The sequence below is a fragment of the Dryocola clanedunensis genome, assembly GCF_038405435.1.
GTDB classification, from domain to species: Bacteria; Pseudomonadota; Gammaproteobacteria; order Enterobacterales; family Enterobacteriaceae; genus Dryocola; species Dryocola clanedunensis_A.
In genome coordinates, this window is the sequence record NZ_JBBYHZ010000003.1 from 439,591 (window position 1) to 497,261 (window position 57,671).

45 protein-coding genes and 1 pseudogene (2 of these 46 only partly in view) are annotated in these 57,671 nt (G+C 57.0%); 41 read left to right on the plus strand and 5 right to left on the minus strand.

The features are described 5' to 3' along the window. The 25 genes and pseudogenes from tssC to agp form a co-directional block, all read left to right on the plus strand. Positions 1-424, plus strand: the 3' end of a protein-coding gene (tssC, locus tag AAE045_RS09715) for a type VI secretion system contractile sheath large subunit (RefSeq protein ID WP_455547538.1). The gene continues 1,124 nt to the left of window position 1, outside the view; only the last 424 of its 1,548 coding nucleotides appear in the window; its start codon lies off the left edge, out of view; the stop codon is at positions 422-424. Positions 425-441: 17 nt separating this feature from the next. Further along, complete coding sequence (gene tssK, locus AAE045_RS09720; protein ID WP_455547539.1) at positions 442-1,782, plus strand: type VI secretion system baseplate subunit TssK; 1,341 nt, start codon at positions 442-444, stop codon at positions 1,780-1,782. Next, positions 1,779-2,468, plus strand: coding sequence for a type VI secretion system protein TssL, short form (gene tssL / locus AAE045_RS09725; RefSeq protein WP_455547540.1), 690 nt, complete (start codon positions 1,779-1,781; stop codon positions 2,466-2,468). The genes tssK and tssL overlap by 4 nt, the downstream gene beginning before the upstream one ends. Next, the gene (locus AAE045_RS09730; RefSeq protein WP_455547541.1) at positions 2,465-4,177 is read left to right on the plus strand and encodes an OmpA family protein; all 1,713 of its coding nucleotides are present in this window, start codon (positions 2,465-2,467) and stop codon (positions 4,175-4,177) included. Before tssL ends, AAE045_RS09730 begins: the two co-directional genes overlap by 4 nt. A gap of 4 nt (positions 4,178-4,181) precedes the next feature. Continuing rightward, complete coding sequence (gene hcp / locus AAE045_RS09735; RefSeq protein ID WP_455547542.1) at positions 4,182-4,673, plus strand: type VI secretion system effector Hcp; 492 nt, start codon at positions 4,182-4,184, stop codon at positions 4,671-4,673. 171 nt (positions 4,674-4,844) lie between these two features. Beyond that, positions 4,845-7,502, plus strand: a complete 2,658-nt coding sequence (gene tssH, locus AAE045_RS09740) for a type VI secretion system ATPase TssH (RefSeq protein ID WP_455547543.1) — start codon at positions 4,845-4,847, stop codon at positions 7,500-7,502. Between the two features lie 2 nt (positions 7,503-7,504). Further along, on the plus strand, positions 7,505-9,883 hold the full coding sequence (locus AAE045_RS09745) for a type VI secretion system Vgr family protein (protein ID WP_455547544.1): 2,379 nt from the start codon (positions 7,505-7,507) through the stop codon (positions 9,881-9,883). Further along, positions 9,884-10,669 carry a DUF4123 domain-containing protein gene (locus AAE045_RS09750; protein WP_455547545.1) on the plus strand — a complete coding sequence of 262 codons (786 nt, stop codon included), beginning with the start codon at positions 9,884-9,886 and terminating at the stop codon, positions 10,667-10,669. Between the two features lie 57 nt (positions 10,670-10,726). Next, positions 10,727-11,236 carry a DUF3304 domain-containing protein gene (locus tag AAE045_RS09755; RefSeq protein ID WP_455547546.1) on the plus strand — a complete coding sequence of 170 codons (510 nt, stop codon included), beginning with the start codon at positions 10,727-10,729 and terminating at the stop codon, positions 11,234-11,236. 109 nt (positions 11,237-11,345) lie between these two features. Continuing rightward, positions 11,346-11,879: a DUF3304 domain-containing protein gene (locus AAE045_RS09760; protein ID WP_455547547.1), complete on the plus strand. Its 534-nt coding sequence runs from the start codon at positions 11,346-11,348 to the stop codon at positions 11,877-11,879. Between the two features lie 109 nt (positions 11,880-11,988). Beyond that, positions 11,989-12,497: pseudogene (locus AAE045_RS09765) on the plus strand (DUF3304 domain-containing protein). Positions 12,498-12,606: 109 nt separating this feature from the next. Continuing rightward, complete coding sequence (locus AAE045_RS09770; protein ID WP_455547548.1) at positions 12,607-13,140, plus strand: DUF3304 domain-containing protein; 534 nt, start codon at positions 12,607-12,609, stop codon at positions 13,138-13,140. Next, a complete protein-coding gene (locus AAE045_RS09775; RefSeq protein WP_455547549.1) occupies positions 13,128-15,578 on the plus strand; it encodes a T6SS phospholipase effector Tle1-like catalytic domain-containing protein in 2,451 nt (816 codons plus the stop codon). The genes AAE045_RS09770 and AAE045_RS09775 overlap by 13 nt, the downstream gene beginning before the upstream one ends. A gap of 18 nt (positions 15,579-15,596) precedes the next feature. Continuing rightward, entirely contained in the window at positions 15,597-15,854 is a 258-nt protein-coding gene (locus AAE045_RS09780; protein WP_191928287.1) for a PAAR domain-containing protein, read from the plus strand. After that, entirely contained in the window at positions 15,851-16,990 is a 1,140-nt protein-coding gene (locus tag AAE045_RS09785; RefSeq protein ID WP_455547550.1) for a hypothetical protein, read from the plus strand. The genes AAE045_RS09780 and AAE045_RS09785 overlap by 4 nt, the downstream gene beginning before the upstream one ends. Beyond that, positions 16,974-20,405 (plus strand): ImcF-related family protein, encoded by a 3,432-nt coding sequence (locus AAE045_RS09790; RefSeq protein ID WP_455547551.1) that lies wholly within the window; start codon positions 16,974-16,976, stop codon positions 20,403-20,405. The genes AAE045_RS09785 and AAE045_RS09790 overlap by 17 nt, the downstream gene beginning before the upstream one ends. After that, a complete protein-coding gene (gene tssA, locus AAE045_RS09795) occupies positions 20,405-21,997 on the plus strand; it encodes a type VI secretion system protein TssA (protein WP_455547552.1) in 1,593 nt (530 codons plus the stop codon). Before AAE045_RS09790 ends, tssA begins: the two co-directional genes overlap by 1 nt. 24 nt (positions 21,998-22,021) lie before the next feature. Next, on the plus strand, positions 22,022-23,776 hold the full coding sequence (tssF, locus tag AAE045_RS09800; protein WP_455547553.1) for a type VI secretion system baseplate subunit TssF: 1,755 nt from the start codon (positions 22,022-22,024) through the stop codon (positions 23,774-23,776). After that, positions 23,740-24,825 carry a type VI secretion system baseplate subunit TssG gene (gene tssG, locus AAE045_RS09805; protein ID WP_455547554.1) on the plus strand — a complete coding sequence of 362 codons (1,086 nt, stop codon included), beginning with the start codon at positions 23,740-23,742 and terminating at the stop codon, positions 24,823-24,825. The genes tssF and tssG overlap by 37 nt, the downstream gene beginning before the upstream one ends. Then, complete coding sequence (gene tssJ, locus AAE045_RS09810; protein ID WP_455547555.1) at positions 24,803-25,348, plus strand: type VI secretion system lipoprotein TssJ; 546 nt, start codon at positions 24,803-24,805, stop codon at positions 25,346-25,348. Before tssG ends, tssJ begins: the two co-directional genes overlap by 23 nt. Next, positions 25,348-25,803: a type VI secretion system baseplate subunit TssE gene (gene tssE, locus AAE045_RS09815; protein WP_455547556.1), complete on the plus strand. Its 456-nt coding sequence runs from the start codon at positions 25,348-25,350 to the stop codon at positions 25,801-25,803. Before tssJ ends, tssE begins: the two co-directional genes overlap by 1 nt. Positions 25,804-25,841: 38 nt before the next feature. Continuing rightward, positions 25,842-26,312 (plus strand): hypothetical protein, encoded by a 471-nt coding sequence (locus AAE045_RS09820; protein ID WP_455547557.1) that lies wholly within the window; start codon positions 25,842-25,844, stop codon positions 26,310-26,312. 48 nt (positions 26,313-26,360) lie between these two features. Next, complete coding sequence (locus AAE045_RS09825; protein WP_455547558.1) at positions 26,361-27,593, plus strand: VasL domain-containing protein; 1,233 nt, start codon at positions 26,361-26,363, stop codon at positions 27,591-27,593. 297 nt (positions 27,594-27,890) lie between these two features. After that, the gene (locus AAE045_RS09830) at positions 27,891-29,309 is read left to right on the plus strand and encodes a sugar porter family MFS transporter (RefSeq protein WP_455547559.1); all 1,419 of its coding nucleotides are present in this window, start codon (positions 27,891-27,893) and stop codon (positions 29,307-29,309) included. A gap of 149 nt (positions 29,310-29,458) precedes the next feature. Next, complete coding sequence (gene agp, locus AAE045_RS09835; protein ID WP_455547560.1) at positions 29,459-30,706, plus strand: bifunctional glucose-1-phosphatase/inositol phosphatase; 1,248 nt, start codon at positions 29,459-29,461, stop codon at positions 30,704-30,706. A gap of 90 nt (positions 30,707-30,796) precedes the next feature. Here the strand turns inward: agp and AAE045_RS09840 are convergent, their stop codons facing one another. Continuing rightward, positions 30,797-31,024, minus strand: a complete 228-nt coding sequence (locus tag AAE045_RS09840) for a YccJ family protein (RefSeq protein WP_121267343.1) — start codon at positions 31,022-31,024, stop codon at positions 30,797-30,799. Between the two features lie 15 nt (positions 31,025-31,039). Next, on the minus strand, positions 31,040-31,636 hold the full coding sequence (wrbA, locus tag AAE045_RS09845) for an NAD(P)H:quinone oxidoreductase (protein WP_455547561.1): 597 nt from the start codon (positions 31,634-31,636) through the stop codon (positions 31,040-31,042). A gap of 391 nt (positions 31,637-32,027) precedes the next feature. Between wrbA and AAE045_RS09850 the strand changes: the two genes are divergently transcribed. Then, on the plus strand, positions 32,028-32,216 hold the full coding sequence (locus tag AAE045_RS09850) for a general stress protein (RefSeq protein WP_455547674.1): 189 nt from the start codon (positions 32,028-32,030) through the stop codon (positions 32,214-32,216). A 174-nt stretch (positions 32,217-32,390) separates the two neighbouring features. Further along, positions 32,391-33,035 (plus strand): HTH-type transcriptional regulator RutR, encoded by a 645-nt coding sequence (gene rutR / locus AAE045_RS09855; protein WP_455547562.1) that lies wholly within the window; start codon positions 32,391-32,393, stop codon positions 33,033-33,035. On the opposite strand, the gene AAE045_RS09860 is transcribed toward rutR, so the two are convergent. Beyond that, positions 33,032-33,424, minus strand: coding sequence for a lysozyme inhibitor LprI family protein (locus AAE045_RS09860; RefSeq protein WP_455547563.1), 393 nt, complete (start codon positions 33,422-33,424; stop codon positions 33,032-33,034). The two genes, rutR and AAE045_RS09860, sit on opposite strands and share 4 nt — an antisense overlap. Positions 33,425-33,481: 57 nt before the next feature. Then, positions 33,482-37,444 carry a trifunctional transcriptional regulator/proline dehydrogenase/L-glutamate gamma-semialdehyde dehydrogenase gene (gene putA / locus AAE045_RS09865; RefSeq protein WP_455547564.1) on the minus strand — a complete coding sequence of 1,321 codons (3,963 nt, stop codon included), beginning with the start codon at positions 37,442-37,444 and terminating at the stop codon, positions 33,482-33,484. 478 nt (positions 37,445-37,922) lie between these two features. Here putA and putP point away from each other — a divergent pair, with 478 nt between their 5' ends. The 11 genes from putP (at position 37,923) to chbG (ending at position 50,093) form a co-directional block, all read left to right on the plus strand. Continuing rightward, positions 37,923-39,431, plus strand: a complete 1,509-nt coding sequence (gene putP, locus AAE045_RS09870; protein ID WP_455547565.1) for a sodium/proline symporter PutP — start codon at positions 37,923-37,925, stop codon at positions 39,429-39,431. 303 nt (positions 39,432-39,734) lie between these two features. Then, positions 39,735-40,568 carry an iron uptake transporter permease EfeU gene (gene efeU / locus AAE045_RS09875; protein WP_455547566.1) on the plus strand — a complete coding sequence of 278 codons (834 nt, stop codon included), beginning with the start codon at positions 39,735-39,737 and terminating at the stop codon, positions 40,566-40,568. A gap of 63 nt (positions 40,569-40,631) precedes the next feature. Next, positions 40,632-41,756 (plus strand): iron uptake system protein EfeO, encoded by a 1,125-nt coding sequence (gene efeO, locus AAE045_RS09880; protein ID WP_455547567.1) that lies wholly within the window; start codon positions 40,632-40,634, stop codon positions 41,754-41,756. 5 nt (positions 41,757-41,761) lie between these two features. After that, positions 41,762-43,045 (plus strand): iron uptake transporter deferrochelatase/peroxidase subunit, encoded by a 1,284-nt coding sequence (gene efeB / locus AAE045_RS09885; protein WP_455547568.1) that lies wholly within the window; start codon positions 41,762-41,764, stop codon positions 43,043-43,045. 670 nt (positions 43,046-43,715) lie between these two features. Continuing rightward, positions 43,716-44,504, plus strand: coding sequence for a phosphate starvation-inducible protein PhoH (gene phoH, locus AAE045_RS09890; protein ID WP_202302517.1), 789 nt, complete (start codon positions 43,716-43,718; stop codon positions 44,502-44,504). A gap of 274 nt (positions 44,505-44,778) precedes the next feature. Next, a complete protein-coding gene (locus tag AAE045_RS09895; RefSeq protein WP_455427688.1) occupies positions 44,779-45,102 on the plus strand; it encodes a PTS sugar transporter subunit IIB in 324 nt (107 codons plus the stop codon). 84 nt (positions 45,103-45,186) lie between these two features. Continuing rightward, positions 45,187-46,545: a PTS sugar transporter subunit IIC gene (chbC, locus tag AAE045_RS09900; RefSeq protein WP_455427689.1), complete on the plus strand. Its 1,359-nt coding sequence runs from the start codon at positions 45,187-45,189 to the stop codon at positions 46,543-46,545. 54 nt (positions 46,546-46,599) lie between these two features. Continuing rightward, entirely contained in the window at positions 46,600-46,947 is a 348-nt protein-coding gene (gene chbA, locus AAE045_RS09905; protein WP_455547569.1) for a PTS N,N'-diacetylchitobiose transporter subunit IIA, read from the plus strand. A gap of 14 nt (positions 46,948-46,961) precedes the next feature. Then, positions 46,962-47,801 (plus strand): transcriptional regulator ChbR, encoded by an 840-nt coding sequence (gene chbR / locus AAE045_RS09910; protein WP_455547570.1) that lies wholly within the window; start codon positions 46,962-46,964, stop codon positions 47,799-47,801. A gap of 98 nt (positions 47,802-47,899) precedes the next feature. Continuing rightward, positions 47,900-49,243, plus strand: coding sequence for a 6-phospho-beta-glucosidase (locus AAE045_RS09915; RefSeq protein WP_455547571.1), 1,344 nt, complete (start codon positions 47,900-47,902; stop codon positions 49,241-49,243). An 88-nt stretch (positions 49,244-49,331) separates the two neighbouring features. After that, the gene (gene chbG, locus AAE045_RS09920) at positions 49,332-50,093 is read left to right on the plus strand and encodes a chitin disaccharide deacetylase (protein WP_455547572.1); all 762 of its coding nucleotides are present in this window, start codon (positions 49,332-49,334) and stop codon (positions 50,091-50,093) included. A gap of 145 nt (positions 50,094-50,238) precedes the next feature. On the opposite strand, the gene envR is transcribed toward chbG, so the two are convergent. Then, a complete protein-coding gene (gene envR / locus AAE045_RS09925; RefSeq protein ID WP_455547573.1) occupies positions 50,239-50,856 on the minus strand; it encodes an acrEF/envCD operon transcriptional regulator in 618 nt (205 codons plus the stop codon). Positions 50,857-51,095: 239 nt separating this feature from the next. Here envR and AAE045_RS09930 point away from each other — a divergent pair, with 239 nt between their 5' ends. The 3 genes from AAE045_RS09930 to AAE045_RS09940 form a co-directional block, all read left to right on the plus strand. Beyond that, the gene (locus AAE045_RS09930; protein ID WP_455547574.1) at positions 51,096-54,206 is read left to right on the plus strand and encodes an efflux RND transporter permease subunit; all 3,111 of its coding nucleotides are present in this window, start codon (positions 51,096-51,098) and stop codon (positions 54,204-54,206) included. Positions 54,207-54,317: 111 nt separating this feature from the next. Beyond that, positions 54,318-55,472 (plus strand): efflux RND transporter periplasmic adaptor subunit, encoded by a 1,155-nt coding sequence (locus AAE045_RS09935; protein ID WP_455547575.1) that lies wholly within the window; start codon positions 54,318-54,320, stop codon positions 55,470-55,472. 13 nt (positions 55,473-55,485) lie between these two features. Then, positions 55,486-57,671 carry the 5' portion of an efflux RND transporter permease subunit gene (locus AAE045_RS09940; RefSeq protein WP_455547576.1) on the plus strand. It continues 925 nt past the right edge of the window, so only the first 2,186 of its 3,111 coding nucleotides appear in the window; its start codon is at positions 55,486-55,488; its stop codon lies beyond the right edge, outside the window.

Genomic DNA, 57,671 nt, shown 5'->3' on the forward strand with positions numbered 1-57,671 from the left:
TAAAAACCGCGATTACTCCTGCTTCTTCTCAGCTAACTCCGCGCAGAAACCCGCGCTGTACGACACCGCAGATGCAACAGCGAACAGCCGCATCAACGCGCGTCTTCCGTACATCTTCCTGCTGTCGCGCATCGCCCATTATCTGAAGCTAATCCAGCGTGAAAACATCGGCACGACCAAAGACCGTCGTCTGCTTGAGCTGGAGCTGAATACCTGGGTTCGCGGCCTGGTCACCGAAATGACCGATCCGGGTGACGATCTGCAGGCGTCTCACCCGCTGCGTGATGCGAAGGTGACCGTGGAAGATATCGAAGATAACCCTGGTTTCTTCCGCGTGAAGCTGTACGCCGTACCGCACTTCCAGGTTGAAGGCATGGACGTCAACCTGTCGCTGGTCTCGCAGATGCCGAAGGCGAAAGCGTAATCAGGAGCAGGGAGCCGATGAAAACGGAACAACCGTTGTGGGGCAGAGGGATCATGGTCTCGCCCCAGCACTTCCAGCAGCAGGCCGCGTATGCGGCCTGGTCTGCTGAACGTATTGCACGGATGGGGCTCAACGATCCCTGGGGCGTCATCGAGGCAATATTTGAACCGGATGCGCTGAAACTGGGACGTCTGCAGGCACGGCAGCTGCATGTCCGTTTCGAGGACGGCACGCTGATTGATACCGATAATGCAGACGCGCTGCCGTCAGCGCTGTTGCTGGACAGTGAATCTCGTGAAGCGGTGGTCGTGCTTGCACTCCCGCTGCTGCGAGCCAATGGGGGTAACTGCCTGGCTCCAGAAGAGGTGGCTGAACGCCCGGTACGTTACCGACAGCGCTGGCGGGACGTCCGCAACCAGTTTGGTGATGACACTCGTCAGATTGCCGTCATGCATCCTGAACTGACGCTGCGCTTTGCGCATCAGAACAACAGTGACTATCTGACCTGCCCGGTTGCCCGTCTGGTCCAGGATACGCAAGGCCTCTGGACACTGGATGATACTTTTCTGCCTCCTTTGCTGGCCCTGCAGGGCAGCCGCTGGTTGATAATGCAGCTTGAGCAGTTGATGACCCAGCTGCGTGCCCGGCTGACACGCCTGATGGCAATGCGACGCGAAAGTAACGAACGGATGGCGGATTTTGCCGTGGCGGACGTTTCTCTGTTCTGGCTGCTGAACGCCCTGAACAGCGCAGAGCCCGTGCTTGGTCAGTTTCAGCGTCACCCGCAAAGCCCACCTGAGCGTCTGTATCCTGAGCTTGCCCGCCTGGCCGGCAGCCTGCTGACGTTTTCACTCGAGCATCAGGTAAGCGCCATCCCGGCTTATCAGCATGCCCAGCTGAATGCTGTCTTTCCCCCACTGTTTAATCTGCTGGGCGATCTGCTGGAAGCAAGCTTACCGTCGCGAGTCGTGTCCGTAGAACTAACGCACGATAAGCGGCTGCGCCAGTGGCTGGCCCGACTGCAGGATCCGCGTTTACGTGAAGGCGCTGATTACTATCTATCCGTGCGTTCACAGATCCCAGTGGCGCAGCTCCAGGAACAATTCCCGCTTCAGTGCAAAGTGGGCAGCCCTGATTTTGTGACCAGCCTGGTTAACAAATCACGTCAAGGGATCCCGCTCAAACCGTTGCGTCACGTGCCGGCAGCTATTCCGCTGCGTCTTGAAAACCAGTATTTCTCTCTCGACCTGTCCCATCCGGCCGCCCAGGAAATGCTGGAGAGCGGGAGCTGCATGTTTTATACGCCGGGCATGCTGGGTGAGCCTGAGCTTGAACTCTATGCGGTACTCAGAACATGAGCGAACATAAACGCGGCGCTGCCGCGTCCATTGATATAGATGCCTTACTGCAGAACACCTGGCTGCAGGTCATCAGTCTGCGTCATGGCCCACAGTTTCAGGAAGGCGAAGGTCGGGTGCTGTGGGATCGCTGCGTAGCCGATGTTGAGCGTGTACAGCAGGCTCTGAAAAAAAGTGGGATGGACGAGGTGAGCTGCCAGCATATCCTCACCGCCCAGTGCGCTTTGCTTGACGAAGCCGTAAAAGGGCGCGGGATGCAGGATGATGCCTGCGTTCAGTGGTATGACATTCCGCTGCTGGGCCATTTTTTGGGCACGATGGATGCCGGTGACACTTTATGCGATCGCATGCGCGAGGTGTTACATGAGCCCGCACCGGATAATGTCGTTCTGACCTGTTTTCAGCGCATCATGATGCTGGGCTTTCTCGGTAGCTTCCGTTCTCTGAACGATCCTGAGCGCCAGAAGCTGGTTGCAGCCCTCAGCGAGCATGTGACGCCGTTCAGCTATCCGCAGACCCATCCGGTACTGGTTGAAGCCCGCACTGGATACAGTATGGGAGGGTGGTTCTCTTCCTGGCCGGTACGTCTCGTCGTTTGTGTTGTGATACTCACTGCCCTGTGGTGGGGGCTGAGCCACTGGCTGGATCAGCTGCTGACGACTTTGTTACCGGAGGCGGTAAAATGAGTCCTGCGCAACAGCGCCTGCTTGCGTTGTGGGCGGTACTACTGAGTGGCGTAATCTGCCTGGGCTTCCTGCCTGTCTCCCGACTGGTAGCGGGGATCATCCTGGCGATCGTCTGGGTGCTGATTGCCGTAGCGTGCTATGTCGTCAGCCGTCGTACGGAACATGACACCCCTGTATGTCTCGACAATCTGCCAGAGCCTACCTATCGCCAGCCCGTGGTGCTGGTCTGCGGCGAATTGCCGCAGACTTGGCCGGAGCAGTCACAGGTGCTGACCGTCACCCACGGCTGCTGGATCCGGGTGGCAGAGGGGCAGGATCTGGAACAGGTGGCGCGTCAGCTGCTGTGGCAGCGTCCGGAGTGGGGCCGTCAGCTCTCGGTGATGGTCAATGTCTGTCCCCAAAAGCATGCCGATGTTGAAGGCCTGACCAGCCAGCTGCTGGCGCTGCGCTGGCAGATTAGCCAGTTGCGCAAAAAAACGGGCCACTCCGTCCCACTGGTGCTGAACGGTCAGGCGGGGAGTTCGATGGTTAACGATATGCTCTGGCAGGCCTCTCTTGCAGGGGAGGATGTCAGCGTCTGGCGCGGTTCCTCGGCCCCTTGTTCTGTTGCAACCTGGGTTACTACCGGTGGCTCAATGGCCATGCATCAGCAGGTTTTGATGAACACGCTGATGGGCTGGGTAGATCGGCATGTGAAAGCAATATTCATGGACAAGAATCCCGATATGCCCGCCATCGCGCCCGCTGCCGTGTTGTGGGGAATAGGGCCGATTCTCGTCGGGAGCCTTGCAACTTCCGCCTGGACGGCCTGGCTGACACAACACACGGCTATGCAGCACGTAGCGGGCTGGCAGCCCGTGGGAACTGACAGTACGGTAATGTCACTGCTGCCTGATTTCGTACTACCTCTGCTACCCGAAGGCCGGGGTCTCACCCCACGCGGCAAAATGTTCCGCTGCGGACTGACGCTCTTCACTCTGGCGGCTATTGCGGCACTGCTCAGCAGCGGCTGGAACAACCGCGAGCTGCTGCGCCGGGTAAGTTTCGACATTGCAAGCTATGACCGAATCTCTATGGATCACTACAGTCTGAAGGCCGATGCGGTCGCTATGTTAGGCAAGGATCTAGCTCAGTTGGACTACTGGGCGCGCAATGGTGAACCGGTTCGGATGAGCCTCGGCCTGTTTCAGGGCGAACGTCTGCGTTTACCTGTCCTGGAAGCAATTCGCTCTTATATCCCCCCGCCACCGCCAGCCAAACCAGCGGCAAAACCTAAAGCAGCACCGAAAATTATCCGTCTCGACAGCATGTCGCTGTTCGACTCCGGCAAAGCGGATCTGAAGACGGGCTCGACCAAAGTGCTGGTTAACTCCCTGGTAGGCATCAAGGCCAGACCGGGCTGGCTGATTGTGGTGGCGGGCCATACCGATAACACCGGGAGTCAGCAGATCAATCAACCGCTGTCACTGAAGCGTGCCGAATCGGTGCGTAACTGGATGCGCGACACCGGCGATGTGCCGGAAAGCTGTTTTGCGGTGCAGGGCTATGGCGCAAGCCGCCCGGTCGCAACTAATGACACGCCGGAAGGGCGCGCGCTTAACCGTCGTGTCGAAATCAGTCTGGTACCCCAGGCCGACGCCTGTCAGGTACCGGGCAAACCCCAGACGCCATCGCAGGATGATGGCGTATCACAACACAATGGAGAGTAAACCCATGGCAATTCCTGTTTATCTTTGGCTGAAAGACGACGGCGGTGCGGACATTAAAGGGTCTGTGGACGTTCAGGATCGTGAAGGCAGCATCGAAGTCGTGGCTCAGGAGCATACCCTGTACATCCCGACCGACAACAACACCGGCAAGCTGACCGGTACCCGCATCCACACGCCGTTCCTGTTTACCAAGGAAATCGACTCTTCCAGCCCGTACCTCTACAAGGCGGTGACCACCGGTCAGACCCTGAAATCCGCCGAATTCAAATGGTACAAAATCAACGACGCAGGCCAGGAAGTGGAGTACTTCAACACCAAACTGGAGAACGTCAAGTTGGTGAAAGTCGCGCCGAAAATGCACGACATTAAGGACCCTTCCTTTGAGAAGCATAACCACCTCGAAACCATCGAGCTGCGTTATGAAAAAATCACCTGGACCTACAAAGACGGCAACATCATTCATTCCGATTCCTGGAACGAACGCGCTACGGCGTAAGCCCGATGCGGACGGGGCAACCTGTCCGCAGTTTTCCTGAGTATCTGCCAGACGGGTACTGAGTAAAACATTCCCTAAACGATAATTCTGACCTGATGCGCTTTAGGTTCCGCAAGGAAAAGCGATGGGCGGTAGCGTGCCTGAAGGTCCCACACAGCGAGTTTACTAAACATGGAAAATCCGGCAATCCTCCTGCGTCGTCTTAACCCCTACTGTGCCCGTGCCATGGAAGGGGCCGCCTCCCTGTGCCAGACCCGAGCGCATGCGGAAATTCTGCCGGAGCACTGGCTGCTTAAGCTGCTGGAGCAGGGTGAGGGCGACCTCACGGTGCTCGCACGTCGCTACGAATGGGATATGGACGCGCTTTGGCAGCACCTGCTCGGCTGGCTGGATAACCTGCCGCGCTCTGTCCGTGGCCGTCCACAGCTGTCTCAAAGCATTCAGACGCTGATGCAGGAGGCCTGGATGCGGGCCTCGCTGGCGGGTGAGGACCATATTCGCAGTATCCATCTGCTGATGGCGCTGGTCGACAAGCCGAAGCTGGCGCGATGCGATGGCCTGTGGCCACTGCTGACGCTGGGTCAGAGCCAGCTGGAGCGCCTGCGCGGGCTGCTGGATGCGCAGTCCGAAGAGCGCCCGGATCTGCAGCAGGAGGCTGAGCTGGCGCAAAGCGGCGGCGATGTGGAAAGAGTGGGTGCCCCGGAGGGCGGCGTGGCAAAAGACGGTGAGCTAAACCCGGCGCTGCAAAACGCGCTGGATAAATTTACCCTCGACGTCACTGCCAAAGCGCGTGAAGGCAAAATCGACCCGGTGTTTGGCCGCGATACCGAAATCCGCCAGATGGTGGATATCCTCTCGCGTCGTCGCAAGAACAACCCGATCCTGGTCGGCGAGCCGGGCGTGGGGAAAACCGCGTTGGTAGAGGGGCTGGCGCTGCGTATTGCCGAAGGCAACGTGCCTGAATCGCTGAAAACCGTCAGCCTGCGCACCCTTGATCTTGGCCTGCTGCAGGCGGGAGCGGGCGTGAAAGGTGAGTTTGAACAGCGCCTTAAAAACGTCATCGACGCTGTGCAGCAGTCGCCGACGCCGGTTCTGCTGTTTATCGACGAAGCGCACACCATTATCGGCGCGGGCAATCAGGCGGGCGGCGCGGATGCCGCCAATCTGCTGAAACCTGCGCTGGCGCGGGGCGAACTTCGCACCATCGCCGCCACCACCTGGAGCGAGTACAAACAGTACTTTGAACGTGACGCCGCGCTGGAGCGCCGTTTCCAGATGGTTAAAGTCGACGAGCCGGACGACGAAACTGCCTGCCTGATGCTCAGAGGCCTGAAATCCCGCTACGCGGAACACCACCATGTGCACATTACAGATGCGGCGGTCCGTGCTGCCGTGACGCTTTCGCGTCGTTATCTGACCGGGCGTCAGCTGCCGGATAAAGCCGTCGACCTGCTCGACACCGCCGCCGCACGGGTACGTATGAGCCTCGATACCGTGCCTGAGCCGTTAACGCGCATGCGCGTGCAAATCACTGCCCTGGCAATCGAGAAGCAGGCGCTGCTGGAGGATATTGCCGTCGGAAGCAGTAGCCAGGGCGAGCGTCTGGCTGCGATCGAACGGGAAGAAATTAACCTTTTTGTTAAACTGGATGAGCACGAGACGCAGTACGGCCAGGAGCTCTCGCTGACGGAGCAACTGCTGGAGACCCGTAAGGACATCTCCCGCCAGAGTGAAACCCGTGACCTGCAACAGCAGCTGACGGACATGCAACAAAACGGCCCTCTGCTATCTGTCGATGTCGACACACGCACCATCGCCAACGTAATTGCCGACTGGACCGGCGTGCCTCTCTCCTCACTGATGAAGGATGAACAGACCGAACTGCTGAACCTGGAAGGGGAAATCGGCAGGCGGGTGGTGGGCCAGGACGTGGCGCTGAACGCCATTGCGCAGCGTCTGCGGGCGGCCAAAACTGGCCTGACCTCTGAAAACGGCCCACAGGGCGTGTTCCTGCTGGTCGGCCCGAGCGGCACGGGGAAAACGGAAACCGCGCTGACGCTGGCGGACGTGCTGTACGGCGGTGAAAAATCGCTCATCACCATCAATCTGTCTGAGTACCAGGAGCCGCACACTGTTTCCCAGCTTAAAGGTTCTCCTCCGGGTTATGTCGGTTACGGCCAGGGCGGTATCCTGACCGAAGCGGTGCGTAAACGCCCGTACAGCGTTGTGCTGCTGGATGAAGTGGAAAAGGCGCATCGCGACGTCATTAACCTCTTCTACCAGGTGTTCGACCGCGGCTTTATGCGAGACGGCGAAGGGCGCGAAATCGACTTCCGCAACACAGTCATCCTGATGACCTCCAACCTCGGTAGCGACCACATCATGCAGCTGCTGGATGAACAGCCGGAAGCCACCGAAGGCGATCTACAAGTACTGCTGCGCCCGATCCTGCGCGATCATTTCCAGCCCGCGCTGCTGGCCCGCTTCCAGACCGTGATCTACCGCCCGCTGAATGAAACCGCGATGCGCACCATCGTACAGATGAAGCAGGAGCAGGTGAGTAAACGCCTGCGCCGCCACTATGGCCTGAAAACCAATATCGATGAGAGCCTGTTTGACGCGCTGACCGCCGCCTGCCTGCTGCCGGACACCGGCGCGCGTAACGTCGACAGCCTGCTGAACCAGCAAATTCTGCCGGTGCTGAGCCAGCAGCTGCTGACCCACATGGCTGCGAAACAGAAACCGCAGTCGCTGCGGCTTGGATGGGATGAAGATGAAGGGATTGTGCTGGAGTTTGACACTGGTACAGCATCCATTGATGGGGAGTGAGTATGAGTACAAATCCTGTTGTAAAATTCAGCCACAACCACCACCTGCTGGCAGTCAAAGGGTGTGACGCAGAGCTCGACGTGCTGGCGTTTGAAGGCGATGAGGCCCTGAGCAGGCCGTTCAGCTACCGGGTGGAGTTCACCTGTGCGGACCATGCCATCAGCAAAGAGATGATGCTGATGAAATCCGCATCGCTGACGCTGCAGGCTCCGGTTGACCAGGGTTACGGCATTAAAATGCAGCAGCCGGTGCGGGTGATGCAGGGGGTGGTGAGCGGGTTTGAACGCCTCAGCACGTCGAAGGACGAGACCCATTACGCCCTGACGCTGCAGCCGCGTCTGGCCCTGCTTGACCGCTCGCACCAGAACGCCATCTATCAGGACATGTCGGTCCCACAAATCGTGGAAAAAATCCTGCGCGAGCGCCACAGCATGCGCGGTCAGGATTTTCTGTTCTCACTCACTAAAGAGTACCCGCGCCGTGAGCAGGTGATGCAGTACGGCGAGGACGACCTGCACTTTATCACCCGCCTGCTGGGTGAGGTGGGTATCTGGTTCCGCTTTACCACCGACACGCGTCTGAACATCGACGTGGTGGAGTTTTACGACGGCCAGCAGGGTTACGAAAAAGGCCTGACGCTGCCGTCGGTGCCGCCGTCCGGCCAGCATTCGGAAGGCGTGGACTCGGTCTGGGGCATGGAGAGCCATCATAACGTGGTGCAGAAGCAGGTCAGCACACGTGATTACAACTACCGCCAGGCCACGGATGACATGAACACCCGGGTCGATGCGACGCGCGGCGATACCACCACCTACGGCGACGCCTATCACTGGGCCGATAACTATCTGACGCAGGGCAATACCTATGACCGCCATCCGGCCCCGGAGTCCGGGGCGTTCTACGCCCGCATTCGCCATGAGCGTTATCTGAACGGCCAGACGCAGACCCGGGCCGTCACCAGCTGCCCGACCCTCTCTCCGGGTCAGGTACTGAAAGTGACCGGCGGGTACGAAGTGGCCGGGGTATTTGCTCATGGCGTGGTCATCACGGCGATGCACAGCCATGCGCGGCGTGATGAGGACTTTGGCGTTCACTTCGACGGTATCCCGGACAGCCCTGATTTTAGTTTCCGCCCGCAGCCCGGCACCCGTCCGGTGATGGCCGGCACGTTACCGGCCCGCGTCACCAGCACCACCGAAAACGACACCTACGGCCACATCGATAAAGACGGCCGCTATCGCGTCAGCATGCTGTTCGACCGCGACAGCTGGGAGACCGGGTTCGAGAGCCTGTGGGTGCGCCAGTCCCGCCCGTACGCCGGCGACACTTACGGCCTGCACCTGCCGCTGCTGGCGGGCACGGAGGTGGCGATAGGCTTCGAGGACGGCAACCCGGACCGGCCGTACATCGCAGGCGTGCTGCACGACTCGGCGCACGGCGACCACGTCACCATCCGCAACTACAAACGTAACGTCCTGCGGACGCCTGCGAACAACAAAATCCGCCTCGACGATGAGCGCGGTAAAGAACATATCAAGGTCAGCACGGAGTACGGCGGCAAGAGCCAGCTGAACCTCGGGCACCTGGTTGACAGCGAAAAACAACAACGCGGTGAGGGTTTTGAGCTCAGAACCGACAGCTGGGGGGCTATCCGCGCGCAGAAGGGGCTGTTCATCAGCGCTGATGGTCAGACGAAAGCACAGGGCCAGGTGCTGGAGATGCAGCCGGCGGTCAGTCTGCTGAAAGGGGCGCTGAATCAGGTGACCGGGTGGGGAAGTATTGCCCAGTCTCACCGCAACTTTTCGCCGGATGCGGAGCCGCTGAAAGAATTTGTGTCAGGCGCGAGTGAGCTTAAAGAATCTACGCTGCTGATGTCTGCGCCGAAAGGGATTGCCGCCGTGACACCGGAAGCTGCTTTAATGCACAGCGGGAAGGGGCTGTATCTGCAAAGCCTTGGCGAGGTGAATATCAGCACGGCGCAGCGCTATTCGGTCAACGCGAGCCAGGCTATTTCAATCCTTGCTCAACAGGAAGGGATGCGTCTGGTATCTGCCAAAGGCCCGCTGGCTATGGAGTCTCATGCTGATACGTTGTCACTGACCTCGCTGAATGACATCACCGTTCAGTCAACGCAGGGCCATCTGCAGCTGACGGCAAAGAATGGGATCACGCTTGCCTGCGGTGGCGCTTACATCAAGCTTACGCCACAGGGTGAAATCAACGTGCATGGTCCAGGACTGTTAAGCCTCAAGGGGCAACATAAATTACAGGGCCCGGCGAGTGAGGATTTTCCGCTGCCAGAATTGCCTTCGTCAGTGTGCAAAGAGTGTCTGAAAAAGGCGCAGCGGCTGGCACAGGGCTTTGTGCCAAGGGAGGCATAAATGAACAAGACCGATATCACTGACTGGGTGAATCTGCTTCAGCAAACCTGCGCTGATATAAAAATGACCCACCTCGATTTTATTCTCGACCAGTGCGGTATCGATTTTTCCGTTCTCCCTGTACTGCGTGATTTTTCACCGCCTCTGGTATGGCAGTCTCTCTACCAGGGCTTGCCGGAAGATGCTCTGCCTGAAGAGTCGCCGCTGCTAATCAGGATCTCTTTAAACGATCCCCACCAGAAGCAGTGGTTTATTGAGCTGGCTCAGAAAGTACAAAAGACAGCCCCGCTGTTGGTGCTCTGTTCTCCCTGGCCTTTCACTACTCTGGCCGAATGGTTAACTGTCTGCACCGATGCGACACACGAGGGACGTGCAGGGCTGTTCAGATTCTTTGATGCCCGTATTTTCCCTTATCTGTTTTCTCATATTCTGGAACCGGATCATCAGCTCCAGCTGCAGCGTCCGGCACTGTTCTGGAGCTGGCTGGATCTCGACGAGAAGCCGGGATTGCTGATGGGGCAGGGAGCACAGCCCGCAATCAACGAGAAGTGTCAGAACATCGCTTTGCGCGATAGCCAGTTTGAAGCTCTGATGTGCATCTGCGACGTCAAGCTGATGCTTCGCCATCGGGATGTTCCCGCTACCGGATTTGCCTCGCAGGATGAACGGTTTACTGCCTGCTTCAAAGGTATGCTCTCCGCCACCGCCAAAGGGATGATACTGGATAAAGAGCGCGAGGATTGGGTGATTGGGTCACTGACCGGACGGCCTTCAGCAGAAGTCTGAAAGTGGGATCATGTGGCTGCTCGCCTTCCGGAGGAGCAGCCATACAAGGAATGCAAAATGAAAATACGACATTACCTCGTGGTGCTTACCCTGCTGCTGGCGAGCTGTAGCCAGCCGACGGCGAAGGCGGGAACCATAGAAGCAATCAACCATACCAAATGGGCAATCAATCATTTCAGCGTCGACGGTCAGTCGGGGATAGATATTATCGGGCCGTATCAGGGCGGCGGGGGCGGCTGCTGCTATGGTGTCCCCCCGAAATGGCGGCCGGGTATGACGGTCAAAATCGACTGGGAAACTGGAGTCGGAGATATGGATGGTTTCCCTGGCTTTGGTGATGACGCCAAGTATCTGGCCTGGGAAAAAAAAATGAAGGCCCAGAATAAGCAGCACAGCACGGTGGTACCGGTACCGGACTATACGGGGCAAAAAACCTGCGGGATTACGTTGCACTTTATGCCCTGTGATGAGGTGAAGGTGACCACCAGCTGTGCCAACTATGGCCACCCGGAACATCCGATCAAAGAGCCTCTCAAGATGCCGGAGCCAAAAGTATGTCCGAAATAATCACCGATCTGGCTTTAATTCCCCTTCAGTAATGCTTAGCCATGCCATCCCGAAAAGTCACGGCTAAGCAAGACGCACGTCATCTGTTTCTTCATAAAAGGAATGCAAAATGAAAATACGACATTACCTCGTGGTGCTGGGTACCCTGCTGCTGGCGGGCTGTAGCCAGCCGACGGCGAACGCGGAAAGCCGGGGGGGCGGTGGTGGAACCATTGTTGCCATCAACCATACCAAATGGGCAATCAATCATTTCAGCGTCGACGGTCAGTCGGGGATAGATATTATCGGGCCGTATCAGGGCGGCGGGGGCGGCTGCTGCTATGGCGTGCCAGCGAAATGGCGGCCGGGTATGACGGTCAAAATCGACTGGGAGACGGGGGTGGGATCATCAATGGATTTTCCTGGTTATGCCGATGAACAAAAATTTTTAACTTGGGCCAAAAAAATAAAGGCCCAGAATAAGCAGCACAGCGCGGTGGTAACGGTACCGGACTATACAGGGCAGGAAATCTGCGGGATCACGGTGCATTTTCTGCCCTGTGATGAGGTGAAAGTGACCACCAGCTGTGCCAACTATGGCCACCCGGAACACCCCGTTAAAGAGTCTCTCAAGATGCCGGAGCCAAAAGTATGTCCGAAATAATCACCGATCTGGCTTTAATTCCCCTTCAGTAATGCTTAGCCATGCCATCGCGAAAAGTCATGGCTAAGCAAGACGCACGTCATCTGTTTCTTCATAAAAGGAATGCAAAATGAAAATACGACATTACCTCGTGGTACTGGGTGCCCTGCTGCTGGCGGGCTGTAGCCAGCCGACGGCGAACGCGGAAAGCCGGGGAGGGGGCGGAACCATAGAGGCAATCAACCATTTCAGCGTCGACGGTCAGTCCGGTATTGACATCATTGGGCCATACCAGGGCGGTGGTGGGGGCTGCTGCTATGGCGTGCCAGCGAAATGGCGGCCGGGTATGACGGTCAAAATCGACTGGGAGACGGGGGTGGGTGGCTCAGCAGATTTTCCGGGGTTTGGTGATGACGCCAAGTACCTGGCCTGGGAAAAAAAATGAAGGCCCAGAATAAGCAGCACAGCGCGGTGGTACCGGTACCGGACTATACGGGGCAGGAAATCTGCGGGATCACGGTGCATTTTCTGCCCTGTGATGAGGTGAAAGTGACCACCAGCTGTGCCAACTATGGCCACCCGGAACACCCCGTTAAAGAGCCTCTTAAGATGCCGGAGCCAAAAGTATGTCCGAAATAATCACCGATCTGGCTTTAATTCCCCTTCAGTAATGCTTAGCCATGCCATCGCGAAAAGTCATGGCTAAGCAAGACGCACGTCATCTGTTTCTTCATAAAAGGAATGCAAAATGAAAATACGACATTACCTCGTGGTGCTGGGTGCCCTGCTGCTGGCGGGCTGTAGCCAGCCGCCGGCGAAAGCCGAAACCCGAAGCGGTGGTGGTGGAACCATTGTTGCCATCAACCATACCCGATGGGCAATCAATCATTTCAGCGTCGACGGTCAGTCGGGGATAGACATTATCGGGCCGTATCAGGGCGGTGGTGGGGGCTGCTGCTATGGTGTGCCTGCGAAATGGCGGCCGGGTATGACGGTCAAAATCGACTGGGAAACGGGGCTGGGTGGCTCAAAGGGGTTTCCGGGCTTTGCTGACTGGGAAAAATATAAGGCCTGGGAAAAAAAAATGAAGGCCCAGAATAAGCAGCACAGCGCGGTGGTACCGGTACCGGACTATACGGGGCAAAAAACCTGCGGGATTACGGTGCACTTTATGCCCTGTGATGAGGTAAAAGTGACCACCAGCTGTGTGAGCCCCGGCCGGCCGGGCTATCCAATCAACGAGCCGCTGCAGATGCCGGAGCCGAAAGTATGTCCAAAATAATCACCGATCTGGCGTGGTTCCCGCCGGCGTTTCCGGCTCAGGGGCGTTTACCCACTCAGGCTGCGCTGGTTGGCACAAACTGCGCGCAGCAGGACAACCTCGAGCTTGCCTACCGGCAGGAGCTCTGCCTGGCCGCCGGGCGACGCGTGGAGCCCCCCTGCTGTAAAACTTTGCATATCAGCCTGTTTTTTGACGGCACCGGCAATAACCTCAATCACGACTTATATATTGCTGACCCGAAGCACCCCACCAATATTGCCCGTCTGTTTCGCGCCGCCATCGGCCAGGGCTATGCCGGCGGGCTGGCGGACAAAAAAGCGGAGCTGCTGGATGCCAGCGGCAGCGGCGATAATAAATACTATAAATATTATATTCCCGGCGTCGGGACGCCTTTCCCCGAGGTGAACGATCTGGATTTCAGCATGATGGGGCTGGCGGCGGCGACTCACGGGGAGGACCGTATCAACTGGGGGCTGCTGCGGATTATCGATGCCCTGAAGAGGACGATGGGCCTGGATACGCTGTCGGACGACGAAAGCTGGAAGGCGGTGGATAAAATGGCAACCTCTATGGCGTCCTTTGGGCTGACCGGGGCGGCTAACCGTTTTGAGACCTTCCAGAGCCTGCTGAAAGATATGGCACCAGACCTGCAAAAAGCCCTGGTGCCTGGCGAACCAGGAAAGCCGAAGCTGTTAGGTATCAAGCTATACGTGTACGGCTTTTCGCGCGGGGCGGCGGCGGCGCGGACCTTTGTTAACTGGCTCAGCGAGCTGCTGCCAAAGCCTGAAGAGGGAAAGGACCAACCCGAGCAGTGCCTGGCGGTGGGGGGGCTGCAAATTCCGCTCAGCGTCGAGTTCCTTGGCCTGCTGGATACGGTGGCCTCGGTGGGGGTAGCGCATATCGCCCCTGTGGCGGAAGGGCATATGGGCTGGGCGGACGGAACCCAGGAGCTGCCGGCAGAGAAGATCTACGGTGGGTTGATCAAAAAGTGCGTCCATCTGGTCTCTTCCCACGAGCAGCGGCTGTGCTTCCCGCTGGATTCGATCCGCCGCCCGGATGGTAAGTATCCGGCAAACAGCCTGGAGGTGGTTTATCCGGGTATGCACTCGGACCTTGGGGGAGGCTACCCGCCAGGGGATCAGGGGAAAGCAAATGGTGATGGCGACAGTTTGCTGTTGTCACAAATTGCGTTGAATGAGATGTATGCCGCTGCTTTTGAATCTGGAGCTCCTCTAAAAGCCCCTTCAGATAGTTTACCTGAAGATCTTAATTCTCAGCGGTGGAGAGTCATGGACATTGATGTTATTTCAGAGTTTGCCGCGGCTCCACATCTAATAAATCGTTTCAATGCCTGGCGCGAAATAACCCTCGGCCTGACAACTCCCGATAACCCCATTCCACCCGAACAAGCGGCAAAATACGATCCGCCGCGCGCGCCGGTCAGCCTGGAGAAAGCCCTTGAAGATCAGATGGGCTGGATCACCGCGTGGCGTATCAATCGCTATGCCGGGGGAACCTACAAGACCCAGCGCTTCTATGTCGATTCGGCGGCCAACGGGCTGGATAAAGACAGCGATCCGCTGGTCAGAAAGCAGTCTGAGGCAGACTGGAAAGAAGCACAGAAAAAAGTTGACGATGCTCGCCGGGAAAGGAAAGCCGCACATACTGCGGATGATGGCTTCCTGATGCTTCCGCCGGGGCCGAAGGATTTCGACGCCGCGCTGGGGCAAACCCAGCTGCGCCAGGCGGCCGAGGAGTTCAGGGAAGATTACAGCGGCCTCTCCCGATCGGATACCGGTAACTGGCTGTTTACTGCCGTTGATTCAATGAGTAACGCTATCTTTCTGCTGAATAACGACAATGAGTACGGCGAGTGGCAGAAAATAAAAACCGCCGGAGACGATCGTAAGGAAGTGCTTTTCCCCGCTACCGGAGAAGCGAGCAACGCCACGCAGCCTGCCGGGCTGGTGCGGGCGCTGTTTGACGATCAGGTCCATGATTCCCGCGCGTGGTTTATGCACAACGCCTTCGGCTCCCGCGAACCCTGGGGCAGCTATTTCCTCTACCGGATGATCTATTTCGGCAGCTGCAGCAGTAAGCCGATGACGCCGCTGATGATTGCCGGGGCGGTGGTGGGGGTCGCGACCCTTGCCGCAGGCGCGGCCGTTATCATCAAACAGAAAAGCGCGAAGGGCAAACTCGCGGGGCTTGCCGGTACCGTGGGGGCCGTTTACCTCGAAACACAGGCCATCGATCTGCTTTCCGGCAAACCGCTCCCGATGCTGCCTGATGCCGCACAGCTGCAGGCGCCAACGATGGAGCCAGGCACGGTGGTTGCACAGCAAACTCAGGTCATCAGCGATCGGCGGCTGGCGCTGGCAAAATCGATGATTGAGTCCAACTGGGCGGAAACTCTTAAGGCGACCGTAACGGCCTGATTCAGGGAGGGATGAAGGATGAAAGCAGTGATACGCGAGGGCGATACCCTGCGGGAGCACGGTGGGAAAGTGCTGGGCGGGCATTATCTTTGCTTCGGGAAAGGGATTGCCTGCAAAGGCGATGCGGTGAAGTGCAATAAACATGGCATGACGGTCATCAGCGAAGGCAGTTCGTTATCGGAAGTGGACGGACAGCCGGTGGCGCTGCACGGTCACCGTTGTGCCTGCGGCTGCACGCTGGTGAGCTCCTTTCCCGATTGTGGCATTGAGCTGTGAGGTCGTTACCGGAGTATCCACCCTACCGGGTCGCGCGCCCTCCTGATGGCAAGCGATGGCTGTCAGCGGGCGCGCTGATGGTGTTGCTGTGCGGGGGCGGCGGCGCGCTGCTTCATCCTGCCGGGAGCGGTGCCGGGCTGGTTATAAAAGGAATGGCTGGCGCGGTGGTTCTGATGGGCGTGCTTTGGTTAATACGCCTGCTGTATTACCGGACTTCGGCCCATAACGCCCGATATTATGAACAACTGGTTGAGCAGCAGCAGCAGGCCTGGTGGGAGCAGCATCAACACCGTTTCGCGCTCAGTGAAATGGTACTGCTGGGCCCGGCCGGAACCGATACGCCACATTGGCTGCGGCTGCTAAAGCGGGAGCATCGGGTTCCTGAGATCAAAAATGAGTCGAGCGGGAAAGCGCTGCGCATCGGTCGAACGCTGGTCGATACGGTGGCTGAACGCGAGGCTTTGCTGGCAAAAATGCTGGTGCTGCAATGGCAGACGCAAAGCGCAGATTCCTCCTTTCCACGCTTATGGCGCTGCTACTGGCAGGGTTCTCTGGATGCCTGGCGGGCATTCTGTACCCAAATGCAGGTTTCATTTCCGGACGTGGCGCTTCCTGAAAAACCGGAGACATGGCAAGGCGAAGCAACGTTGTCTGCACTTGCCGCAACGGCTCAAACGCTCTCTGAAAAAGAGGCCATTCTGGTCGCCGGGTGTCATTCGATAGCTGCCTCGTTTGATTCTGCGCAGCCTGCCGGTGAGTCCGCTGCACTGTGTCTGGTCGCGCAGAAAGGGCTGGTCAGCCTCACCCGGGGGGAGTTTTACGATATCGCCGGGAAAGAGGTTTTAACCGCAGCCTGCGAGCGAGCGGAGCAGCAAAGCGAACTCGAAAAGCCGTCTGACGCCTGCATGCTGTTCTCGCAGCCGACGCTGCCCGCCCTGGCGCAAAGCGGCTGGAATGTGACCCATCACGTTCAGGACCTTAACTGGGGGAACCCTGGTGATATGGAAATGCTTATCGTGCTGGTCCTGGCGGCCCTTTACGCAAAAAATTATCAAGAACCCTGCGGCTGGATAGCCAAAGATCCTCTACACACTCTCGCACTTGGAATTATTAAACCTTATGGTGAAGGAAAATAAACCCGCTGAATTTTCTGTGCTTGCCACGGCGGCGTTGTTTGTTGCTACTGTCACGCTGCTTGTGTTGGCAGGTGGGTTGCTGTGGTGGTATTGGGGGGAAGATCTCTCCACGGAATGGGACGTGATACGTCGAATCATGACGGCCTGTTTTGTTGTCCTGGGAGTGTCGCTCTGCGTACTGGTGCTGGGCTTTATCGCTTTTCATTTAATGATTCGGGATAAAGTGATGGGAGAGGCTTCTTCCAGACCCGTCAAAAAGAAAAGAACGTCCCGGCTGCCGCTCAAGGCGGATATCAGCAGCCATCTCCGTCGCCGCTACAACCTCTTCTGGCGCCACAAAGTCCGCCTGTTGCTGATCACCGGCGAGGAAGCCGCAATTGAACAACTGGTACCTGGCCTGCAGAAAAACCATTGGCTTGAAGGCAATCGCACGGTCCTCATTTACGGCGGAAGTCTGTCCGTCGATCCGGATAAGGAAAAATACACCGCGCTACGCAAACTGCGTCGCGGGCGCCCACTGGACGGGATTGTACGCGTCATGCCACAGTCGCTTAACCTGACGCCACAAATCAGCGATAACGATTTACGCGGGCTGGAAAAAATCAGCGAACTGCTGCGCTATTCAGCCCCAGTCTGGCTGTGGAAGCTGTGTAGCAGCGGCTGGTCGCAGGCAAAGCGGGCAGAGCAGGCCGTAGGGGCAGCCTTCCCGCCGCGTGCAATACCAGATGTGATTACCAGCCAGCTCGAACAATTGCTGCCGGAACTTCGCGAACGGGGCGTGAGCCAGGCTGTGGAAAACACCCACCATGATTTTCTGCTGCGCCTGGGTCAGCATCTGAAAGAAGGGGGGATCGCCCGCTGGGTTCAGCAACTGACTCCGTGGCTGCATGCCACTCAGAAACATATTCCGTTACGGGGGCTGATGTTCAGCCTGCCACAGAGCGAACCGGCTGAAGCTTCTGAACGGCCTGAAGCTGACAAGTACATCTCCGAATCACAACGCCATGCGCTGACCCTGCCGGTAACCTGGCAGGGAATTGTTGATGACTGTGCCCGGGTACGTGGCCGCCGTGTTGGTATGGCCTGGGAGCAGACGCTGGCGTGGGCCATCATGGCTGCTATCGGCATCTGGGGAGCCGGGCTGCTGCTCTCTTTTGCGCTGAACTATAACCAGATAAATTCTGTGGCAGGCAAAGCCCGCGCCCTGGTGGAACACCCCTCCGTTTCTGATTATCAGCTGACCGCACTGCACGAGCTGCGTAACGATGCCGGTCGCCTTAAGCACCATGTTCAGGAGGGAACGCCGTGGTACCAGCGTTTTGGCCTCGACCATAACAAGCAGCTGTTGGGGGCTATGCTCCCGTGGTACGGCGTGGCTAACAATCGTCTGATCCGCGACCCGGCCAACGCTGCGCTGAGCGAGAAACTGACCGCACTGGCCAACTCAGCGCCCAGCAGCGACCAGCGAGCTCAGCTGGCAAAGCCAGGTTATGACCAGCTGAAAGCCTGGCTGATGATGGGCCGCCCCGATAAAACGGATGGGGCGTTTTACGCACAAACCATGAAGGCCGTACAGCCGACCCGGACAGGCATATCCACCAGCCTCTGGCAGAGTCTGTCCACGGATCTGTGGGCGTTTTACATGAATGAACTGCCGCAGCAGCCGCAGTGGAAAATCATCCCCGACGCGCAGCTGGTCAGCCAGAGTCGTCAGGTGCTTTTGCAGCAGATTGGTCGCCGTAATGCTGAAAGCACACTGTACGAGAACATGCTCAAATCGGTGCGTCGTAACTTCGCCGACGTATCTCTGGAAGACATGACCAGCGGTACCGACGCCCGCCGTCTGTTTAGCACCGATGAGGTGGTGCCGGGCATGTTCACCCGCCAGGCCTGGGAAGGGGGCATTCAACAGGCTATTGAGAAGGCGGCAAACTCGCGCCGGGATGAAATCGACTGGGTGTTGAGCGACAGCCGCAAGGCCGTTTCTGCCGACCTGTCGCCGGAAGCGCTGAAGGCACGCCTGACCCAGCGTTACTTCACGGACTTTGCCGGTAGCTGGCTGAGCTTCCTCAACAGCCTGCACTGGAACCCGGCTAATAACATTGCTGATGTGACCGACCAGCTGACGCTGATGAGCGACGTCCGCCAGTCACCGCTGATTGCGCTGATGAATACCCTTGCCTGGCAGGGGCAGACGGGTGAGCAGCGCGAAGGGCTGTCCGACTCGATCATTAAGTCGGCAAAAGACCTGATTGGTAGCAAAGACAAACCCGTTATCGATCAGAGTGCCGCCGGGCCACAGGGGCCGCTGGACGATACCTTCGGTCCGCTACTGACGCTGATGGGCAGAAACAAAGCCAGCAACGTCATGTCTGCTGACAGCACGTTAAGCCTGCAGACGTACCTGACCCGCATCACCCGCGTCCGCCTGCGGCTGCAGCAGATCGCGGGCGCATCCGACCCGCAGGAGATGATGCAGACCCTGGCCCAGACCGTGTTTCAGGGGAAAAGCGTTGACCTGACCGATACCCAGCAGTACGGCAGCCTGGTGGCAGCAAGCCTTGGAGAAGAGTGGAGTGGTTTTGGCAACACCCTGTTCGTACAGCCGCTGACGCAGGCCTGGGAAACGGTGCTGCAGCCGTCGGCCGCCAGCCTTAACGATCGCTGGAGTCGTTCCGTGGTGGCGAACTGGCATACGGCCTTTGACGGACGCTTCCCGTTTGCGGCCAGCAAAAGCGATGCTTCTTTACCGATGCTGGCTGAATTTATTCGCAAAGACAGCGGCCGTATCGACAGGTTCCTGACCCTCGAGCTCAACGGCGTGCTGCACAAAGAGGGCAGCCAGTGGGTGCCGGACACCGCGCACGGTCAGGGGCTGACCTTCAACCCGGCCTTTATCAAAGCCGTGAACCAGCTGAGCCAGCTTTCAGACATCCTGTTTACCGACGGCAGCCAGGGGATCAGCTTTGAACTGCAGGCCCGTCCGTCGTCGCAGGTGGTGGAAACACAGCTGACGATTGACGGCCAGCAGCTCCGTTACTTCAACCAGATGGCCGACTGGCAGTCTTTCCGCTGGCCGGGCGAGACCTTTAAGCCGGGCGCGATGCTGACCTGGACCTCAACCAGCGCCGGGACGCGGCTGTTTGGCGATTACAGCGGGACCTGGGGCTTTATCCGCTGGCTGGATCAGGGCAAGCGTCAACAGCTCGACCGCAGCCAGTGGATGATGAGCTTTACTGCGCCGGATGGACGTACGCTGCAGTGGGTGCTGCGTTCTCAACTCGGAAAAGGTCCGCTGGCGCTGCTGGATCTGCGCGGTTTCACGCTGCCGGAAAAAATCTTCAGCGTGGATGCTTCCGCAACGACGCAGGCACTTAACGGCACCGATAACTCAGCCATGGACGGGACAGAATAATGGCAACATTGCAGAGCGTATTACAGGCCTGTGGCGCAGATGAAAAGACCTCACTGGCTCAGGCCAGCGCGCGCAGTGCTGACTGGGCAAGCTGGCTTGCGCCAATTGAGACTAATCAACCGACCGGGGAAGACCCCGGCTATGACGATGATTTTCAGCGTATCCGCGAGGAGGTCAATAAACTTTCCGGCATTGATACCGGGTTGATTTGCCAGCTGGCAGAGAAGCTGCTGACTACTAGCTGTAAGGATTTGCGTGTCATCACCTTCTACGTGTGGGCCCGTCTCCATCAGGACGGCGAGATCGGGCTGGCGCAGGGGCTTGAACTGATGGCCGCTATGCTGGAGCGTTTTGGGAGCCGTCTGCATCCTCAGCGCGATCGTAGCCGTAAATCGGCCGTTGAGTGGCTGGGCAGCAGCCGTGTGACCGACAGTCTGTCCCTGTATCCAGAAGTAGATATGTCCGTCATGCAGCGCATCACCGCGGCGCTGCTGCTGGCGGAGCAAACTTTCCAGAATTTTGATGAGCAGGCCCGGCCGGAGCTGGCCGGGCTGTATCAGGCCCTTGATAACCGGCTGGTTCAGAGTGGCGGAGCCAACAGCCTTGTGCCCCAGACCAGTCGGGAAGAAAATACGTCGGCATCAGCCGCGTCCTCTGCGCCGGTGATGAACACCGTGACATCGGGACGTGATTTGCTCGACCAGGCAAAAGTGCTGGCGAAATATCTCCGTGACCAGCCCGGCGGCTGGCTGGCGGGGCACCATCTGCTGAAAAGCATCCGCTGGGACACGCTGACGGAGCTGCCTCCGCTGGATGCCGCCGGCCGCACCCGGCTGGTCCCGCCGAAACCCGACAATAAGGCACACCTCAAACGTCTTTATCTGCAAAAAAGCTGGTCTGAATTGCTGGAGCACGCGGACGCATTGCTGGCGCAGGGGGTTAATCATCTGTGGCTGGACGTGCAGTGGTATGCCTGGCAGGCGCTGGTAAAACTCGATGCGGACAGCGTTCGCGCTGACATCCTCTGCCGGGACCTGGAAGGGCTGCTGGCCCGCCTTCCGGGCCTCGAAGCGCTGGCGTTCAGCGACGGTACGCCCTTTGCCGATGAGGTGACGCTCAGCTGGATTAACGAAACCGTTCTGCATGACGTGCCGGGATGGAAAGATGAACCGGTCACATCAACGGCGGCCAGCGCCGATGATGTGCTGACCCTCGAGCCTGAAGTTCTGGCGAAAGCGGACAGTGACGGAATTGAGGCCGCGCTTAATTGGCTGCAGATCCAGCCGGGCTACACCTCTTCACGCGACAGATGGCTGATGCGCCTGCTGATGGCACGGGTGAGTGAACAGTACGGTAAAAATGAAATGGCGCTGCACCTGCTGGGTGAGCTTGACGCCAGCGCCCGTACGCTAACGCTTGAACAGTGGACGCCGGAGCTGATGTTCGAAGTCAAAGCCCGCAGACTCAAACTGCTGCGCGGCAAGGCCGGGCGCAGCGAGGCAGATAAAACCCGTCTTCAGCCTGAAATGGACTTACTGTTGTCCGGGCTTATTTCGCTGGATCCCGCAAGGGCTGCGGTGCTGTGCGGTTAACACACGGGATGAAAAGATAAAACGATGGATGATTTAACCCTGCGTTATTACGACGCTGAAATGCGCTACCTGCTGGAAGCCGGCGAAGAGTTTGCCCGTGCTCACCCCGAGCAGGCGGCGATGCTTAACCTTGATAAAGCGGGTGCACGCGACCCGTACGTGGAGCGCCTGTTTGAAGGCTTTGCCTTCCTGATGGGACGGCTGCGCGAAAAGCTCGACGATGACCTGCCTGAACTGACTGAAGGGTTGGTCAGCCTGCTGTGGCCGCATTACCTGCGCACCATTCCGTCTATGTCGGTGGTGGAGTTCACGCCGGACTGGCGCGAAATGAAGGAGCAGATGCGCATAGTCAAAGGTTTCGAGGTGAACTCCCGCCCGATCGGTGAGAAGGGCACGCGCTGCCGTTACACCACCACCAAAGAGATCGGCCTACAGCCCCTGTCGCTTGAGCAGGCCCGGCTGACCACCGATCCCGATGGCCGCTCGGTTGTTACGCTGCGCTTTAACTGCAGCCAGCTGGCGGACTGGAGCCGTATCGATTTAAGCAATATTCCTTTCTATTTCAATGCCGATGCGCCGCTGGCCTGCGCCATGCACGAAGCCTTCACCATCAACGTGGCCCGACTGCGGCTGCGAATGCCTGGTGATGTTGACACAAGGCCGCTGGAAGGCCATTTCACCGCGCTCGGATTTGGTGACGAAGACACCCTGTGGCCGAAGGGCAGCAGCAGTTTCAGCGGCTATCAGCTGCTGCTGGAGTACTTCACCTTCCGTGAGAAATTCATGTTCACGGGTCTGCGTGGGCTGGAGACCGTGGTCTTTCCGGCTGCGCTTCCCTGGTTTGAAATCGACGTGGTGCTGGCGGAACGCTGGGAGCACGACTTCAGCTTTACCGAAAAGCACCTGCGGCTGAACTGCGTACCGGTGATCAACCTCTTCCCGCTGGAGTCAGATCCGCTGACGCTGGATTCTTTGCAGACGGAATACATGCTGCGCCCGATGCGCGTGCAGGACGGCCATACCGAGATTTACGCCGTGGACTCGGTAACCTCCTCCAGCCAGCATGTTTACGTTCCGTTCTCCAGCTTCCGCCATAAAGGCGGGATGATGCGCCATGCCGCCCCGGAGTATTACTACCACACGCGGGTGCGGCGTGGCCCCTCCGGGCTGCATAATACCTGGCTGATACTGGGCGGTGAGGCCTTTGATAATCACACGGTGCCGGAGGATGAAAGCCTGTCTCTGACGCTCACCGGCACCAACGGCCAGCTACCGCGGCGCGCTTTGCAAAGTACCGTGCTGGATACGGTGATGAAAACTACATCCGCCAGCATAGCCGTGCGCAACCTTTGCGCCCCGACGCTGCCCTGTTATCCGCCCGCGCAGGATCGTTTTCACTGGCGTGTGCTGAGCCACCTCGGCAGCGGTTTTCTCTCGATGATGGATAACGCCGAAGTGCTGCGCGGCACGCTTGCGCTCTACGACTGGACCGACAGCGAGATGAATCGCCGTCGTCTGGAGGCCATCATTGACGTGAAGCACCGCGAAACGGAGCGCTTCGAGCAGGGGTATCTTGTGCGCGGCGTGCAGATCGAAGTGACCCTCGATAGCCACGGGTTTGCCGGCCGGGGGGATATCTGCCTGTTTGGCGAAATGCTGAGCCGCTTTTTCGCCCTTTACACCGATATTTACCTGTTTAACCGCCTGATCATCATCCTGCAACCAACCGGAGAGCGCCTGGAATGGGAAGAGAAGCACAATCGCCGCATTCCCGGCTGAGCCCACGGCTGGAGGCCGACCTTTACCGGATTAACTTCTATCGTTTCTGCCAGCTTCTGGAGAAGCGTCAGACGGGCAGGCCGCTGATAGGTTCAACGAGCCACCCCGCGGACGACCCGGTGCGCTTTGCTCCGCATCCGGGGATGGGGTTTCCGGTAAGCGAACTGAAAGGCATTGAATACGACGAAAATGATAACGGTAAACCGCCGGTCATCCGCACCAACTTTATGGGGATATACGGCGTCGACTCACCGCTGCCGACGACCTATCTCGATGACATCACCCAGCGCCGGGACGGACATGAGGCGCTACAGGGGTTCCTCGATATTTTCAGCCACCGCGTCCTGACGCAGTTTTATCGCATCTGGCGCAAATACTCATACCCGGCCACCTTCGAGCCGGGCGGAACGGATGCCATCTCTCAGTCGCTGCTGGGCCTGGTGGGGCTGGGCATTCCCGGCACGGCAAATCACATTGCCACCCCGGTATCACGCTTTCTGGCTTTGCTCGGGGTGCTTCGTCAGCCCGGAAAAACCCAGGAAGGCATGCAGGCGCTGGTAACTCTGCTGGCACCGGATACCACGGTGCAGACCCGTCCGTACTGCCTGCGGCCGGTAGAAATCAGCCAGCCGCTGGGCTTTTACGGCGACGAAGATTTTCTGCTGGACGGCAACATGCCGCTGGGCGACGAAGCAATGGATGCCAACAGCCAGCTGCTGATTGCGCTTTCCACCGACAATGAACAGGAAGCGCAGGGCTGGAAGCCGGATGGGCTGCTGTATCAGGACTTTATGGTGATGCTGCGGGTTTATCTGGGCTGGCGTTTTAAGGCAAAAATCACTCTGACCACAGCGACCTGCCTGCTGGCGGCCCCTCCGCTGGGGGAGGGCGCGTTCTGGCTGGGAATGAACGGCGTGCTGGGAGCGGAAGAAGACACGCTCGCGGAGGATATTCCGTCAGCCTTCACTACCGAGCTGGGTTATTACAGCGGGATGATGCCCGCCACTCAACAACAAGGAAACCGACGTGTTACGTACAAGTTTGACTAAAACCTCACGCTGGCTGCTGCCCCTGTTGGCGTTCAGTCTGGCTGGCTGCGGGGTGACGCAGAGCGTCTCTGACGGCACCAAATCAGCATTTACCTCCGTTTTTTACAAGAAGATTAAAGTCCTGCATCTCGATTTTACCGCCCGTGAGGCGCTGAATACCGACGCCCGCGAGAATCACTCATTGTCAGAGTCGGTGGTGGTACGGGTCTATCAGCTGAAGGATCGCAAAATCTTTGACAAGACCGTGTATCAGCAGTTGTTAAAAGATGGCGACAATATCCTGCAGGCAGACCTGCTGGCCAGTCGTGAAGTGGTGGTGAAACCGGGTGGGGATGCCAGCCTGGATATGCCAATGGAAGCCGACACAAAGTTTGTGGCGGTCGTAGGGCTGTTCCGTCACCCGGACATGATCAACAACACCTGGAAGCTGGTGATGGAGCGGGAGGCGTTAGATCCCGATAAGCCGCGCATTCTTGAAGCCGGGAATAACCATCTGACGTTACAGCCGCTGAAGGATGACTGATGCCACAGGGACACAACACGCCGTCGCTGTATGAGATGCTTACCGGCAGCTTCACCGGTGGCCTGGAGTTGCATCAGGTTAGCGAGCAGAACCAGGTGATTTTATCCGTGCTCGACAATATGCAGCGCATCCTCAATTCGCGTGCGGGGACGCTGGCTCATCTGCCGGACTACGGACTACCGGATATGACGAAAATCCTGCAGGGCATGCCGGGGACCGCACATGAGCTGATGGGGACATTTTCTGATGTGCTGCTGAAATACGAGCCCCGCTTACAACGCATCTCGGTGGCCATGCTTGAGCAGGAAGTCCCCGGCGAGCTGCGCTATGCCATCGACGCTGAACTAAAAGGCATCGGTCTGGTGCGCTACGGCACGGAGTTTATGCCGGAAGGCCGCGTGCTGATTCGGCACCTTCGTCAGCAAAACTACGTCGATCCTCAGGCTCGTATTTAGAACGCGAATACCCCCATTACTCAAAGCAGAAAGAATTTATGTCAGCTAAAGCCCGCTTTCTTCAAAAACTTCAGGATAAACAAACTAAGAGTGGCCCGTATAACACTAAAGCCCAGGCCGATATCGCTGAATTCCAGCTGCGGATGAGCCAGCTTCAGGCATCGATGGAGGTCTGGCTTGAAGGCACCGATATTCACCCGGAAAGCAGACCTGTCTCCCTGGTCGAATTTCTGATCGGAGGAAAAACTTTCGAGGTGCCGGGGATCTCTCTGCGCTATGAAAACAAAGTCGTGAAATTCACGCCGGTTTTTTTATACGGGCATGGCGTGACGGGGTGTGCGGAAGTCACTCTTTTGGCTGACGGAAGCGTGATCCAGCTGTGTCGCCTGTTTATGCGCGAAGGGAAAAGCTCTTGCTGGACCTGGCGTCCCGCAGGGAACCAGACGGCACCCGGCGGAGCCTTTGACGAAAACGTTTTTTTCAGCCTTCTTGAAAGATCGGTGTCCTGAAGCCCGACTCTGCTTCTTACTTATTTTTAGCCTTCCAGGGATGAAACTATGCACGACGTACAGCCCCGCCCGATTAGAACCGGCAGTGACCCTCGCACTCTCTCTGACTTCATCGCCCTGCGGGATGAGATGAACAAGCTTACCCACCCGGCGCGCCCGGACGTGAACTGGAAACAGGTGGAAGCGTTGTCGCTGGCGCTGTTCGAGCGTAACGGCGTTGAGCTACAGACAGCGGCATGGTACACCCTGGCGCGAAGCCATCTGGCCCGCGTTAACGGAATGAATGAGGGATTATCTATCCTCTGCGCGCTGCTGAGCCATCAGTGGGCGCAGCTCTGGCCCCAGCCGGTGCATGCCCGGGCTGAAATTCTCAACGGCTTATTTCAACGTTTACAGAAGATTTTTCGCACCTTTTCGCTTAATCACGGTGACCAGCCTGCGCTGATGCAGGCTGAAAAACTGCTGGGTGCGCTTGATGATGTGTTAACGCGCCAGCAGCTGAGGCACGCGTGCCAGAATACCGGGCTACAGCAGCAGGTGCAAAGCGCCCTGACCCGGCTGGAAAACAGCGCTTCGCCCGCAGACGTTTCCGCCGCCATAACGCTGCCACCCCAGGCGCTGGCCTCAGAGCTATTACAGGATACGCAACCTCCCGTTAGCCGCCTGGTTTATGTGATACGCCCGGAGCCGGAAATGAATGTTCAGGTGGTGCGCGAAACACCGCCGTCGCCGCCGAAGCGCTGGCCGGTATTTATCGCTGGTGCCAGCACGGGGCTGGTCGTTGGCGCACTGGCGCTATGGGGCTGGAACAGAATGCATCCGGTATTCGAGCCGCTGCCCGTTGCGGCAAACGGCGATGCCCTTAAAACCCTGTCGCAGCAGCCGCCGCTATGGCTGGTGAATTACGGTTTTGTGCTGGCGGCAAGGGCTGAGCCGCAGGAGCGTGAAAAACTGAAATCGCAGTGGCAGCAGTACATTACGTCCAGCGCGCTGCCCGAGCAAAATCTTGCGGGCTGGCACCAGGGTATGGAGCGGCTGACGACGCTGACGGCCAAACTCAACGGGCTGGATGAGAAGCGGGGCAAATACCTGACCGTCAGCGAGCTTAAGTCGATGGTGTTCACCGCAACCCAGGCTTTTAATCAGTCGGTTCCGCTGGAAGAGCAGCTGCGCCGCCTGGCGCTAAAAGAAACGCCTCAGCCAGCTTCAGTTAAGCAGATTGACCTGCATTTTCAGCAGCTTCTGGCAAGCTACGCGTTGATGACCACCCCGCAAGAATAGGCCACCTCTCGTCGGGAAGGCGGTCATCCTGGATATTAGTACAATAATTAATCCATATTCATTTTTTATGATAATCAGGCTAAAACACCTGGTGGCTGGATATTTCTTCTTAAAATTTAGAGTGTTGATGAATAAAGCCTGGCCAGTCAGCAACCTCGCTATTTGAAACCTGCATCACAAAACGCGGTGGTGCAGCAGTATCATCCATCTCTTCGCCTGTTTTTGGCCTGACCCGCCCGCCGGGAATCTCTTACCGTTAGGAAAACCCATACTTTCCATAAAGGCAGGAGTTGTAGCATGTCTTATGTCAGTAATGCCCCGGCTGTTCAGCAAACGCACGAGCGCAAAGTTCGCCGCATGAATATGTTCGTCTCGGTTTCCGCTGCGGTGGCCGGTCTGCTGTTCGGGCTGGATATTGGCGTAATTGCCGGTGCGCTGCCGTTTTTAACCGATCATTTCTCTTTATCCAGCCGGGCGCAGGAGTGGGTGGTCAGCAGCATGATGCTGGGCGCCGCGCTCGGCGCGCTGTTTAACGGCTGGCTGTCACATCGCCTGGGGCGTAAGTACAGCCTGCTGGCCGGGGCGATACTGTTTATTGCCGGTTCGCTTGGCTCCGCCTTCGCCACAAATCTTGAAGTTCTGCTGTTTGCCCGCGTGATTCTGGGCGTTGCCGTGGGGATCGCTTCTTATACGGCTCCGCTTTATCTGTCTGAAATGGCGTCGGAAAAAGTTCGCGGCAAAATGATCAGTATGTACCAGCTGATGGTGACGCTCGGTATAGTGCTGGCCTTTTTATCCGATACCGCGCTGAGCTATAGCGGCAACTGGCGTGCGATGCTCGGCGTGCTGGCGCTTCCGGCAGTGGTGCTGCTGGCGATGGTCATTTTCCTGCCCAACAGCCCGCGCTGGCTGGCGGCGAAAGGCCAGCATGTTAAGGCCGAAGAAGTGCTGCGCATGCTGCGCGACACGTCGGAAAAAGCGCGTGAAGAGCTAAACGAAATCCGCGAAAGCCTGAAGGTGAAGCAGGGCGGCTGGGCATTGTTTAAAAACAACCGTAACGTCAGGCGGGCTGTTTTCCTCGGCATGCTGCTGCAGGCTATGCAGCAGTTTACCGGCATGAACATCATCATGTACTACGCGCCAAAAATATTCGAAATGGCGGGGTTCAGCTCCACCCACGATCAGATGATGGCGACGGTAGTGGTTGGCTTAACCTTTATGTTCGCCACATTCATTGCCGTTTTCACCGTTGATAAAAATGGCCGCAAGCCAGCGCTGAAAATCGGTTTTACCGTTATGGCGCTTGGCACGCTGGTGCTGGGCTACTGCCTGATGCAGGTGGACAGCGGCGCGGCCTCAACCGGGCTATCCTGGCTGGCCGTAGGCATGACGATGATGTGTATTGCAGGCTATGCGATGAGCGCCGCGCCAGTGGTGTGGATCCTCTGTTCTGAAATTCAGCCGCTGAAATGCCGTGACTTCGGGGTGACCTGCTCAACGACCACTAACTGGGTGTCAAACATGATAATTGGCGCTACTTTCCTGACGCTGCTGGATAATTTCGGTGCCGCATCAACGTTCTGGATTTATACCGTGCTGAACCTGGCGTTCGTCGGCATTACCTACTGGCTGATCCCGGAAACCAAAAACGTCACGCTTGAGCATATCGAGAAGAAGCTCATGTCGGGTGAGAAGCTTCGCAACATCGGCCTTTAATTGTCTTTGAAGAGGAAGCGGGCGGGGGCCCGCTTTTGTAGCGCGGCGGGCCAATCTGCCGTTTTGCGATCCTGTTACCGGGTATTAACACGTTTTTCTGTCAGACTCAGATTGTCACATTTCTGTCATAACCTTCTGAGGAACCTGGGATGAATAAAAAAATACTCGCCTCGCTGCTGGCGGCGGCCTGCTTTGCGCCTGGACTGGCGGATGCCGAAGCCGCGCCGGATGGCTATCAGCTCGAGCAGGTTTTACTGATGAGCCGCCACAACCTGCGTGCGCCGCTGGCGAACAACGGCAGCGTGCTGGAGCAGTCCACCGCCCAGTCCTGGCCGGAATGGGATGTCCCCGGCGGGCAGCTCACCACGAAAGGCGGGGTGCTGGAAGTGTATATGGGCCACTATATGCGCGAATGGCTGGCGCAGCAGGGGCTGGTGAAGAGCGGGGAATGCCCGACGCCGCAAAGCGTCTACGCCTATGCCAACAGCCTCCAGCGTACTGTTGCCACCGCTCAGTTCTTTATCACCGGCGCATTCCCCGGCTGTGACGTCCCTGTTCATCATCAGGAAAAAATGGGCACCATGGATCCCACGTTTAACCCGGTCATCACCAATGACTCACCTGAATTTAAGCAGGCGGCGGTTAAAGCAATGGAAGCCCAGCGCGGGCACTATAAGCTGGACGACAGCTATAAGCTGCTGGAGCAGGTCACGGCCTTCGGCGATTCGCCAACCTGTAAAGAGAAGCAGCAGTGCGACCTGACGGCGGGCAAAGACAAATTTACCGCCAACGCGACCGAGGAGCCGGGCGTAAGCGGGCCGCTGAAGGTGGGCAACTCGCTGGTGGACGCCTTTACCCTGCAATATTACGAAGGGTTCCCGCTGGATCAGGTGGCCTGGGGCCAAATCAAAACGGATAAACAGTGGCAGGTGCTTTCCCAGCTGAAAAACGGCTATCAGGACACGCTGTTTACCTCGCCGGAAGTGGCCCGCAACGTTGCGGCACCGCTGGTGAAATACATACAGAAGGCGCTGGCGGGCAAGGAAGCGGCCGGGCCGAAAGTGACGCTGCTGGTGGGGCATGACTCGAATATCGCCTCGCTGCTGACGGCGCTGGACTTTAAGCCTTATCAGCTGCCGGAACAGAATGAACGCACGCCAATCGGCGGTAAAATCATGTTCCAGCGCTGGCACGACAAGAACGCCAACCGGGAGCTGATGAAGGTGGAATATGTTTATCAGAGCAGCGATCAGCTGAGAAAGGGCGAAGTATTAAGCCTGCAGCAGCCGCCGCAGCGCGTCACATTGCAGCTCGCCGGTTGCCCGGTCGATGCAAATGGATTTTGCCCGTGGGATAAATTTACCGAGGTGCTGAACAAGACGGTGGCCGGTAAATAGTTTTTGTCGGATGGCGCATTCGCTTATCCGACCTACGAATGCCGGTATTGACTTGATGAAACACCCCCGCAGCCGCGGGGGTGTTTTGCATTAAACGTTCTTCCGCTCGATAGTTTGTTCGCCCCAGAACAGCGAGTCTTTATCGGTCTTTTCAAACGCCTTCAGCAGCACCTCGTCGCTGCCTTCCTCCCAGATTTTCTCCGCGAGTTTCTCATCGTATTTCGCTACTTCAAAAATAGCTTCCGCTATCTCAGGCGAGGTGTTGCGTAGACTTGCCCATTCACCCACGTGATGCGCTTTAGATTCTTGAGTTGGCATATGCTCCTCCAGTAATTAACCGTTAAGTTTGACCGCCAGACCTGCAACGTATTCACCCTGATAGCGAGCGATCGACAGCTCCTCCTCGCTTGGCTGACGCGAGCCGTCGGCTCCGGCAATGGTTGTTGCGCCATAAGGCGTGCCGCCGCGAACCTGCGAAACATCGAACAGCTCCTGCGCCGCGTAGCCAATCGGCACGATAACCATCCCGTGGTGGGCAAGCGTTGTCCAGGTCGACGAGATGGTATGTTCCTGACCGCCGCCGGTCCCGGTGGAGCTGAAGACGCTGGCGAGTTTGCCGTACAGCGCGCCGGATGCCCACAGGCCGCCGGTCTGATCGAGGAAGGTGCGCATCTGGCCTGACATGTTGCCGAAGCGGGTAGGGGTACCAAAGATGATGGCGTCGTACTCGGCCAGCTCCTGCGGCGTCGCCTGCGGGGCATTCTGCGTTTTCCCGCCGGCCTTCAGGAAGGCCTCACCCGGCATGGTTTCCGGGACGCGTTTGATAGTGACTTCAGCACCATCTACCTTTTGCGCGCCTTCCGCCACGGCGTGGGCCATCGTTTCGATATGTCCATACATTGAATAATAGAGCACCAGTACTTTAGCCATCTTGCTTTACTCCCGGGTTTACCGCAGCGTTATGCTGCCCTCTGTTAAAGATATGCCCTGTGCCGGAGAGTGCAAACCAGAGTGGCTTTTCATTGATGAATCACAATGTCGCCGGAAGCGCGAAAAATGTAGCATCAGGTCACATTTTTAACGGCAGCACATTTCGTCAAAAATAAGAATATCTTATGAATTTGCCGCTTGAAAAATCACCCTTTCTGGCGATTTCATGTTGCAAAATATTACGGTTTACTGGTCAATTACCCCTGCTGCACTAAGCTTAGTTCCACGCGGCAACGTTAAGGGCGCAAGCCTTAGCCGCTCGTTGAAAGAGTGTTCTTTTGACGGAATGCAGAATGATGACTTATTAATTTCACCAATCTGGAGGTTAGAAATGGCAAACCATCGTGGTGGTTCAGGTAATTTCGCTGAAGACCGTGAAAGAGCATCAGAAGCAGGTCGTAAAGGTGGCCAGCACAGCGGTGGGAATTTTAAAAATGACCCGCAGCGCGCATCAGAAGCAGGCCAGAAAGGGGGCAAAAACAGCCACGGCAGCGGTAGCGGTAGCAGTAAAAGCAAATAGCCGAAGCCTTAGCGATTAGCCTGCCTGTCCGATAAATCATGGCTAAGAGCATGTCCCGCCGCCGGTTCCGTCCGGCGGTTTTTTATTGCCTGCCGCTGCAAGCCAGCTTAAACAAGTCGTTGTCAATCCTCGCCTTTGCTATGCTTGAATCAAATTGATTCAAGGAGAGTGCGCATGGGCGCAGGCGCAGTGCAGACAAAACAAACCGGGCGGCGTTCGCTGGCCGTCGCCGCCAAGAAGCAGGCTATTCTCGAAGCGGGCCTGGAGTTTTTCTCCCTGTACGGCATTCACGGCACCAGCATCGAGCGGGTGGCCGAGCGGGCCGAGGTCTCCAAAACCAACCTTCTTTATTACTACCCATCCAAAGAAGCGTTGTACGTGGCGGTGCTCAAGCAAATCCTTGATATCTGGCTCGCGCCGCTGCGCGCGTTTCGCGAGGATTTAGAGCCGCTGGTGGCGATAGGCGAGTACATCCGGCTTAAACTTGAGGTGTCACGCGACTATCCGCAGGCTTCACGGCTGTTCTGCCTTGAGATGCTTCAGGGGGCACCGCTGTTAAAAGAAGAGCTGACCGGCGACTTAAAAACGCTGGTAGAGGACAAGTCGGAGATTATTGCCGGCTGGGTTGCCAGCGGAAAGCTGGCGAACGTCGATCCGCACCATCTGATCTTTATGCTGTGGGCCACAACACAGCACTACGCGGATTTCGCAAGCCAGGTTGAAGCGGTGACGGGCAGTAATCTCAGCGATGAGGAATTTTTCCGCCGCACGGTGGAAAACGTGCAGCGGATGATTATTGAAGGGATCCGGGTGCGCTAGCGCGGCGGGAAGACGCAGCTGACATCGCCTTCGTCACAGTGCAGCGTGCTTTTCAGCAGTTCGGTACGCTCAACGGTTTTATCCGTCATGCACTGGGCATGCACCAACGGAGCGACGGAGCCGCCGTCAGCGCCGGAGGATAAAAAGGCGCAGTCCGCATAGCGGTAGGTAATCCAGGCGTTCTGTGCCGCTTTGAGCTGGGTTTTTTGAGCGTCAGTCGCGAGCTTCATCGCCTGACCGTAGGTCTGATTCAGGAGCTCGTCCTGCTTTTTATACTCTTTGCCGTAGCACTCGTTCAGCCCGGCCTGGGTTGTTTCGTTGTCGCAGCCGTCGGCCAGCACGCTGGTGCTAATCAGTAAACCAGCAATCAGTAAACAAAGGCGTTTCATTAATACTCCCTCAAAAAAATGGCTCCATGAAAGGAGCCATTTCAGCGTAGCGAAAACTTAACCGATTGTCATCAGGCTGGCGTTGCCCCCGGCGGCGGCGGTGTTGACGCTCAGCGAACGTTCCACATACAGGCGTTCCAGCAGCAGATTGGTCTCTTCGCGGGCAAAGCCCTGCACCGAAACAATGGCGCCGTTACGGGCGGCGACTTTTTCACACAGCTCGCGCAGCTGGTCGGAGTCACCGTGATAGATAACCGCATCAAATTGCTGTTCGGGCAGCGTTTCCGCTTTGGCGAAATCAATCTTCTGCTGTACCAGAGCGGGCAGCTGTTTAGCCAGATCGCGATGCAGTTTGTCATCCGCCCACAGAACACGGCTACCCACGCTGGTTACCGCTGAAAGCTGCACCAGCGCATCCTGTTCGCTGTCCGCCACGCACAGAACGCGTTCGCGCGGCATCAGCGCATAGGTGTTGCGTTCGCCCGTCGGGCCGGGCAGCAGGCGCAGCGTGCCGCTCTGCGCCTGTTCAGCGAAGCGTTGGCACAGGGCGTGCAGTTCGCTCCGGCTGACGGCCCATTCGGTCAGCGCCCTATGCGCTTCCTGAAGGCTTGCTTTCAGCGTGGCATCGACGGGCAGCTCTGCATCCTGGCGGTTAAGCGTTGTCAGCAGGGCGGTTTCCGGGCGGTTAGCCAGCAGGCGATACAGGTAAAGCGGGCCGCCTGCTTTCGGGCCGGTGCCCGACAGGCCTTCGCCACCAAACGGCTGGACGCCAACGACCGCGCCTACCATGTTGCGGTTCACGTACATATTGCCGACGTGGGCTGAACCGGTGACCTGGGCGATTGTTTCGTCGATGCGGGTATGGACGCCGAGCGTCAGGCCGTAGCCCGCCGCGTTAATCTGTTCGATCAGCGCCTCAAGGTTGTTACGGCTGTAGCGAACCACGTGCAGCACCGGACCAAAGACCTCTTTTTGCATCTCGTCGAAGCTCTCAAGCTCGATAAGCGTAGGGGCCACGAAGGTGCCGCTTTGCCACTCTTTCATATCCATATCGTCTTCGCGGACGGCCTGGAAGACCTTGCGGCCTTTTGCGCGCATTCCCTGGATATGCTTATCAATGTTCTCTTTTGCTTCCGCATCGATAACCGGGCCGATATCCGTCGTCAGACGGCCGGGATTGCCCATGCGGCACTCGCCCATCGCGCCGCGCAGCATTTGCAGCGTATGCTCGGCAACGTCTTCCTGAATGCACAGCACGCGCAGGGCAGAGCAGCGCTGGCCCGCGCTATCAAACGCTGAGGCCACCACGTCCACCACGACCTGTTCGGTGAGCGCGGATGAATCAACGATCATGGCGTTAAGGCCGCCTGTTTCAGCGATGAGCGGCGTTGGACGCCCCTGCGGATCCAGACGGTCGGCGATATTGCGCTGCAGCAGGGTGGCGACTTCGGTTGAGCCGGTGAACATCACGCCGCGAACGCGGGCGTCGCCTGTCAGCTGCGCGCCAACGGTTTCGCCACGGCCCGGCAGCAGTTGCAGCACGCCCGCAGGCACGCCTGCTTCCAGCAGGATGGCAATACCCTGAGCGGCAATCAGCGGCGTCTGCTCGGCAGGTTTTGCCAGCACGCAGTTGCCCGCCGCAAGGGCTGCGGCAATCTGGCCGGTGAAAATAGCCAGCGGGAAGTTCCACGGGCTGATGCAGACCACCGGGCCAAGCGGGCGATGCGTTTCGTTATCGAAGTCGTTGCGCACCTGGCCCGCATAGTAGTAGAGGAAATCTACCGCTTCGCGCACTTCGGCAATCGCGTTGCTGAAGGTTTTACCTGCCTCACGCACGAGGATGCCGATGAGCTGCTGCATCTGGCCTTCCATAATCACCGCCGCGCGCTCAAGAATAACGGCGCGCTCCTGCGGCGGCGTGGCGAACCAGATAGGTGCGTTGTTCACCGCACTTTCCAGCGCGCGGGAAACCTCTTCGCTGGTTGCCTCGCGCATGTAGCCCACGGTGTCGTTCGGCTCCGCCGGGTTTTTCACCGCGACCAAATCACCTTCGGCAACGGCTTCTTCAAGGATGGGCAGCGCCTGCCACTTCTGCGCCGCGCTGTTGAGCAGGGCCGAAGAGAGCGACGCCAGGCGGTGTTCGTTCGCCAGGTCCAGACCGCCGGAGTTGCTGCGATCCGCACCGTAAAGATCTTTAGGTAAGGCAATTTTCGGGTGCGGCAGGCCGAGCTGGCCCTCTTTACCGGCCAGCCCTTCGGTGGCGGTAACCGGATCGGTGACCAGCTCGTCCAGCGGCAGGGTGTTATCGGCGATGCGGTTAACAAATGAGGTATTCGCGCCGTTCTCCAGCAGGCGGCGCACCAGGTAGGCCAGCAGGGTTTCATGGGTGCCAACCGGCGCGTAGATACGGCAAGGGCGGTTCAGCTTGCCGTCGGCAATCTTGCCGACTACCTGATCGTACAGCGGTTCGCCCATGCCGTGCAGGCACTGGAACTCGTACTGGCCCGGGTAGTAGTTCTGCCCGGCAAGGTTATAAATTGCCGCCAGGGTGTGCGCGTTATGGGTAGCAAACTGCGGGTAAATCAGGTTCGGCACGGTAAGCAGTTTTTTCGCACAGGCGAGGTAAGAGATATCGGTGTACACCTTGCGGGTATAAACCGGGTAGCCCTCAAGGCCCTCCATCTGCGCGCGCTTGATTTCGCTGTCCCAGTAGGCCCCTTTCACCAGGCGAATCATCAGGCGGCGACGGCTGCGGGTGGCGAGATCGATCAGGTAATCGATAACGAACGGACAGCGCTTCTGGTAGGCCTGGATAACAAAGCCGATACCGTTCCAGCCCGCCAGCTCCGGCTCAAAGCAGAGTTTTTCCAGCAGATCCAGAGAGATCTCCAGGCGATCGGCTTCCTCGGCATCAATGTTAAGACCCACGTCGTACTGGCGAGCCAGCAGGGTCAGGGATTTCAGACGAGGATACAGCTCTTCCATTACGCGATCGTACTGGGCGCGGCTGTAGCGCGGGTGCAGGGCAGAGAGCTTAATTGAGATGCCCGGGCCTTCATAAATACCCCGGCCGTTTGAGGCCTTGCCGATGGCGTGAATGGCCTGCTGGTAGGAAACCATATAAGCCTGCGCGTCGGCGGCGGTCAGCGCGGCTTCGCCGAGCATATCGTAAGAGTAGCGGAAGCCTTTCTCTTCGAGCCTGCGGGCGTTGGCCAGCGCTTCGGAGATGGTTTCACCGGTCACAAACTGCTCGCCCATCAGGCGCATCGCCATATCCACGCCTTTGCGGATCAGCGGCTCGCCGCTCTTGCTGATGATGCGGTTCAGGGAGTGGGAGAGGCTGGCTTCGTTATGCGTGGAGACCAGGCGGCCGGTAAACAGCAGGCCCCAGGTGGCGGCGTTAACGAACAGCGACGGGCTGCGGCCAATGTGCGAGTGCCAGTTGCCGTTGCTGATCTTGTCGCGGATTAGCGCATCGCGCGTGGCCTTGTCCGGAATACGCAGCAGCGCTTCCGCCAGGCACATCAGCGCCACGCCTTCCTGCGAGGAAAGGGAGAATTCCTGCAGCAAACCTTGTACCATGCCCGCCCGGCCTGAAGCGCTCTTCTGATTGCGAAGCTTTTCAGCAAGTTGGTAGGCAAGCTTATGGGTTTGTTCGGCGATGGCCTGCGGCAGACGAGCCTGTTCCAGAATCATCGGCACGGCGTCGGTTTCCGGACGTCGCCACGCAGCGGTGATCGCCGCGCGGGTGACTGACTGCGGCAGGACCTGCTCGGCGAAATCGAGAAACGGCTGATGCGTCTCTTCGGCGGCCGGTGGCGTTTCATCGCTTTCGTTAGCGGCACCGGCGAGCAGGGCAGGGAGCTCAGGCAGCTCGTCGTTATTTTCCAGGCGTTCAAGATAGTTAAAGATGGCCTGTTTAATCAGCCAGTGCGGCGTGCGGTCAATGCGTGAAGCGGCGTGCTTAATACGTTCGCGGGTTGCTTCGTCGAGTTTTACACCCATGGTGGTGGTGCCCATGCCAGAGACTCCCTTTCCCCTACAGACTTCAGGCAGCAGGGGATTGGCTGCAGCCCGAATGATATGGGGGAGATATGTGGTTGATAAAAGTTACCCGGCAATATCTATCAGGTTGCAACTTTGTGCAACCTTGTTAAATGTGAGCCAGCTAGCAGGTCGGGAAAAGAGTCAATTTGTTAAATTTAAAATAAGAAAGCGATCTGGTTAATTATTTGCAGACGCGGCTAATTAGCCGACATAGTTAACACTTTCGACGGGTGCAACCTAGAAAAGCGTGAGCAAGTGCAACCTCCCGACAAAAGCTATTTTTTGTATGGTGAATTTCTTGTGAATGGCATGTTAAAACGTTTGTGAATAAATAAGGCTTCCGTCAGGATACGGTCGCAAACCGACAACTCAACAGGCCCCGCCGCGTTCCGGTGAGGCGCTACCGGTAACGACAGTAAAAATAACCGGTAAATAAATCTGGAGAAGATGCATGACCATGAGTACACCGATGCTGGTGACTTTCCTTGTTTATATCTTTGGCATGATATTGATAGGGTTTATCGCCTGGCGCTCAACAAAAAACTTTGATGATTATATTCTCGGCGGACGCAGCCTCGGCAGCCTGGTGACGGCATTGTCCGCCGGTGCTTCGGATATGAGCGGCTGGTTATTAATGGGCCTGCCCGGCGCGATATTCCTGTCCGGGATTTCCGAAAGCTGGATTGCCATCGGCCTCACCGTCGGGGCTTATATTAACTGGAAGCTGGTCGCGGGGCGCCTGCGCGTTCACACGGAAGTAAATAACAACGCCCTGACGCTGCCGGATTATTTTACCGGGCGCTTCGAGGATAAAAGCCGCCTGCTGCGTATTATCTCCGCGCTGGTGATTCTGCTGTTCTTCACTATCTATTGCGCATCCGGCATCGTCGCGGGGGCGCGCCTGTTCGAAAGCACCTTCGGCATGAGCTATGAAACGGCGCTGTGGGCCGGGGCTGCGGCAACTATCCTCTATACCTTCGTGGGCGGTTTCCTGGCGGTAAGCTGGACCGACACCGTGCAGGCGAGCCTGATGATTTTTGCGCTGATCCTGACCCCGGTCATGGTGATTATGGCGGTCGGCGGTCTGGACGACTCGCTGCTGGTTATCAAGCAGAAGAGCATCGAAAACGTCGATATGCTCAAGGGGCTGAACTTTGTCGCCATCATCTCGCTGATGGGCTGGGGGCTGGGCTACTTTGGCCAGCCGCACATTCTGGCGCGCTTTATGGCGGCGGACTCTCACCATACCATCGTTAACGCACGCCGCATCAGCATGACGTGGATGATCCTCTGCCTGGCAGGGGCGTGTGCGGTGGGCTTCTTCGGCATCGCCTATTTCTCTAACAACCCGGCGCAGGCCGGCGGGGTAAGCCAGAACAGCGAACGCGTGTTTATCGAGCTGGCGCAGATCCTGTTTAACCCGTGGGTGGCCGGTATTCTGCTGTCGGCGATTCTGGCGGCGGTCATGTCGACCCTGAGCTGCCAGCTGCTGGTGTGCTCAAGCGCCATCACCGAAGACCTGTATAAAGCGTTCTTCCGCCAGGGTGCGGGCCAGAAAGAGCTGGTGTGGGTGGGTCGCGTTATGGTGCTGGTCGTTGCGCTGGTAGCCATTGCCCTTGCTGCGAACCCGGAAAACCGCGTGCTGGGTCTGGTCAGCTACGCCTGGGCAGGCTTCGGTGCCGCCTTTGGCCCGGTGGTGCTGTTCTCCGTGCTGTGGTCACGTATGACCCGCAACGGCGCGCTGGCCGGTATGATCATCGGTGCTGTCACCGTTATCGTCTGGAAACAGTTTGCGTGGCTGGGCCTGTATGAAATCATCCCCGGCTTCATCTTTGCCAGCATCGGTATCGTGCTGGTGAGCCTGATGGGGAAAGCGCCTTCTGCTGCGATGAGCAAGCGCTTTGCGGATGCGGATGACATTTACCATACGCCAGCACCTTCTAAGCTGCAGGCTGAATAGCTGTCTGTAGCCTTGTAGGTCAGATAAGCGGCAGCACAATAAACCGTAAAAGTCTCGCCTGTTGTCCCGAGATACCCGGGGCGACCCTGGGGTAAGGCGTCCCTCCGGGAACCTGACCCCAGGTTTCCCCTAATAGCTAGCAATAAGTTTTCTAAGGCCGGGCTTCCCGGCCTTTTTTACATCTGGATATAAATAACCCGACGAAGCCGCTTGTATTTCTTTTGGCGGTAATGATAATCACTATCGTTCTTTTTTACTTTTCTTTACGTCTTTTGACCTGACTTCACACCTGAGGTGTCCGGAATGTTTGTTCCGTTTCTTATTATGCTTCGCGAAGGGCTGGAGGCGGCGCTGATTGTCAGCCTGATTGCCAGCTACCTTAAGCGCACCCAGCGCGGCCAGTGGATCGGCGTGATGTGGGTTGGGGTCGTCGCTGCCGCCGCACTCTGTCTGGCGCTCGGTATCTTCATCAACGAAACCACCGGCGAGTTTCCGCAAAAAGAGCAGGAGCTGTTCGAGGGCATCGTGGCGGTCATCGCCGTCGTGATCCTCACCTGGATGGTGTTCTGGATGCGTAAAGTTTCGCGCAACGTGAAGGTCCAGCTCGAACAGGCGGTGGACAACGCGCTGAACAACAGCAGCAATCACGGCTGGGCGCTGATCGGCATGGTCTTCTTCGCGGTTGCCCGCGAGGGGCTGGAGTCGGTGTTCTTCCTGCTGGCGGCATTCCAGCAGGACGTGGGCATCATGCCGCCGCTGGGGGCGATGCTCGGTCTGGCAACGGCCATCGTGCTTGGCTTCCTGATCTACTGGGGCGGTATTCGCCTGAACCTGGGCGCATTCTTCAAGTGGACCAGCCTGTTCATCCTGCTGGTGGCGGCAGGGCTTGCGGCAGGGGCGATTCGCGCCTTCCACGAGGCGGGCCTGTGGAACCACTTCCAGGACATAGCTTTCGACCTGAGCAACGTCCTTTCCACCCACTCCCTGACCGGTACGCTGCTGGAGGGCATCTTCGGCTATCAGGAAGCGCCGACCGTCAGCGAAGTGGCGATGTACTTTATCTACCTTATTCCGGCCCTGGCGCTGTTTGCCCTGCCGCCGCGCCTGGGCAATCAGGTGACAAATAACGCTCGTTAAACTGCTTGTGGCGGGGATACCGCCACTTAGTTACAACATACTAATCTTTTAAAGGGATTGGCCATGACTACACATTTTCGTCGTAAGGCTTTGCACGCTGCGCTGTTTACCCTCGTTTCATCTGCTTTTGCGGTGCAGGCCGCGGATATTCCCCAGGTAAAAGTTACCGTTACGGATAAACAGTGCGAGCCGATGAACATCACGGTTAACGCGGGCAAGACCCAGTTCATCATCCAGAACAACAGCCAGAAAGCGCTGGAATGGGAGATCCTTAAAGGCGTGATGGTGGTGGAAGAGCGTGAAAATATCGCGCCTGGCTTCTCCCAGAAGATGACCGCAAACCTGCAGGCGGGCGAGTACGACATGACCTGCGGCCTGCTCAGCAACCCGAAAGGCAAGCTGGTGGTTAAGGCGGTGGGCGATCGGGCTGCGCCTAAGAACGATCTGATGGCGCTAAGCGGGCCGATTACCGAATACAAAGCCTACGTCACCGCAGAAGTTGCCGATCTGGTCAAAGGTACCAAAGCATTTACCGACGCGGTGAAAGCGGGGGACATCGAAAAAGCGAAATCCCTGTACGCGCCGACGCGTCAGCACTACGAGCGCATTGAGCCTATCGCCGAGCTGTTCTCTGACCTGGACGGCAGCATTGACGCCCGTGAAGATGATTACGAGCAGAAAGCTAACGACCCGAAATTCACCGGCTTCCACCGCCTGGAGAAAGCCCTGTTTGGCGATAACTCTACCAAAGGCATGGAAAAGTATGCTGAGCAGCTGAATGCTGACGTACTGGATCTGCAAACCCGTATCTCTGAGCTGGCGTTCCCGCCGAGCAAAGTGGTTGGCGGCGCGGCTGGCCTGATTGAAGAAGTTGCCGCGAGCAAAATCAGCGGTGAAGAAGATCGCTACAGCCACACCGATCTGTGGGACTTCCAGGCCAACATTGACGGCGCGCAGAAAATTGTCGACCTGCTTCGTCCTCTGCTCAGCAAAGACAATGCGCCGCTGCTGGCAAAAGTCGACGCCAACTTCAAAAAGGTTGACGCTATTCTGGCGAAATACCGTACCAAAGACGGCTATGAAACCTACGATAAACTGACGGATGCCGACCGTAACGCCCTGAAAGGGCCGGTGACTGCTCTGGCGGAAGACCTGTCGCAGCTGCGTGGTGTACTGGGCCTGGACTAAGCGTTATGGATGATAAAACAGAAAATGGCGCGCCTGTTCCCGCGCGCCGACGGTTACTGAAAACGCTGGGTGCCCTCGGGGGCGCTTTTGCCGTAGCGGGCGGCTGCCCCGTGGCCCATGCCGCAAAAAGCGAGACGTCACCCGGCACGCTGCCGCCCGATGCACGCAGGGAGAAGCAGCCCTTTTACGGACCGCATCAGGCGGGGATCCTGACGCCGCAGCAGGCTTCAATGATGCTGGTGGCGTTTGATGTACTCGCCGCGGATAAGGCCGATCTGGAGCGTCTGTTCCGCCTGCTTTCGTCCCGCTTTGACTTTCTGACCACCGGCGGGGCTGCGCCGGACACGCCTAATCCGCGTATGCCGCCGATGGACTCCGGCATCCTGGGCGCCGAAATTTACCCGGATAACCTGACGATCACCCTATCCGTGGGCAATTCGTTATTTGACGATCGCTACGGCCTGAAGGCGCAGAAGCCAGCTAAGCTGCAAAAAATGGAGCGGTTCGCCAATGACTCCCTGGACGCAAGCCTGTGCCACGGCGACCTGCTTTTACAGATTTGCGCCAATACCGCCGACACGGTCATCCACGCGCTGCGTGACATCATCAAGCACACGCCGGACCTGCTGAGCGTGCGCTGGAGGCGGGAAGGGTTTATCTCTAACCACGCGGCACGCAGCCGTGGGAAAGAAACGCCGATCAACCTGCTGGGCTTCAAGGACGGCACGGCGAACCCGGACAGCAGCAACCAGCCGCTGATGGACAGCGTGGTGTGGGTGACAAAAGGGCAGGGCGAGCCTGCGTGGAGCACGGGCGGCAGCTATCAGGCCATTCGCATTATCCAGTTTCACGTGGAGTCCTGGGACCGTACGCCGCTCAAAGAGCAGCAGACGATTTTTGGGCGCGACAAGCACAGCGGCGCGCCGCTGGGGATGAAGCACGAGCACGATGAGCCTGATTATGCCGCCGACCCGGACGGCAGCGTCATCGCGCTGGACGCGCATATTCGCCTGGCTAACCCGCGCAGCAAAGAAACCCAGTCCAGCCTGATGATGCGCCGTGGCTACAGTTACTCCCTCGGAGTGTCAAAATCCGGTCAGCTGGATATGGGCCTGCTGTTTGTCTGCTATCAGCACGATCTGGAGAAAGGGTTCCTGGCCGTGCAGAACCGCCTGAACGGCGAGGCGCTGGAAGAGTACGTGAAGCCCATCGGCGGCGGCTATTTCTTTGCGCTGCCGGGCGTGCCGGATAAACAGCATTATCTGGGACAGGGGCTGTTAGAGGCTTAATCCCCCTCACCCTAACCCTCTCCCTCAAGGGAGAGGGGACTGGATCGGTGTTCTCCCTCTCCTTCAATGGGGATAGCTGGATTGGTATTCTCCCTCTCCTGGGGAGAGGGCCGGGGTGAGGGCGTCCCGGCGCTACAACATCACTCATCCTTTCCCTGCTAATTTTTCATTCGCTAACAATTTCCCCCGGCGCAGAAAATAATAAATTCGTATGACTATCCCTTTGATATAAAATTGTAATATTACTGTGACATAACCATTGCAGCAGCACCGCGATTCGCTTATGTTGATTTAAAGTAAAAAATATGTTGCGTTTTAGATAATTTTTGATGTACTTAAAGCATGAGCGGTAGTTCCCGGCTGTGAAGTTCAATCACAATGGAGATCGCGAATGGTAGGGTCCTGTACCGGACGGCTTAAAAAACATCTTACCCGCACAAACCAGCGCGGAGGCCTCTCCTCCGGCTTCGCTTTCTTCACCGCTCAGTTTCCCGAAACCCCCTCCACTCAACGTGTTAACGATGCGCTAAGCGACGCCCGTCGTCTGACTGGTGCATCATCTCAACCGGCAGTTCATGGCTTACAAGGAAGCCAAACCTCATCCGTTAGTGAGCATAATCGCGTACACCACAGTGACGCGGGAAATGAAACCAACTGTAAGGTGCCATCCATGGGAAGACAGAAAGCAGTGATCAAAGCTCGTCGTGAAGCAAAACGTGTGCTGAGACGAGATTCGCGGAGCCACAGGCAACGTGAAGAGGAATCGGTCACATCGCTTGTGCAGATGAGCGGCGTGGAATCTATTGGCATGGCAAGAGATTGCCGCGACAACTCGCCAATAGCCGCGCGAAACGAAGCTCAGGAGCACTATCTAAACGCCATCGAGAGAAAACAGCTGATATTTGCCACCGGTGAAGCCGGCTGCGGTAAAACGTATATCAGCGCGGCGAAAGCCGCTGAGGCCCTGATACATAAGGATGTCGACAGGATAATTGTCACCCGTCCGGTCCTGCAGGCTGACGAAGATCTCGGCTTCCTGCCCGGGGATATTTCGGAAAAATTCGCCCCCTATTTCCGCCCGGTGTACGACATCCTGGTGCGGCGCCTGGGGTCGTCTTTCATGCAGTACTGCCTGCGTCCCGAAATCGGTAAAGTCGAAATTGCGCCGTTCGCCTACATGCGCGGACGTACCTTTGAAAATGCGGTGGTGATCCTTGACGAGGCGCAGAACGTTACCGCAGCGCAGATGAAAATGTTCCTGACTCGCCTCGGGGAAAACGTCACGGTTATCGTCAACGGCGACATCACGCAGTGCGATTTGCCTGCGGGCGTGCAGTCAGGCCTGAGCGATGCGCTGGCGCGTTTTGAAGAAGATGAAATGGTGGGTGTGGTCAGATTTGGCAAGCAGGATTGTGTCCGCTCGGCCCTGTGCCAGAGGACGTTAAACGCTTACGACTGAGAGTAATTGTTAACGTTTTGAAAAGCCCAAACTCCGCTTGGGCTTTTTTCTTTGCGCGAATTATTTGCCCGAAATGTGAAGGTGGTCAAAAGGATTGGTCAAGGAGAGACAATTTTTGAATGGCGGAAATTATCCTGGTCCACGGCGATGCCGTATACTCGACTCAAGCAGAGACAATCAGTACTTTTAAATTTTAGGCTATTGGCCCGTCAACAGAGTGATAAAGAAGGACCTTTGTCTGACCTGCAACCTATCGGAATACGAGGATTTCATCATGGAAAAGAAAGTTATCTACCTGTTTTGCTCCGCCGGCATGTCCACTTCTCTTCTGGTTTCTAAAATGAAGGCTCAGGCCGAGAAGTATGAAGTGCCGGTCATTATTGAAGCATTTCCTGAAACCCTGGCGGGTGAAAAAGGCAGCGTTGCGGATCTGATTTTGCTCGGTCCACAAATTGCCTATATGTTGCCAGAAATTCAAAAAGTATTACCGAACAAGCCGGTCGAAGTTATTGACTCGGTCATGTACGGCAAAATTGATGGGCTCGGGGTGCTGAAAGCCGCCGTCGCGTCAATCAAGAAAGCAGCAGCAAATAATTAATATTAACTTTTGATTTATTTTTCCGTCAAAGAACGACCTTACACAACCTGGCCGCCGACCCGGCGGCATTAAAGGAAACTGCAAATGAGTAAAGTCATTGATTCACTTGAAAAGGTACTCCTTCCTTTTGCCGTCAAAATAGGAAAGCAGCCGCACGTTAACGCAATTAAAAATGGTTTTATTAAGTTAATGCCGTTAACGCTGGCGGGGGCAATGTTTGTTCTCATTAATAACGTATTTTTAAGTTTTGGTGCCGGTTCATTCTTTTATTCTTTAGGTGTTCGTTTAGACCCCTCGACCATTGAAACCCTTAATGGGTTGAAAGCCATCGGCGGCAATGTGTACAACGGTACGTTGGGCATAATGTCTTTGATGGCTCCCTTTTTTATTGGGATGGCATTAGCTGAAGAAAGAAAAGTCGACCCGATGGCGGCAGGATTATTATCCGTCGCGGCCTTCATGACCGTTACCCCTTATAGCGTGGGCGAAGCCTATGCCGTTGGCGCTAACTGGTTAGGCGGTCAGAATATTATTTCTGGTATTATTATTGGTCTGGTTGTCGCAGAGCTGTTTACCTTTGTTATTCGCCGTAACTGGGTTATTACTTTGCCAGACAGCGTGCCGACATCCGTTTCCCGCTCATTCTCGGCGATTATTCCAGGCTTTATTATCCTGTCAATCTTCGGGATTATTTCCTGGCTGCTGGCCAGCTACGGCAGTAACTTCCACCAGATCATCATGGACTCCATCTCAACGCCGCTGGCGTCAATGGGTGCGGTTGTCGGCTGGGCGTACGTTATCTTCAACTCCCTGCTGTGGTTCTTCGGGGTGCACGGTTCACTGGCGCTCACCGCGCTGGATAACGGCATTATGACTCCGTGGGCGCTGGAAAACATCGCTATCTATAACCAGTATGGCTCTGTACAGGCGGCAATCGACGCCGGTAAACAGTTCCACTTCTGGGCGAAACCAATGCTCGACTCCTACATCCTGCTGGGCGGTTCCGGAGCGACGCTGGGTCTTATCATCGCTATCTTCATCGTTTCGCGCCGCGCTGACCATCGTCAGGTGGCTAAGCTGGCGCTGCCTTCCGGCATCTTCCAGATTAACGAGCCTATCCTGTTCGGCCTGCCAATCATCATGAACCCGGTGATGTTCATCCCGTTCGTGCTGATCCAGCCGATTCTGGCGGCCATCACGCTTGCGGCTTACTCCATGGGCATCATCCCGCCGGTGACAAACCTTGCACCGTGGGTCATGCCAACCGGCCTGGGCGCCTTCTTCAACTCTAACGGCAGCATCGCGGCACTGCTGGTCGCACTGTTCAACCTGGGTATCGCAACGCTGGTCTACATGCCGTTCGTTATCCTGTCGAACAAAGCGCAGGCGGTAATCGAAGAAGAAGAAAGCGAAGAAGATATTGCTAACGCACTGAAATTCTAATCGGGGCGGGGAGCGAATACCTCCCCGCGCTTACTGACTTAAAGGGAAATAAGCATGTTTGATTTAGACAATATTGTAGACACCGAAGACGAAGCGCAGGACCTGGAAGAAGTGGTGATGGGCTTGATCATCAACTCCGGGCAGGCCCGCAGCCTGGCCTACGCCGCGCTGAAGCAGGCGAAAGCAGGGGACTTTGAGCAGGCAAAAGAGCTGATGGGCAAATCCCGTCTGGCGCTGAACGAAGCGCACCTGGTGCAGACCAAACTGATTGAAGGCGACCAGGGCGAAGGCAAAACGAAAGTCAGCCTGGTGCTGGTTCACGCGCAGGATCACCTGATGACTTCCATGCTGGCACGCGAACTCGTGACCGAACTCATTGAGCTTCACGAAAAAATAAAATAACGTAGGGAGTCATAATGCAGACACCGGTACTGAGCATGGAAATCAAGACAGCACGCGAAAATCAACTCTTCGATGGTCAAAATTTCCACGTTTTTATCTACAACAAAGTAGAGAGCATCTCCGGGCTGCACGAACATGACTACTACGAATTTACCGTGGTGCTGACCGGACGATATTACCAGGATATTAACGGCAAGCGGGTGCTGTTAGAACGCGGAGATTTTGTTTTTATCCCGCTGGGATCTAACCACCAGAGCTATTATGAATTTGGTGCCACCAGAATATTAAATGTGGGTATCAGCAAAGCGTTTTTTGAACAGCACTATTTACCGTTATTACCACCGCGCTTTGTTGCTTCACAGGTTTATCAGGTTAAGAACGAATTTCTGACCTATATAGAGTCAGTGATTGCCTCGCTAAACTTCAGGAACGGGGAGTTTAACGAGTTCCTGGAGGTTGTGACATTTTATATTGTCAACCGGCTGCGTCACCATCGGGAATCCGAAGTGATTACGGATATTCCGGTCTGGCTAAAGATTACCGTTGAGAAAATGCATGATAAGGCCCGCTTTGGCGACCGGGCGCTGGCTAATATGGTGGAGCTGTCCGGTAAGTCGCAGGAATATTTAACCCGCGCTACCCAGCGTCACTATGGCAAAACACCGATGCAGATTATTAATGAAATCCGCATTGATTTTGCTAAGAAGCAGCTGGAGATAACCAATTATTCCGTGACGGACATTGCTTTTGAGTCAGGTTACAGCAGTCCGAGCATGTTTATTAAGAACTTTAAAAAGCTCACCTCATTCACGCCAAAGCATTACCGGAAGCAATTGTGCAGTATCAACAACTAGTTTATAGATGAATTAATTCAGACTAACGCTAATCTTCGGTCATTCATCTATATCGCTGTCTTTAATTTGCAGTGCAATTAAATTGTACGGGAGTTCCTATGAGCAAAAAACTGAAAGTGGTCACCATCGGTGGCGGAAGCAGCTATACCCCAGAATTACTTGAAGGCTTTATTAAACGCTACGATCAGCTACCGATCACCGAATTATGGCTGGTAGATGTTGAAGCCGGTAAAGAGAAGCAGGATATTATTTACGATCTCTGCCTGCGCATGGTGGAACACGCGGGCGTGCCGATTGCAATCTACAAAACCCTTAACCGCCGCGAAGCCCTGGTAGACGCCGATTTCGTCACCACCCAGCTGCGCGTTGGGCAGCTGAAAGCGCGCGAGCTTGACGAGCGTATTCCGCTGAGCCACGGCTATCTCGGCCAGGAAACCAACGGAGCGGGCGGCCTGTTCAAAGGCCTGCGCACCATTCCGGTGATTTTCGACATCATTAAAGACGTGGAAGAGATCTGCCCGAACGCCTGGGTTATCAACTTCACCAACCCGGCCGGCATGGTGACGGAAGCCGTCTTCCGCCACACCAAATTTAAGAAGTTTATCGGCGTGTGCAACATCCCGGTGGGCATGAAGATGTTCATTCAGGACGTGCTGAAGGTGAAGCCGGAGGACGAGCTGAACATCGATCTGTTCGGCCTGAACCACCTGGTGTTTATTCGTGACGTACTGGTCAACGGCGAATCACGTTTTGCCGAGCTGCTGGACGGCGTTGCCTCCGGTACGCTGAAGCCGAGCGGCGTGAAAAACATCTTCGACCTGCCGTTCAGCGAAGGGCTGATCCGTTCCCTGAATCTGCTGCCATGTTCATACCTGCTCTACTACTTTAAGCCGAAAGAGATGCTGGCCATCGAAATGGGCGAATTCTATAAGGGCGGCGCTCGCGCAACCGTGGTGCAGCAGGTAGAAAAGCAGCTTTTCGAGCTGTATAAAGATCCTAATCTGGACGTGAAGCCTAAAGAGCTGGAGCTGCGCGGCGGTGCGTACTACTCCGATGCGGCCTGCGAAGTGATCAGCGCGATTTACAACGACAAGCAGACCGAACACTACGTCAACTTCCCGCACAAGGGCCATATCGATAACATTCCGGCCGACTGGGCCATCGAAATGACCTGCACCATTGGCCGCGACGGCGCAACGCCTTCACCACGCATTAAGCATTTTGATGAGAAGGTTCTCGGCCTGATTTATACCATCAAGGGCTTCGAAGTGGCGGCCAGCGAAGCAGCGTTAAGCGGCAAATTCGATGACGTGCTGCTGGCGCTGAACCTCAGCCCGCTGATCCACTCCGATAAAGACGCGGAGAAACTGGCGCGCGAGATGCTGCTGGCGCACGAAGCGCTGCTGCCTAACTTCGCAGGCACCATTGCGGGACTTAAATAACCTCACGGGGGATGACGCTTGCGCTTATCCGCCCTATGGAAGATTTTGTAGCGCGAAGCATAGCGTCATCCGACAAAAGGAAGCCTGTATGGAAAAGTTATTGATCGTAAATGCCGATGATTTTGGCCTCTGCAAGGCGCAGAACTACGGCATTATCGAGGCGTTCAGCCATGGCGTGGTGACGTCCACCACCGCGATGGTTAACGCGGCGGGCATCGGGCACGCCGCAGCGCTGAGCAAGGCGCATCCCGATCTGGCCGTGGGCATGCACTTTGTGCTGACGCTGGGCCGTCCGCTTTCCGCCATGCCGGGGCTTACCCGTGAAAACGGCGAGCTGGGCAAATGGATCTGGGAGATGGGCGAGGCGGGCACGCTGCCGCTGGATGAAATAGAGCACGAGCTGGAATGTCAGTTTGCGCGCTTTATCGATCTTTTTGGCCGGCTGCCAACGCATCTCGACAGCCACCACCACGTCCACATGATCCCACAAATCTTCCCGATCGTAGAAGCCTTCGCGAAAGAGAAGGGGATCGCGATCCGCATTGACCGGGACGATCTGCGCAAGGGCGAGATGAAGCTACAGGGGGCGAAAAGCAGCCAGGGCTTCGACAGCGGATTCTACGGCGAGGCGATTTCCGAAGCGCTGTTTCTTGCAACGCTCGAGCGCAGCACCGCGCGCAGCGAGCAGTCCCTTGAGATCATGTGCCACCCGTCGTTTGTCGATAACACCATCCTGGCCAGCAAGTATTGCTACCCGCGCCTTGCGGAGCTGGACGTGCTGACTTCGGCGTCGCTGAAAGAGGCCATTGCCGAACGCGGCTACCGGCTGGGGTCGTTTAAAGATTTGTAATTAAAAAGGCAATGCCGGGTGCATTGCCTTTCTTTTATGCAGGCTGGATAACCGCCGGATGACGCTGCGCTTATCCGGCCTACGTTAACCCAGGATTTGTAGATTTGTAGGGTGGATAAGGGTAAGCGTCATCCACCAGTGCTGTTTAAATCGATTTCCGTGCCAGCAGCAGAATGTTGTCCACCAGTTCCGGCGCCTGCTCGTACAGATCCAGATTTTCCGGCTGCATCAGCCAGTTTTTCACGATACCGCTAAAATAACCGTGAACAATTGTGGTCAGTAATTCTATATTAGTATTAACCGGAATCTGACCTTTTGAAATACAATTCTGCAACAGCTTTCTGAATCTGTCCCGGTTAAACCACAGCCGCTCTCTGATATCTCTTTCGCTGTACATCTCACCGTTAAATTCGCACGAATGGTAAAGTATTTGTAATAGCTGATGCTGGCGCGGGTCTCGGGCAATTATTCTTAATGTTTCAATCATCAGGGCGCGTAATAACTGCAGGCCATCATCCTGAAGATGTGTATTAAGTTTTCTTTTTATTTCCTGCGTTACATTTTCCTGCAGATTCCAGATTTCATTAAACAGGGAAACCTTGCTGTCGAAGTGCCAGTAGATGGCACCCCGCGTCATGCCTGCCGCATCGGCGATGTCAGCCAGCGTCGTGCTTGAGACGCCCTGTTCAGCAAACAGGGCGATGGCGACATCAATGAGATGCTGACGCGTTTTTAACGCCTCAGCTTTTGTTTTTCTTGCCATAATAAATTAACTCCGTCGGGGAATTAGTTACAGGAATTAACAAGTAATAATATATTTGTTGGGCCTTTAAAAAAGCCGGATAACTAATTTCGCTGATTGTGAAACTTAACTATTAAGAAGTCCAGCGTCCGTGCAAACTTTATACATTCAGGCATGAATAATTAATCCCGAAACCCTCTGGTAAGCTGACGCTCCCTTTATCTCTTGCAGCAGACGTCCGTTAACAGGGAAACAATCTCATGGCGAAGTTTTTTATCGAGCGCCCCATATTTGCCTGGGTGCTGGCAATCATTTTGATGCTCGCCGGCGTGCTCTCCATTCTTAAACTGCCGGTTGCACAGTACCCGACGATTGCCCCACCGGCGGTGGCGATCAACGCAACCTATCCGGGTGCGGATGCCAGCACGGTGCAGGATACGGTGACGCAGGTTATTGAGCAGAATATGAATGGCCTCGATAACCTGATGTACATGTCCTCTACCAGCGACTCTTCCGGTAGCGTCACCGTTACGCTGACCTTCCAGTCAGGCACCGATCCGGATATCGCACAGGTGCAGGTGCAGAACAAGCTTCAGCTCGCCATGCCGCTGCTGCCGCAGGAGGTGCAACAGCAGGGGATCAGCGTCAAAAAGTCCTCCAGCAGCTTCCTGATGGTCGCGGGCTTTATCTCTGACGATGGCAGCATGAGCCAGGATGATATCGCGGACTACATCTCATCCAATATTAAAGATCCTATCAGCCGCACCGCGGGGGTAGGGGACGTGCAGCTGTTCGGCGCCCAGTACGCGATGCGCATCTGGCTAGACCCCAACAAACTCGATAAATATCAGCTGACCACGCTGGACGTCATCAATCAGATTAAAACCCAGAACGCCCAGGTTGCCGCCGGGCAGCTGGGCGGGACGCCCGCGATTGCGGGCCAGCAGCTGAACGCCTCTATCATTGCCCAGACGCGGCTGCGCGATCCGCAGGAGTTTGGTCATGTCCTGCTTAAAGTGCAGCCTGATGGGTCGAAAGTCGAGCTGCGCGACGTCAGCCATATCGAGCTGGGCGGGGAAAACTACAACATTATTGCCCGCTACAACGGCAAACCCGCCGCCGGACTGGGGATTAAGCTTGCCACCGGGGCGAATGCGCTGGACACGGCGAAGGCCGTGCAGGAGCAGATGAACAAGCTGCAGCCCTATTTCCCGCGCGGGCTGAAAGTGGTCTACACCTACGACACCACGCCGTTCGTTAAAATCTCCATCCGCGAAGTATTCAAAACGCTGATCGAAGCTATCGTGCTGGTGTTCCTGGTCATGTATCTGTTCCTGCAGAACTTCCGCGCCACGCTGATTCCGACGATTGCCGTGCCCGTGGTGCTGCTGGGTACGTTTTCGATTCTGGCCGCCTTCGGCTATTCCATTAATACCCTGACGATGTTCGGCATGGTGCTGGCGATAGGCCTGCTGGTGGATGACGCCATCGTGGTGGTGGAAAACGTCGAGCGCGTCATGGCGGAGGAGGGGCTGCCGCCAAAAGAGGCGACGCAGAAGTCGATGACGCAGATTCAGGGCGCGCTGGTCGGGATTGCGATGGTGCTCTCGGCGGTATTTATCCCGATGGCCTTCTTCGGCGGCTCGACCGGGGTTATCTACCGGCAGTTCTCCATCACCATCGTTTCGGCGATGGCCCTCTCCGTGCTGGTGGCGCTGATCCTTACTCCAGCCCTGTGCGCCACGCTGCTTAAGCCTGTGGCAAAAGGCAGCCACGGCAAAACTACCGGGCTGTTCGGCTGGTTTAACGCCCGCTTCGAGCAAAGTACGCATCACTACACCAACAGCGTGCGCGGCATCCTCCAGCGCACCGGCCGCTATATGGTGGTGTATCTCCTGATTGTCGCGGGCATGGCGGCACTCTTCCTGCACCTGCCGACCTCGTTCCTGCCGGAAGAGGACCAGGGCGTATTCCTCACCATGGTGACGCTGCCAGCCGGGGCAACCCAGGCGCGCACCGAAAAAATCATGGATCGGATAACGCACTACTATCTGACCAAAGAGGCGGCCAACGTTGAATCTGTCTTTACCGTTAACGGCTTTAGCTTCAGCGGCAAGGGGCAGAACAACGGGCTGGCGTTCGTGCGCCTCAAAGACTGGTCGCAGCGTGAAGGTAAAGAGAACGAGGTCACGGCCATTGTTGGTCGGGCGACCCGCGCCTTCAGCAAAATTCATGATGGCCTGGTGTTTGCCTTTAACCTGCCCGCCATTACCGAGCTGGGCACCGCCACGGGCTTTGACTTCGAGTTAATCGACCAGGCAAGCCTTGGTCATAACGAGCTTACCCAGGCACGAAACCAGCTGTTAGGGATGATTGCTAAGCGCCCGGACATGCTGGTGCGCGTGCGTCCAAACGGCCTGGAAGATACGCCGCAGTTTAAGCTCGACGTTGACCAGGAGAAAGCCCAGGCGCTGGGCGTCAGCATTTCTGATATCAACCAGACCATCGCCACCGGCCTTGGCAGCACCTACGTGAACGACTTTATCGATCACGGACGCGTGAAAAAGGTCTATCTCCAGGGACGAGCCTCGAGCCGCATGCTGCCGCAGGATATCAACACCTGGTACGTGCGGGGCAGCAGCGGGCAGATGGTGCCGTTCTCCGCTTTCGCCACGGCGCGCTGGATTTACGGTTCGCCGCGCCTGGAGCGTTACAACGGCCTGCCGTCCATGGAGATCCTGGGCGAGGCGACGCCGGGCAAGAGTACCGGGGAAGCCATGCTGCTGATGGAAAATCTGGCGGCGAAGCTGCCTGCGGGTATCGGCTTCGACTGGACGGGAATGTCTTATCAGGAGCGGCTGTCCGGCAACCAGGCCCCTGCGCTGTACGCCATCTCCCTGCTGGTGGTGTTCCTGTGCCTGGCGGCGCTCTATGAAAGCTGGTCGATACCGTTCTCGGTCATGCTGGTCGTGCCGCTTGGCGTGGTGGGCGCGCTGCTGGCGGCGAGCCTGCGCGGGCTGAACAACGACGTCTATTTCCAGGTGGGGCTGCTGACCACCATCGGGCTGTCGGCGAAGAACGCCATTCTGATCGTCGAATTCGCTAAAGATCTTATTGATAAAGAAGGCAAAGGGCTGCTCGAGGCCACCCTCGACGCGGTGCGCATGCGCCTGCGTCCGATCCTGATGACTTCGCTGGCCTTCATCCTCGGCGTGCTGCCGCTGGTGATCAGCAGCGGGGCGGGGAGCGGCGCGCAGAACGCGGTGGGCACCGGCGTCATGGGCGGGATGGTATCGGCTACGCTGCTGGCCATCTTCTTTGTCCCGGTCTTCTTTGTCGTGATAAGCCGCCGCTTTGGCAAAGTGAAATAACTGAGATCCGCAGCCGGCGGGCATCGCCCGCCGGTCGTCATTTTTGTTTAAGAATCATGTTCAGCGTTGCCCCAGTGGGCGTTATTACGCTTGTATTATTAAGGAACCGTAATGAAGAAATATGGCGAGTTCATCATCCTGCCTTCCGTGCTGTTGTTAACCGCAGGAATACTCACGGGCTGTAATGACAAGGGCGATGCAAAGGCGCAAATGCCGGTAGCTCAGGTGAATGTTTTCACCGCTACGGCGGCACCGTTATCCGTGACGACTGAACTTCCGGGGCGAACCGACGCGTACCGCGTGGCGGAAGTTCGCCCGCAGGTCAGCGGCATTATCCTGAAACGTAATTTTGTCGAGGGCAGCGATATCGTTGCGGGACAGTCGCTGTACCAGATTGACCCGGCGACCTATCAGGCCGCCTGGAACAGCGCGCAGGGTTCCCTTGCCAAAGCGCAGGCGGCGGCGAAAATTGCCCATCTGACGGTGAAACGCTATGTGCCGCTGCTGGGCACAAAGTACATCAGCCAGCAGGAATACGATGAGGCCGTTGCCACGGCGGAGCAGGCGGATGCGGAAGTGAAAGCCGCGAAAGCCGACGTGGATAACGCGCGCATTAATCTGGCCTACACCAAAGTCACGTCGCCTATCGACGGGCGCATCGGCAAATCCAGTGTCACCGAAGGGGCGCTGGTCACCAACGGCCAGGCCACGGCGATGGCGACCGTCCAGCAGCTCGACCCGATCTACGTCGACGTTACCCAGTCCAGCAACGACTTTATGCAGCTTAAGCAGTCCATCGAGCAGGGCAGCCTGAAAAAAGGCGACGGCAAAACGTCCGTCCAATTGGTCATGGAAGACGGCCAGCCCTATCCGCTCAGCGGCCAGCTTGAGTTCTCCGACGTCACCGTCGACCAGACCACCGGCTCCATCACCCTGCGTGCGGTCTTCCCGAACCCGCAGCACCAGCTGCTGCCGGGCATGTACGTTCGCGCAAAAATTGATGAAGGCGTGCAGCCGTCAGCCATTCTGGTTCCGCAGCAGGGCGTAACCCGCAACCCGCGCGGCGACGCCACGGTGATGGTGGTCGATAAAAACCATACCGCCCAGATGCGTGAAATTGTGGCTCCCCAGGCCATCGGCGATAAATGGCTGGTAACCAAAGGCGTGCAGCCGGGCGATCAGATTATTGTCAGCGGGCTGCAAAGAGTGCGTCCGGGAGCTCCTGTTCAGGTAGTGCCGGACAGCGCTGCCGCTCAGACCCGCTAAGGTAAGTTTTGTAATGGCTAAGTTTTTTATTGAACGACCTATCTTTGCATGGGTGCTGGCGATCATCCTGATGATCGCCGGGGCGCTGGCGATCTTTAAGCTGCCCGTTGCCCAGTACCCGACGATTGCGCCGCCCGCCGTGGCGGTAACCGCGACCTATCCTGGTGCGGATGCGCAGACGGTGCAGGATACCGTGACCCAGGTTATCGAGCAGAACATGAACGGCATCGATAACCTGATGTATATGTCCTCCACCAGCGACTCGGCCGGTGGCGTGACCATTACCCTGACGTTTAACTCCGGCACCAGCCCGGATATCGCCCAGGTACAGGTGCAGAACAAGCTCCAGCTGGCGATGCCGCTGCTGCCGCAGGAAGTGCAGCAGCAGGGGATCAGCGTTGAGAAATCCTCCAGCAGCTTCCTGCTGGTGGCGGGCTTTATTTCAGATAACGCCAAACTGACTCAGGATGATATCTCCGACTACGTTGCCTCCAACGTGAAGGATGCGATCAGCCGGACCAACGGGGTAGGTGACGTTCAGCTCTTCGGCGCGCAGTACGCGATGCGCGTCTGGCTGGATGCGGACGCGCTGAACAAATACCAGCTCAATCCGGGCGACGTGGTCAATCAGCTCAAGGTGCAGAACGACCAGGTTGCCGCCGGGCAGCTGGGCGGTACGCCTGCGGTGAAGGATCAGCAGCTTAACGCCTCGATCATCGCGCAGACGCGGCTGAAAGATCCGGTTGAGTTCGGCAAGGTGACGCTGAAGGTTAACCCCGATGGCTCGGTCGTGCATTTAAGCGATGTGGCGCGAATCGAGCTGGGCGGGGAAAACTACAACGTGGTGGCGAAAATCAACGGGCAGCCTGCGGCAGGCCTGGGGATTAAGCTTGCGACCGGCGCTAACGCGCTGGATACCGCGGCGGCCATCAAAGCCAGACTGGCCTCGTTGCAGCCTTATTTCCCGCAGGGCATGAAGGTGGTCTATCCGTACGACACCACGCCGTTCGTGAAGATTTCGATTCACGAAGTGGTGAAAACGCTGTTTGAAGCGATAATCCTGGTGTTCCTGGTGATGTATCTCTTCCTGCAAAACTTCCGTGCGACGCTGATCCCGACCATCGCCGTACCGGTGGTGCTGCTGGGGACGTTTGCCGTACTGTCGGCGTTTGGCTTCTCGATCAACACCCTGACGATGTTCGGCATGGTGCTGGCGATAGGCCTGCTGGTGGATGACGCCATCGTGGTGGTGGAAAACGTCGAGCGCGTGATGGTAGAAGATCATCTCTCGCCGAAGGAGGCCACCAAAAAGTCCATGGGCCAGATCCAGGGCGCGCTGGTGGGCATCGCGATGGTGCTCTCGGCGGTGTTTATCCCGATGGCCTTCTTCGGCGGCTCGACCGGGGCTATCTACCGGCAGTTCTCCATTACCATCGTTTCGGCAATGGCGCTGTCCGTACTGGTGGCCCTGATCCTCACCCCGGCGCTGTGCGCCACGCTGCTGAAACCCGTCGATCCCGAAGCGCACCATAAAGGCGGCTTCTTCGGCTGGTTTAACCGCAAGTTTGACCAGAGCGCGCACCACTACACCGACAGCGTCAGTAATATTCTGCGCAATACCGGGCGCTATCTGCTGCTCTATCTGGTTATTGTCGTCGGCATGGCGGTGCTGTTCCTGCGTCTGCCAACGTCGTTCCTGCCGGAGGAAGATCAGGGCGTCTTCATGACCATGGTCCAGCTGCCGGCGGGCGCGACCCAGGAAAGAACGCAGAAGGTGCTCGACCAGATAACCCATTACTACCTGAACACCGAGAAGGCTAACGTTGAGTCGGTGTTTACGGTGAACGGCTTCAGCTACAGCGGGCAGGGGCAAAACTCCGGCCTGGCGTTTATCAGCCTGAAACCGTGGGAGGAGCGCCCGGGTAAAGAGAACGGCGTGGGTGCCATCGTGGAACGTGCGACGCGCGCCTTCAGCCAGATCCGCGACGGGCTGGTCTTCCCGTTCAACCTGCCGGCGATTATCGAGCTGGGTACGGCGACGGGCTTTGACTTCGAGCTGATTGACCAGGCGAACCTCGGGCATCAGCAGCTTACCCAGGCGCGTAATAAGCTGCTGGGCATGGTGGCGAAGCACCCGGATCTGCTGGTGCGCGTGCGTCCTAACGGGCTGGAAGATACGCCGCAGTACAAGCTGGAGAT

What these genes read in the sequence shown, in the direction of transcription:
- tssE (WP_455547556.1), top strand. Translation starts at nt 25,348, where the DNA reads ATGCCACAGGGACACAACACGCCGTCGCTGTATGAGATGCTTACCGGC.
- wrbA (WP_455547561.1), bottom strand. Translation starts at nt 31,636, where the DNA reads ATGGCTAAAGTACTGGTGCTCTATTATTCAATGTATGGACATATCGAA.
- AAE045_RS09760 (WP_455547547.1), top strand. Translation starts at nt 11,346, where the DNA reads ATGAAAATACGACATTACCTCGTGGTGCTGGGTACCCTGCTGCTGGCG.
- hcp (WP_455547542.1), top strand. Translation starts at nt 4,182, where the DNA reads ATGGCAATTCCTGTTTATCTTTGGCTGAAAGACGACGGCGGTGCGGAC.
- AAE045_RS09915 (WP_455547571.1), top strand. Translation starts at nt 47,900, where the DNA reads ATGAGCAAAAAACTGAAAGTGGTCACCATCGGTGGCGGAAGCAGCTAT.
- envR (WP_455547573.1), bottom strand. Translation starts at nt 50,856, where the DNA reads ATGGCAAGAAAAACAAAAGCTGAGGCGTTAAAAACGCGTCAGCATCTC.
- agp (WP_455547560.1), top strand. Translation starts at nt 29,459, where the DNA reads ATGAATAAAAAAATACTCGCCTCGCTGCTGGCGGCGGCCTGCTTTGCG.
- chbG (WP_455547572.1), top strand. Translation starts at nt 49,332, where the DNA reads ATGGAAAAGTTATTGATCGTAAATGCCGATGATTTTGGCCTCTGCAAG.
- tssG (WP_455547554.1), top strand. Translation starts at nt 23,740, where the DNA reads ATGGGAAGAGAAGCACAATCGCCGCATTCCCGGCTGAGCCCACGGCTG.
- efeB (WP_455547568.1), top strand. Translation starts at nt 41,762, where the DNA reads ATGGATGATAAAACAGAAAATGGCGCGCCTGTTCCCGCGCGCCGACGG.
- efeO (WP_455547567.1), top strand. Translation starts at nt 40,632, where the DNA reads ATGACTACACATTTTCGTCGTAAGGCTTTGCACGCTGCGCTGTTTACC.
- tssH (WP_455547543.1), top strand. Translation starts at nt 4,845, where the DNA reads ATGGAAAATCCGGCAATCCTCCTGCGTCGTCTTAACCCCTACTGTGCC.
- tssF (WP_455547553.1), top strand. Translation starts at nt 22,022, where the DNA reads ATGGATGATTTAACCCTGCGTTATTACGACGCTGAAATGCGCTACCTG.
- AAE045_RS09935 (WP_455547575.1), top strand. Translation starts at nt 54,318, where the DNA reads ATGAAGAAATATGGCGAGTTCATCATCCTGCCTTCCGTGCTGTTGTTA.
- phoH (WP_202302517.1), top strand. Translation starts at nt 43,716, where the DNA reads ATGGGAAGACAGAAAGCAGTGATCAAAGCTCGTCGTGAAGCAAAACGT.
- AAE045_RS09860 (WP_455547563.1), bottom strand. Translation starts at nt 33,424, where the DNA reads ATGAAACGCCTTTGTTTACTGATTGCTGGTTTACTGATTAGCACCAGC.
- chbR (WP_455547570.1), top strand. Translation starts at nt 46,962, where the DNA reads ATGCAGACACCGGTACTGAGCATGGAAATCAAGACAGCACGCGAAAAT.
- chbA (WP_455547569.1), top strand. Translation starts at nt 46,600, where the DNA reads ATGTTTGATTTAGACAATATTGTAGACACCGAAGACGAAGCGCAGGAC.
- putA (WP_455547564.1), bottom strand. Translation starts at nt 37,444, where the DNA reads ATGGGCACCACCACCATGGGTGTAAAACTCGACGAAGCAACCCGCGAA.
- AAE045_RS09790 (WP_455547551.1), top strand. Translation starts at nt 16,974, where the DNA reads ATGGTGAAGGAAAATAAACCCGCTGAATTTTCTGTGCTTGCCACGGCG.
- AAE045_RS09745 (WP_455547544.1), top strand. Translation starts at nt 7,505, where the DNA reads ATGAGTACAAATCCTGTTGTAAAATTCAGCCACAACCACCACCTGCTG.
- AAE045_RS09830 (WP_455547559.1), top strand. Translation starts at nt 27,891, where the DNA reads ATGTCTTATGTCAGTAATGCCCCGGCTGTTCAGCAAACGCACGAGCGC.
- AAE045_RS09820 (WP_455547557.1), top strand. Translation starts at nt 25,842, where the DNA reads ATGTCAGCTAAAGCCCGCTTTCTTCAAAAACTTCAGGATAAACAAACT.
- AAE045_RS09775 (WP_455547549.1), top strand. Translation starts at nt 13,128, where the DNA reads ATGTCCAAAATAATCACCGATCTGGCGTGGTTCCCGCCGGCGTTTCCG.
- AAE045_RS09780 (WP_191928287.1), top strand. Translation starts at nt 15,597, where the DNA reads ATGAAAGCAGTGATACGCGAGGGCGATACCCTGCGGGAGCACGGTGGG.
- AAE045_RS09840 (WP_121267343.1), bottom strand. Translation starts at nt 31,024, where the DNA reads ATGCCAACTCAAGAATCTAAAGCGCATCACGTGGGTGAATGGGCAAGT.
- AAE045_RS09755 (WP_455547546.1), top strand. Translation starts at nt 10,727, where the DNA reads ATGAAAATACGACATTACCTCGTGGTGCTTACCCTGCTGCTGGCGAGC.
- AAE045_RS09730 (WP_455547541.1), top strand. Translation starts at nt 2,465, where the DNA reads ATGAGTCCTGCGCAACAGCGCCTGCTTGCGTTGTGGGCGGTACTACTG.
- tssK (WP_455547539.1), top strand. Translation starts at nt 442, where the DNA reads ATGAAAACGGAACAACCGTTGTGGGGCAGAGGGATCATGGTCTCGCCC.
- putP (WP_455547565.1), top strand. Translation starts at nt 37,923, where the DNA reads ATGACCATGAGTACACCGATGCTGGTGACTTTCCTTGTTTATATCTTT.
- tssL (WP_455547540.1), top strand. Translation starts at nt 1,779, where the DNA reads ATGAGCGAACATAAACGCGGCGCTGCCGCGTCCATTGATATAGATGCC.
- efeU (WP_455547566.1), top strand. Translation starts at nt 39,735, where the DNA reads ATGTTTGTTCCGTTTCTTATTATGCTTCGCGAAGGGCTGGAGGCGGCG.
- AAE045_RS09770 (WP_455547548.1), top strand. Translation starts at nt 12,607, where the DNA reads ATGAAAATACGACATTACCTCGTGGTGCTGGGTGCCCTGCTGCTGGCG.
- AAE045_RS09750 (WP_455547545.1), top strand. Translation starts at nt 9,884, where the DNA reads ATGAACAAGACCGATATCACTGACTGGGTGAATCTGCTTCAGCAAACC.
- tssA (WP_455547552.1), top strand. Translation starts at nt 20,405, where the DNA reads ATGGCAACATTGCAGAGCGTATTACAGGCCTGTGGCGCAGATGAAAAG.
- AAE045_RS09825 (WP_455547558.1), top strand. Translation starts at nt 26,361, where the DNA reads ATGCACGACGTACAGCCCCGCCCGATTAGAACCGGCAGTGACCCTCGC.
- AAE045_RS09930 (WP_455547574.1), top strand. Translation starts at nt 51,096, where the DNA reads ATGGCGAAGTTTTTTATCGAGCGCCCCATATTTGCCTGGGTGCTGGCA.
- rutR (WP_455547562.1), top strand. Translation starts at nt 32,391, where the DNA reads ATGGGCGCAGGCGCAGTGCAGACAAAACAAACCGGGCGGCGTTCGCTG.
- chbC (WP_455427689.1), top strand. Translation starts at nt 45,187, where the DNA reads ATGAGTAAAGTCATTGATTCACTTGAAAAGGTACTCCTTCCTTTTGCC.
- AAE045_RS09850 (WP_455547674.1), top strand. Translation starts at nt 32,028, where the DNA reads ATGGCAAACCATCGTGGTGGTTCAGGTAATTTCGCTGAAGACCGTGAA.
- AAE045_RS09895 (WP_455427688.1), top strand. Translation starts at nt 44,779, where the DNA reads ATGGAAAAGAAAGTTATCTACCTGTTTTGCTCCGCCGGCATGTCCACT.